We start from the raw sequence: 41,680 nt of genomic DNA, 5'->3' as shown, positions 1-41,680 counted from the left end.
TCGTCGCAAAAGCGGGGTCGCGCCGCGCGGCACCCCGCTTTTGCGACGAGTGAACAACGGGGAGCTGCCGGAGCTGCTGGAGCTACAGGAGCGACGGGGAGCCGCCGCACCCTGATCCGCTGGCGCGCCGTGCCGTGCCGCGCTGACGCGCTGACGCGCTGGCGTGCCCCATCCCCTGTTCATTCGTCGCAAAAGCGGGGTCGCGGCGCGCGGCACCCCGCTTTTGCGACGAGTGAACGAAGACGAGTGCACATACAGGAGCTACCGGATGCCGACGGCACCCGCCGCGGAGGGCGGGGTCAGTGCGGGTCGCCGCCGAGCGGGCCGACCGCCGGGATCGGGCCGCCGTCGTCGGCGCCGCTCTTGCGCCAGCGGGCGATCGCATTGCCGAGGTGGTAGATGATGAGCGCCGCACCGGTGGCGATGACGATCGCGCCCAGCTGGAAGTCGCCCCATCCCATCGCGAATCCGCCGACCGCGATCACGAGCGCGACGGCCGCGGTGTACTGGTTCACCGGGCGCGAGAAGTCGACGCGGTTGTCGACCCAGATCTTGATGCCGATGATGCCGATCAGGCCGTACAGCGCGGTCGTGACCCCGCCGAGCACGCCGGCGGGGATCGAGTTGATGATCTCGCCGATCTTGGGCGACATGCTGAGCAGGATCGCGACGATGCCGGCCACCCAGTAGGCCGCCGTCGAGTACACGCGGGTCGCGGCCATGACGCCGATGTTCTCGCCATAGGTCGTGGTGCCCGAGCCGCCGAAGAACCCGGCGACGGTGGTCGCGGCGCCGTCGGCGATGAGGGCGCGTCCGGTCGAGCGGTTCGCCGAGGCGTCGGTCATCGTGGCGACACCGCGGACGTGTCCGACGTTCTCGGCGACGAGCACGAGCACGACGGGCAGGAACATGGCGATCGCCGACCAGGTGCCGGGCGAGGTGAAGTCCGCGATGTGGAACTGGGGCAGGCCCACCCAGGCGGCGTCTGCGACCTTGCTGAAGTCGAGCTCACCCGCGATAGCCGCGGCGATGTAGCCGACGATCACGCCGAGGAAGATCGAGATGCGGCCGAGGAACCCGCGGAACAGCACGCTGAACAGGATGACGGAGGCCAGCGTGATGGTGGCGATCACGGGGGCCTGCTGGAAGTTGTTCCAGGCGGCGGGAGCCAGGTTGAAGCCGATCAGGGCCACGATCGCGCCCGCGACGACCGGGGGCATGAGCTTGTCGATCCAGCCCAGACCCGCGACCTGCACGACGACGCCGACCAGGGCCAGCAGGATGCCGACCGCGACGATCCCCGCGAGCGCCGACCCCATGCCGGCGGATGCGGTAGCCGCTGTCACCGGGGCGATGAAGGCGAACGACGAGCCCAGGTAGCTGGGCAGCTTGTTCTTGGTGACGACCAGGAAGAGCAGAGTGCCGATGCCCGAGAACAGCAGGGTCGTCGCCACCGGGAAGCCGGTGAGCGCGGGCACGAGGAACGTGGCGCCGAACATCGCGACGACGTGCTGGGCGCCGATGGCGATGGTGGCGGGCCAGCTCAGTCGCTCATCCGGTGCGACGACGGCGCCGGGAGCGACGGTGCGGCCGTCACCGTGCAGTTTCCAGATGGGCATGGGCGTGTCCTTTCGGGGGCGGGCGCGGGCCCGCCGGGTGGTGTCGTGCGCGTTCGGCGACCCCGCGGGGGAGCGAGGGCGTTGTCGTGCGCGGGTCAGGCGCGGGTGAGGCGCTCGAGGAGCTCGGCGTACCGGGCGGAGGTGCGGGTGACGATGTCGTCCGGTAGCGCGGGCGGCTCGCCCTCGCGCGGCGGCGCCCAGGCGTTCGCGAGCCAGTCGCGCACGATCTGCTTGTCGAAGCTCGCCATCCGCTCGGCGGGCGTCTCGCCCTGCCGCCAGGCATCCGCATCCCAGTACCGCGAGGAGTCGGGGGTGAGGACTTCGTCGGCGAGGGTGAGCACGCCGTCCGCGTCGAGCCCGAACTCGAACTTCGTGTCGGCGAGGATGAGGCCGTGCTCCTCGGCCGTCTTCGCGGCGCGGGTGTAGATCTCGAGCGACGCGGCGCGCAGACGCTCGGCGATGTCCGCGCCGACGAGCTCGACCGTGCGCTCGAACGAGATGTTCTCGTCGTGCGCGCCCATCGGCGCCTTGAACGCCGGGGTGAAGATCGGTTCCGGAAGACGATCGCCGTTGCGGAGGCCCTCGACCAACGGGATGCCGCACACGGTGCCGGTCTGCTGGTACTCGGCCCATCCGGAGCCGGTGAGGTATCCGCGCACGACGCACTCGATCGGCTGCATGTCGAGCGCGCGCACGAGCATGGCGCGGCCGGTCACGGCGGCCGGGATGAGGCTGTGCGGCTCGTCGTCGGCGCCGAGCACGTGGTCGGCGCCGAGGTGATTCGGGATGCGGGGGCCGCCGTCGCCGCCCGCGAGCCGATCGAACCACCACAGGCTGAGCGTCGTCAGCAGCACGCCCTTGTCGGGGATGCCGGGCTCGAGCACCTGATCGAAGGCGCTGACGCGGTCGCTGGCGACGACCAGCATCCGGTCGGCCGCGGCTCCGTCCGGCGTCGCGTCGGGGACGTAGAGGTCGCGGACCTTGCCGGAGTAGACGTGGCGCCAGCCGGGGAGCGATGCGGGTTCGGTCACGCGCCCATTATCCCGGGAACGCGCCGCATCCACCCGTCGACCGTATATAGTCCACATGGACTAATCGCGAGGAGGGTCGGAATGAGCGCCGCAGACCGACTCACCCCGCTGGGTGTGATGGTGCTGTCGATGCTGCGCGAGGACGCCATGCATCCGTACGAGATGATCCGGTTGATGCGCATCCGACGGGATGACCGCATCCTCAGCCTCACGAACGGCACGTTCTATCACACGGTCGCGCGGCTCGAACGGGCGGGCCTGATCGCCAGCACGGGGGTCGACCGCGACGGCAACCGTCCGGAGCGCACCACGTACGCGCTGACGCCGGCGGGATCGGGAGCCGCCACCGCCTGGGTGCGCCGTGAGCTCGTGCGCACCGGCAGGCCGACCGAGTTCCGCGTCGCCCTCGCCGAGGCCCACGACCTCGCCCGCGATGACGTGATCGCCCTCCTCGAACGGCGCCGAGCGCTCCTGGGGGCCGACGCCGCCGAGCGGTCGCAGGCGCTCGTCGACGCACGGGCGACGGGCGTGCCCGACCAGTACCTCGTCGAAGCCGACCGGGAGGCCGCGCTGGACGCCGCCGATCTCGCGTGGCTCGACGCCTTCCTCGGGCGCCTCCGCGACCCGGACACCCTCTGGGGTGAGCACGCCGGCGGCAAGACCTCCGCGCGCTACCTCGCACAACGAAAGGCCGCTCGCGAATGAGCACCCCCACCGTCACGCCCACCGGCGCCGCATCCGTCGTCCGCAGCCCCTGGCCCGCGCTCTGGGCGCTCGTCATCGGCTTCTTCATGATCCTGGTCGACACGACGATCGTCTCGGTCGCCAACCCGGCCATCAAGGCCGCGCTCGACCCCGAGACGAGCAACCTCGACAACGTCGTGTGGGTCACGAGCGCGTACCTGCTCGCGTACGCCGTGCCGCTGCTGATCACGGGCCGCCTCGGCGACCGCTTCGGCCCGAAGAACATCTACCTCATCGGGCTCGCGTTGTTCACGCTCGCCTCGCTCGGATGCGGCCTGTCGGGCGATCTCGGCACCCTCATCGCGATGCGCGCGGTGCAGGGCATCGGCGCGGCCCTGGTCACCCCGCAGACGATGGCCGTGATCACCCGCACCTTCCCGCCGAACAAGCGCGGGGCGGCGATGGGTCTCTGGGGCGCCACCGCCGGTGTGGCGATGCTCGTCGGGCCGCTCGCGGGCGGACTGCTCGTCGACGGGCTCGGCTGGGAGTGGATCTTCTTCATCAACATCCCCGTCGGCATCGTCGGTCTCGTGCTGGCCTGGATCCTCGTCCCGAAGCTCGAGACGCAGCGTCACCGTTTCGACATCGTCGGCGTCTTCCTCTCGGCGATCGCGCTGTTCCTCATCGTCTTCGGTCTGCAGGAGGGCGAGCACTACGACTGGGCACCCTGGGTCTGGGTCATGATCGCGGGCGGCCTGGTGGTGCTCGGCGTGTTCATCTGGACGCAGACCCGCACCAAGAGCGAGCCGCTCGTGCCGCTCGAGCTCTTCCGCGACCGCAACTTCTCGGCCGCCAACCTGGGCATCGCGGCGGTCGGCTTCGCCGTGACCTCCATGTCGCTGCCGTTCATGTTCTTCCTGCAGCTCGCCCGCGGCCTGACCCCCACCGAGGCCGCGCTGCTCCTCATCCCGATGGCGGTGCTCTCGGGCGTGCTCGCGCCCTTCGCGGGACGCCTGCTCGACCGCGTCGATCCCCGCGTCATCCTCGTTCCCGGACTTCTGCTCGTCGGCGGATCGCTCGCGTGGAACGCGCTGCTGATGCAGGACACCTCCCTCCCGATCTGGTGGTTCCTGCTCCCGTCGGCGCTGCAGGGCATCGGCAACGCGGGGATGTGGGGGCCGCTCGCGACGACCGCGACCCGCGGCCTGCCGCCGCGGCAGGCGGGTGCCGGCGCGGGCATCTACAACACGACCCGCACGGTGGGTTCCGTCATCGGTTCCGCGGCGATCGCGGCGTTCATGCAGTCGCGGCTCGAGGCGAACCTGCCCGGCGCCGGTGATGCCGCCGAGAGCTTCGGTTCGGGAACCCTGCCGCCCGCCGTGGTGGATGGGTTCGCCCAGGCGATGTCGCAGGCCATCCTGCTCCCCGCCGCCGTGGTGGTCGTCGGTCTCGTCGCCGTCCTGTTCATGCGTCGCCCCCCGCAGCTCACCCGCCCCTGACCCCGCCCCTGTTCACTCGTCGCATAAGCGGGGTGCGCCGCGCTGCGCACCCCGCTTTCGCGACGAGTGAACAGGGGGCGGCGGCGCCTCGCTCCTTCGTGGGGTGACCCTCGCTCCTTCGGGGGGTGACCCTCGCCCCCTCCGTGCGGGTAGCCCGGGCCCCGCGCATCCCCCCTTGCCCGCTCGTCGCAAAATCGGGGTGCCGGCGCGCGGAACCCTGCTTATGCGACGAGTGAACAGGGGGGAGACGTGCGCCCCGGTGTGCAGGCCCCTTGCCCCCTGTTCCGCCCCCTGCGCCCCCTGCTCAGTCGTCGCAAATGCGTGGTGGTGGTGCGGCGCACCCTGCTTATGCGACGAGTGAGCAGGGGGGAGGGGGAGACAGGGCGCGGCGCGCGGGGGCGCACGGTAGACGGGGATGGGGCGGGGTTCAAGAGGGGGCGGGGTGCGGCGGGGCGATGCCTAGCGTGGACGGATGTCTCCTCAGCGAACGTTCGCCCGTTGTTCCGCAGGTGTCGCCGGCGTGACTCTCGCCGTGCTCGCCCTCGCCGCGTGCACGCCGGCGTCCGAGACACCATCGGATGCGGAGCCGACCTCTTCCGCGGGCGCATCGCCCTCGGCCAGTGCGGAGCACACGCCCGACCCGTCGGCATCCGCCGCCCTCGACTGGCCCGACACCGAGCGCCTCGACCAGGTGGGCTCGGTCGTCATCGACCCGAAGGACGGGGTGTTCTCGTCGTCGTCGGTCCTTGGTCCGGCCACCGTCGAGCCGAATCGCACGATCAGCATCACGGGTGAATGCGTCGGCACCCGGATGAAGTACGAGCTGCGCTCATCGACGGCGGGCGAGGAGCAGCGCGTGCTCTTCGCCGGCGTCGTGGACTGCGACGACGGGTCGACTGGCGCGGACTACGGCGGCCTGGCCTATAGCGGGCCCGTGCAGCTCGCGGTGGTCGAGGCGACCGGCGTCGACTACGGATGGCTGCAGGCGATCCAAGAGCGCGGCTGAGGCTCGCCCGACACGGAACGCTCGAGCCCAGGGTCCTCGGGTGAGGTCAGGGTCCTCGCGTGAGCGCGACGCCGATCACGGCGATCGCCGTCGCCCAGGGAACGAGCAGGACGGCGAAGAGCAGGGCGACCATGGCGTGGTCGGCGGCGGTTCTCGTGGCGGCACCTGGCCGTCTCGTCATCTGGTGTCGCACGTCGACTCCCCGGGTCTGCGCATGTAAACATGAGCATGTCAGAGTGCTCCGTCGGCGACAAGGGGTATCGAATGTTTACATGTGCATGCGAACGTGAAGAATGTCCGATGCTGGAGGGATGTCCGAGCCCCTCACTCCGTGGGATGCCTTTGCGCGTCAGCTCGGACTCAACCTCCGCAGCGCCAGAGCGGCACGGGGGATCAGCCAGGAGCGCGCGGCGCACGCGGCGGGGATCTCGGCGTTCACGTACCGCAAGCTCGAACGCGGCGAGTCGAACCCCGGGACGCCCGCCAATCCCCGGCTGCGTACTCTCGTGTCCTTGGCGGAAGTTCTCGGCGTCTCCGTGGAGAGCCTCCTGCCGGCGACGCCGGAGGGTGTCGCCGACGGTCGGTGACCTCGTCGAGTCCCGGCGCGGCGATGTCCGTGGTTCGTGCGCGAATGTCCTCGTGCCCACTCGATGAAGACGGAGTGATGGCGTGCAAGAGAATCGTCCGCGTTGGCAGGTCCATGCGTGTCCGGAGTGGTGCGACGGCGGTCACCGGGACGACGACCACCTCGATGATCGGATACACGCCCGGATCGGCGTGACCAGCCCGATCACGACCGTGTCGGAGGCAGGCCCCGTCGTCGCCGACCTCGAGGTCGCCGTCTGGCGGCGCGACGGCGAAGCGCAGACCTGGCTCTCCGTCGGGTTCGGCAGCGGGCGCGAGTTCGACATCGCCGTTCCGGACGTCGACCGGATGCTGGCGAGCATCCTCGACGTGCTCGATGCGCGAGGAGGGGACGGCGATACGCCGGTCGTCGATGTGGCGACCCTGCTCGCGTTCGTCTCATCTCCGCGCGTCATCTCGGGCCGAGCCGAGTGAGTGCCCGCGGTGGGCTCTCGCGAAGCGACGACCGCGACGGCGAAGCGACAGCGCCGGCCGCCGCCCCGTTCAGTCGGCGACGCGCGCGGCGATGTCGGTGCGGAACTGCGCACCCTCGAGGCGGATCGCCGACAGAGCGCCGTAGGCGCGGTCGCGCGCCTCGCCGAAACCCTCGCCGGTGCCGACGACGTTGAGCACCCGTCCGCCGGTGGCGACCAACGCGTCGCCGTCGCGGGCGGTGGCGGCGTGCGCCAGGTGCACGCCGGGCACCGTGGCGGCCGCATCCAGGCCCGTGATCGGTCGTCCGGTGACAGGGCCGGCGGGATAGCCCTCGCTCGCGAGCACGACGGTGACGGCCGCGAGGTCGGCGAACTCCGGTCGCGGCTGGTCCTCGAGCGTGCCGGATGCCGCCGCCAGCAGCAGTTCGGACAGCGGCGTCACGAGCCGGGGCAGCACGACCTGGGTCTCGGGGTCGCCGAACCGGGCGTTGAACTCGATGACCTTGACGCCCTGCTCGGTGAGGATGAGCCCGGCGTACAGCAATCCGATGAAGGGGGTGCCCTCGGCGTCCAGCTGCCGGATGACGGGCTCGGCCACGGTCTCGGACACGAGGTCGACGAAAGCGGCTTCGCTGCCGAAGCGCTCGGCGAGCCAGGGCAGCGGCGAGTACGCGCCCATGCCGCCGGTGTTGGGACCGCCGTCGCCGTCTTCGAGACGCTTGTAGTCCTGCGCGGGGCTGAGGGGGCGCACGGTGTCGCCGTCGCTCAGGAAGAAGAGCGACACCTCTTCGCCCGCGAGGAACTCCTCGATGAGCACGGCGCCGGAGGGCAGGTAGGTCTCGGCGTGGGCCAGCGCGGCCTCGCGGTCCTCGGTCACGATCACGCCCTTGCCGGCGGCCAGACCGTCGGCCTTGACGACGTGCGGCGATCCCAGGTCGTCGAGCGCGGCGGCGACCTCGTCGCGGGTGCGGGCGCGCACGGCCCGCCCGGTGGGAACCCCCGCCGCTTCCATGACGCGCTTCGCGAAGGTCTTGGAGCCTTCGAGCTGGGCGGCGGCCCGGCCGGGGCCGAAGACGGGGATCCCGCGCTCGCGGAGCGCGTCGGCCACGCCGGCGACGAGGGGGGCTTCGGGGCCGATCACGACCAGATCGACGGCGTGTTCGTTGGCGAAGATCGTGACCGCTGCCGGGTCCTCGGCGTTCAGCACCGCGCCGTCGGGGCCATGCGCGATGGCCACCTCATCGGCGATCCCGGCGTTGCCCGGGGCGGCGAGGACCTCATGAGCGGATGATTCCGCGCGCAGGGCCAGGATGATGGCGTGCTCGCGCGCGCCGGAACCGAGGACGAGGATCTTCACGCGCCCAGCCTATCCAGCGCGTCCCGCCCAGACCCGGGCGGGCGCCTCCGCGCGTACCGTGGACGCATGCCCCGCATCAGCACCGACGACGGCCGCGCCGCGCTCGCCGCGGTGCGCGCCGCCGAGAAGCCCGCGCGCGCCTCGCTCGCCACAGCAGTCCGCTACCTGCTGCAGCTGCTGGCCGAGAAGGCGCCGGGTCACACCGTGGAGGTGCGGGTGCCGCCCTTCGGCGCCGTGCAGGTGATCGAGGGTCCGCGGCACACGCGCGGCACGCCGCCGAACGTGTTCGAGACCGACCCGCGCACGTGGATCGCCCTCGCGACGGGCGCCGAGACATGGGCGGATGCGGATGCCGCCGGCCGGATCTCGGCGTCGGGCACGCGGTCGGACATCTCCGACCTCCTGCCGCTGCGGCCCTGACCGCACCGCCGCGGGAGATCTCACGGCCGGGTGGCGCGCGCGAGCGGAGCGGATAAGGTAGGTAAGGGTTTCCTAACCCTCACCCAGCACCCGATCTCGATCATCCGGCGGTTTCCCATGCGCAGACGACTCGCTCCGCTCGCCCTCGTGGCCCTCTCCGCCGCCATCGTCGGCGGCGCCGTCGCACCGGCGCACGCGGCCGCGCCGGCAGCGACGAGCAGCGCCGCCGGATGCACCGTGGCCGGCGGCCAGCTCACGTGGGGATTCAAGGAGTCGTTCCGCTCGTACATCTCGGGCACGATCGCCAAGGGCGCGTGGGAGCCGATCGACGGCGCCTCCTACACGACGCCCGAGTTCTCGTGGCCGGCGCAGTCCGGCAGCATCGACCCCGAGACCGGCACGGGCACGATCTCGTTCGGCGGCGGCATCCGCTTCACCGGGCACAACGGTCTGCTCGACACGACGGTCGCCAACCCGACCCTCGAGGTCACCGGCCCGACGTCCGCGCAGCTGCGGCTCGACGTGACGGGTCTGTCGATGGACGACGCCCTCGCCGGCAACACCGAGAACGTCCACACCGCGACGCAGGTGGCCTTCGTCGACCTCGACCTGGCGAGCGTTCCCGCGGTGCTCGGCGACGCGTCGTTCACCGGGACGGGCGTCCCGACCGCCGTCACCGCCGACGGCTACGCCGCCTTCGGCAGCTACGAGGCGGGCAGCGCCTTCGACCCCCTCACGTTCGACGTGCAGCTCGACTGCGCGGTGCCCGAGCCCACACCGACACCGGTCGAGACCACGGCGGACATCGAGACCACCGCCGCCGAGACGACCGACGAGGCCGCGGACCCGACCTGGCTCTGGTGGGTCGGCGGCGGTGTGCTCGCCGCGGGTGCCGCCGCGGGTGTGATCGCGTTGGTGCGGCGGGGTGCTCGTCGCGGGGCGGATCGCGGAGACCGGCCGTGAGGCGACGCGCCGCGGTCGCGGCACTCGCCGCCGCGTCGCTCCTTCTCCTCGCGGGATGCGCCGGACCGACGGCCGAGGCCGTGACCACCTCGGCGCCGGTCGACACGACTCCGCTCGCCGAACTCGACGTCCTCGCCGACCCGGCGTCCTACGAGGGCCCCTCCACGGCGATCCTGCCGGATGCGGCGATCGAGCCCGTCGAGACCGATCCGGCCCAGTCGCTGCCCGCGACGACGACCTCCTACGACCTGGGCGGCGAGACCGAGGTCACCGTCGACGACACGTCGCGCGTCGTCGCGATGGATCTCTCGGGCTCGCTCGCCGCGACCGTCTGGGGTCTCGGGTTCGGCGACACCCTGGTCGGCCGTGACGTGTCGACGACCTTCCCGGGCACCGAGGACCTGCCGCTCGTGACGTCCGGGGGGCACACGGTCAGCTCCGAGGCGGTCATCGCGCTGAAGCCCACCCTCGTGCTGACCGACGGCACCATCGGCCCGCGCGACGTCGTCGAACAGCTGCGCGACGTCGGCATCCAGGTCGTCTTCGTCACGAACGAGCCGTCGTTCGAGGGTGCGGCAGATCTCGCGCACCAGGTGGCGGCGGCCTACGGGGCTCCGGCCGCCGGTGATGCCCTCGCCGACCGCATCCAGACGCAGGTCGCCGAGAAGATCGCCGAGATCGCGGCCATCGCGCCCGCCGCCGAAGGCGACCGCCTACGCATGGTGTTCCTGTACCTGCGCGGTTCGGCGGGCGTCTACTACCTGTTCGGCGAGGAGTCCGGCGCCGACCGGATCATCGAGGCGCTCGGGGGAGTGGATGTGGCGGGCGAGCTGGGCTGGGACGGCATGAAGCCGCTCACCGACGAAGCCATGGTCGCCGCCGACCCCGACCTCATCCTCGTCATGACCGGCGGCCTCGAGTCCGTCGACGGGATCGACGGACTGCTCGACGCGAAGCCGGCGATCGCCATCACCGCCGCGGGTCAGCATCGCCGCTTCGTCGACATGGAGGACGGTCAGATCCTCTCGTTCGGCCCGCGCTCGGCGCTCGTGCTCGACGCGCTCGCCCGCGCGGTGTACGCGCCTCCGGCCTCGTGACCGCCGCAGGCACCGCCGCCGCCGCCGCTGTCGCGCGGGTGACCACGCGACGCCGCGTCGTCGTCTACGCGGTCACCGCCGTCCTGCTCGCGGCGGGTGTGCTGCTGTCGGCCGGGGTGGGGCAGCTCCCCATCGGTCCGGCCGAGGTGATCGGATCGGTGCTGCGCGCGATCGGCATCGGCAACCCGTGGGCTCCGACCGAGCCGCTCATCGAGCAGACGCTCTGGCAGATCCGGTTCCCCCGCGTCGTGATGTCGCTGCTCGTGGGCGCGCTGCTGGCCGTCGCAGGCGCGATCATGCAGTCGATCTTCGGCAACCCGCTCGCCGAACCGGGGGTCGTCGGGGTCTCGTCGGGCGCCGCGGTGGGAGCCGCCGCATCCATCACCTTCGGCCTCGCGCTCTTCGGCGGGTGGACGACCGCCGTCTTCGCGTTCGCGGGAGGGCTCGCCGCGACCCTCGTGGTCTACGCGACCGCCCGGGCGCAGGGCCGCACCGAGTCGGTCACGCTGATCCTCACCGGCATCGCCGTGAACGCCTTCGCCGGGGCCGCGCTGGCGATCTTCATGTTCGCGGGCGACACCGCCTCCCGCGAACAGATCGTGTTCTGGCAGCTCGGGTCGATGAACGGGTCGCGCTGGAACGAGGTGCTCATCGTCGTGGTCGTCGGTGTGCTCGCCACCGCCGTCTCGATCGCCTGCGCCCGCCAGTACGACCTGCTGGCGCTGGGGGAGCGCACCGCGTCCCACCTGGGCGTGCGGGTCGAGGTGCTGCGCATCGCGTCGATCGTCGTCGTCGCGCTGCTCACCGGTGTCGCCGTGGCGTTCGTCGGGATCATCTCGTTCGTCGGCCTCGTGGTGCCGCACCTGGTGCGGATGGTGCTGGGCCCGGCCAACCGCCCCCTCATGATCGCGTCGTTGCTGGGCGGTGCCACGTTGCTGGTCTACGCCGATCTTCTCGCGCGCACCCTCATCCCCTCGGCCGATCTGCCGATCGGCATCCTCACCTCGCTCATCGGCGGGCCGTTCTTCTACTGGCTGATCCGTCGCACCCGGCGCCGGAGCGGGGGCTGGGGATGACGGGCCTCGCCTATCGGCTGGATGCGGTGGGGCTCCGCATCGATGACGCGGTGATCCTCGACGACGTCTCGTTCGACATCGCGTACGGGCGTGTGCTGGCCCTCGTCGGGCCCAACGGCGCCGGCAAGTCGAGCCTGCTCGGCATCCTGTCGGGCGATGTGGCGGCCTCCCGCGGCAGCGTCCTGCTCGACGGTCAGCCGCTCGCGGGCTTCCGCCCGAAGCAGCTGTCGCGGCGGCGCGCGGTGCTGCTGCAGTCCAACCACGTGGCGTTCGGCTTCACCGCGCACGAGGTCGTGGAGATGGGATGCGCGCCGTGGGCGGGCTCCGACACCGAGGAGGATGCGGCCGTCATCGCGCGATCGATGGAACGTGCGGACGTCACGCACCTCGCCTCCCGGGTGTACTCGTCGCTCTCGGGCGGCGAGAAGGCCCGTGTGTCGCTGGCGCGCGTGCTGGCGCAGAGCACACCGATCGTCATGCTCGATGAGCCCACCGCGGCGCTGGACCTCCGCCACCAGGAGGACGTGCTGCGCATCGCGCGCGAGCTCGCCGCCGACGGCAGTGCGGTCATCGTCGTGCTGCACGACCTCTCGCTCGCCGCGGCCTACGCCGACGAGGTCGCGATGATCGCCGGCGGGCGGTTGGAGGCGATCGGCGACGCCGCCGACGTGCTCACCGCCGAGCGCATCGAGGCGGTGTACGGCACGCCCGTCCGCGTCATCGCCGACCCGGACACGGGTCGTCCCGTGGTGCTTCCGCGGCGCTCGCGGTAACAATTCGCATACGGGGCTCCCAGGTTCAGGGTTGGTAAGGCTAGGCTAAGTCCATTGAGGCTTTGGGTTGCCTCACCTACCTCGCGCCTCGGCGCGCACCCGCATCCGCTCTGCCAGCAAGGAGTAGACCCGTGCAGAAAACCAAGAGAGTGCCGCTCTGGCGAGCGCTCGCGAGCGTGCTCACCGTCGCGCTCGTCGCGTCGGGAGCCGCCCTCGGCGTCGCCGTTCCCGCCTCCGCCGCCGACGGCCCCACGATCTCGGTCACCACGGCGCCGCGCGCCGGCGGCGACGTGACGATCACGGGCTCCGGCTTCAGCACCGTCGAGCCGGGCCTCTACGTGGGCGTGCGTCCCACCGGCGGCTCCGCCGACAGCTACACCGTGTGGGTGTCGCCCTCGCAGACGGTCGGCACGCTGCCGGGCCTCGGCGCGACCGCCCCGATGAACCTCGACGGCTCGTTCAGCGTCTCGGCGCCCGTCGCCGCGTTCGCCGAGGGCACGTCCTACTCGATCGTGACCCGCAAGGCTCACGGCGTGCAGGATCCCTCGCAGGTCACCACGACCGCGATCGCCTACGAGGCGGCTCCGGCGACGGCGACCTCCACGTCGCTCACCGTCTCGCCCCAGACGACCTCGGTCGAGGGCTCGACCGTCACCCTGACGGCGACGGTCTCCCCGGCGGATGCCGCGGGTTCCGTGTCGTTCTCCGACGGTTCCGTCTCGCTCGGCTCGAACCCCGTCGCGGGCGGAACGGCCAGCGTGCAGGTCTCGACGCTCACCGCGGGTGCGCACCAGCTCTCGGCCACGTTCGTCCCGGCCGACTCCGCCGTCTTCGCGGGATCCACCGCGACCGCGGTGGCGCACCAGGTCACCCCCGTCCCCACGCAGCCGGTCTTCACCCCCGCGCTGTCGGTCTTCCTCTCCGACGGCGTCACTCCGTACACCGGCCAGCCGGTCTACACCGGTGACCAGCTCGTCGTGAAGGGCTCCGGCTACGACCCGGCCGCCAACATCGGCGGACGCGGCGTCCCCATCCCCAACACGCTCCCGCAGGGCACGTACGTCGTCTTCGGCTCGTTCCTCGAGAACTGGAAGCCGTCGGCCGGCGCTGTCGGCGCGGCGCGCAAGATCGTCTCCCAGAAGTGGGCGCTCGCCGCTGCCGTGCTCGACCAGGTGCCGACCAACTTCCAGGGCACGATCCGCTCGCAGTGGGCCGAGATCGCCACGGACGGAACCTTCACCACGACGCTCGACGTCAAGGATGCCGCCTCGGCGCTCTCCGGCGGCTCGTGGGGCGTCTACACCTATGGTGCCGGCGGCGTGAACAACGCCGCGCAGGAGAAGTCCGTCGCCGTCGACTACCGGGGCGAGCGCCCCGCCGCCCCGCAGCCGGCCCTCACCGTCACCCCGTCGTCCGGCCTCGACGCCGACGGCGCCACGGTGACCGTGACCGGAACCAACTTCGACGCATCCGCCAAGGCCCTCTACGGCCCCGGCGCGGGTGTCAACGCCGCGGGCTTCTACGCCCAGATCGGCTGGATCGACTCCACGTGGCGTCCGTCCGAGGGTGCCGTCGCGGGCAACCGCTCGAACGCCTACTCGGTGTGGGTGCAGGACGTGCAGACCGCCGCCCCCTACCTGCAGTGGACCGCGAACGCGGACGGCACGGCCGACTTCACCTGGACCGTGACGATCGACAAGGCCACCCTCGACGCCAAGGCGCGCGAGGGCGCGACCCTCGCCGCGTTCACGACCGGTGCGGGCGGCGTCGTCCAGGCCGTCAACGAGCTCGCGCAGCCGCTCACCTTCGCCGACGCCCCCGTCGTGAAGACGCTCTCCGCCGTGGCGACGAGCATCCCCAACGAGAAGGTCTCGGTCGCCGTGACGGGTGACGGCTACGCCGACATCCCGCTGCTGCCGGGCCAGGCTCAGCGCTCTCTCTACCTCGCGCTGATCCCCGCGGGCACCGACCTGGCCGCCATCGGCCAGAGCGGATCGCTGCCGAACATCGCGGTGTCGCCGGATGCCGACGGCGCGATCGAGGGCACGCTCGAGCAGCTCGCCTCGGGCCTCGACCGCACCAAGGAGTACGAGGTCATCGCCTGGCCGTCGCGCTCGAACCCCACCGAGAGCAACCTGTACGCCCGCACGCCGGTCTCGATCGACTGGGCGACGCTGTTCCCGGCGGCTCCCGAGCCGGCGAAGGACCCGAAGATCACGGTCACGCCCAGCACGGACCTCGACCCGGCCGTCGGCCACCAGCTGACCGTCTCGGGCACCGGGTACGTCGGTCCGAGCGCGGCGAACGGCGCCTACGTCGTCTTCGGCGAGAAGGCGCACTGGAGCGGATCGGGAGCCCTGCCCTCCGACGGCTGGGTCTCGCTCGCCTGGGTGATGCCGTCGCAGATCGTCGACGGCGCGTTCACCGTGACCATCGATGTGCCCGCCGGCACGCTCGACCCGTCGGTCGCGTACCACGTCGGCACCTCGGCGGCCCACGGTCTGTCGATCACCGACCGTTCGCTCGACGCCTTCGCCGACGTGACCGTCGCCCAGCCGACCGCGCCCTACGTGGCGTTCCCGTCGAGCTCGACCGTCCAGCAGGGTCAGACCCTCGCCATCACCGGCGGCGGCTTCGCCGAGGGTGACCTGGTGACGGCCATCGCCCGGTCGGAGCCCGTGACGATCGGCACCGCCACGGCCAACGCCGCCGGCATCGTGTCGTTCACCTGGGCGGTGCCCGCTGCGTTCGAGGTCGGTGCGCACACGCTCGAGCTCAGCGTCGGCGGCGTGGTGCTCGCCTCGGGCGGGTTCACCGTCGAGGCGGCGACCGTCGTCCCGACCCCCGAGGCGCCCGCGCAGGCATCCTGTGTCGCGCAGTCGGTCTCGGGAGCCAGCATCCAGTGGGGTGTCAAGGAATCCTTCCGCTCCTACGTCACCGGTCCGATCGCCAACGGCGCGATCTCGGGTGGATGGGGCGCCGGATCCGGTGCCTACAGCGCCGAGAACGACCGCGGCCGCGTGAGCTACACCGGCGCGATCCACTACACCGGTCACAGCGGTGCGCTGGATCTCACCCTGTCGAACCCGCGCATCCAGGTCACGAGCGCCTCCTCGGCGTCGCTCATCCTGAACGTGCAGTCGAAGGGCTTCAACGGCGCTCCGGACGTCAACGCCTCGGGTGTGGTCTTCGCCACCCTGTCGCTGCCGACGGCCAGCGAGACGGGCAGCCGCATCAGCTGGAACGGCGCGAGCGCCACCCTCACCGCTGCCGGAGCGGACGCCTTCGCGGGCTTCTACTCGGCGGGTGCGGCGCTCGACCCGGTGTCGTTCTCGTTCCCGCTCGGCGCTGAGGTGCCGTGCGACGCGAGCACCGACAACGCCCTCGCCGCCACCGGCGCGGACGCTCCGGTCGACGCCCTGTGGCTCGGACTCGGCGTGATGGCGTTCGGCGCCGTCCTGCTGGTCGCGGTCCGCCGCCGCGCGGAGGTCTGAACCGCCCTTCCCCGCCCCGGCTCCGGCCGGGCGTGACACCGCAGCACCGGTCCCCCTCGGGGCCGGTGCTGCGGTGTTTTGGCGGGAAGAGGGAGGACCGTGGCGCCGCACGCCGACCCCTCCGGCGCTCGTCCCGCATCGCGGGTGAGACAATGGGGTCATGGCCGACGAGCCGCAGCATCCCGAGACCCCCCGCATCATCACCGACGAGACGTCGGAGACGGTGCGGGTGCGCCGCGCGCCCAAGTACAGCGTGTTCCTGGTCCTCGGCGGCGCGCTCGGCATCCTCGCCGCGATGATCCTCACGTTCACCTTCACGGGGACCGAGGAGCCCAGCGCCGCCGGAGTGCAGTACTCGCAGATGCAGGTGTTCGGATTCCTCGCGCTCATCGGCGTGGTCGTCGGCATCGTCGTCGGCGGTGTCGTGGCCCTGCTCTTCGACCGTGCCTTCGCCCGTCGGGCGCGCGAGGTGGCCGTCGAGCACGAGACCACCCGCGTCGACGAGGGCTGACGCCCGGCACGGGCGCGCTGCAGGCGTCTGCCGGTTCAGGACAGTTCGGCGATGATCGGCTGAATCGCCGAGTCGAAGGCCACGACGTCGCCCCGGAGGCCGTCGGTCACCGCGACCGTGATCGAGCCGATCCACCACAGTCCCCGTTGCGCCAGCGGCAGCACCTGCACGTTCAGCTCGAACGAGTGCGCCCGGCGTCCTACCTGGCGCTCGTGCGCCGCGATCGCGCTGGCGTAGGCACGGTACGACGCGCCCGGTCCCGACCGCGCGGCGTGCGTGGTGTGCACCGACCGGGCGAAGGCGATGGCCGCGGCCGCGTGCGGCACGGCGGCTGCGCGCAGCTCGGCCGCGCCCTCGATGGGAAGAGCCAGCAGCGTGTCGAACCCCTCGACCAGCTCGAGCGGAATGTCGGACCGATGCGCCAGGGGCTCGACCGTCATGCCCCAGAGCTGCTCCCACTGGCGCTCGATCGCCTCATCCGCCGGGACGGCCGTCGACTCGACTCCTCGGAGCCCCGGCAGCCCCTCGGGATGACGCACCCCCAGCACCTGCCGCAGATACAGGGCGGCGAGAACCGCGGCGCCCGCGTCTTCGCGGACCACCCACTGCGGCCCGTCGGCGCTGTGCATGGCGTCAGTGTAGGGGAGCCCCCGCATCCCCCGTGCCCGCCCGGCCCCTCGTGCCCGGCCCGGCCCCGCGTGCCCGGCTGCGCCGTCGAGGGTGCCGCGTGTGCACCATCTGCGCCGTCGAGGGTGCCGCGTCTGCGCCGCCGAGCGGAGGAGATCCACGCTGCGGAGGATGGAATCCGGTGTTCCGGTCCTCCCGCCGCTCGATCTCCTCCGCTCGGCGGCAACGCGCGCAGCCGGTGTCGTGTGCCGGGGGCGGGGATGCGGGTGCTCAGGCGGCGCGGTGGAGTCCCTGCGCCACGGCGCGCATGATGTCGTGCTGCACGGCGGGCCAGTCGTGCACGATCTGCGCGTAGCCGACGCGGATCACGTGGTAGCCCATGAGGGTGAGTCGCGCGTCGTGGCGGATGTCGGCGTCGCGCTGCGCTCCCACGTGATGCGCGCCGTCGATCTGCAGCACGAGGCGATCACCGATGAGGAAGTCCACGCGGTGTCCGGCGATCCAGGCCTGCGGCACGATGCGCACCCGCATCCACCGCAGGCGCGGAACGACGAGGCTCTCCAAGCCCGAATCGGAGAATGGATGCGCCTCGGCGAGGATCTCGCGGGCGCGGCCCGGCAGGTCGAGTCGCTCGAACGCCAGCCGGTCGAAGCCCGGTGCGCGTAGGGCGGAGTCGAACACGGCGAGCGCGGCGTCGTGCGGCTGGCAGACTGCGACCACTGCGAGCATGTTCTCGAGGGGGTCCGTCAGGGCGTCGGGGCTGCGAGGAACGAGAGCGGCGGCGCGATGCACGGTGAGAGCGGCCCCATGCACCCGGCCGGCGTGGGGATGCGCGGCCACGTGGGTGCCGTCCTCGCTCAGCACCCACAGCCCGAGTCGCCGCGCCGCCGTGACGCAGGAGAGCACGACGCCGCGCTCCGCGGCCAGGCGCAGCTCGGGATCGGCATCGGGAACCGCCACCCACCGGCGCCGGATGCGGATGAGCGCGCCCTGCGCCACGGCCTCCGCGACGGTCGCGGCGGAGAAGCCCACCAGGCGCAGGCGCATGCTGCGCACGACGCCTCCCTCGGCGCGCACGAAGGCGAGGAGGGGCGGGATGCGGCTCGCCACGCGTCGAAGGGACATCACCACAGCGTCGGGCGCGCGGCATCCGCTCGGGCCGTCTCACCGGCATCGGTGGACACGAACGCACTCGGAGCTGCCGGGGGAGGACAGATCGCCGCCCCGCCCGGCACCTCGCCGCCCCGCCGATGCCGGTGGAACCCGCACCCGGCGGAGGAGATCCGGCGAAGGGAGGACGGGATAGGGGTTTTCGGCCCTCCGCTCGCTCGATCTCCTCCGCTCGCGGCCGACCACGCGCGCCAGCCCCGTCGCGCTCCGCCGCTCAGCACCGACCTCGCCGCCGACCACCACCCCGCGCCCGGGCGGGCTCCGCGCCCGGTACTCTTATCGGGTGGCTCCCGATCCCTACGCCGCCGCGGGCGTTGACACCGCCGCGGGCGATCTGGCCGTCGAACTGATGAAGTCGGCCGTGCGCCGCACCCACGGACCCGAGGTCCTGGGCGGTGTGGGCGGTTTCGCCGGACTCTTCGACGCCTCCGCGCTGCTCGGCTACACGCGTCCGCTGCTCGCGTCCAGCACCGACGGGGTCGGCACGAAGGTCGCGATCGCGCAGGCCATCGACAAGCACGACACGATCGGCCAGGACCTGGTGGGCATGGTCGTCGACGACATCGTGGTCGTGGGGGCGAAGCCGCTCTTCATGACCGACTACATCGCGTGCGGCAAGGTCGTCCCCGAGCGCATCGCCGCGATCGTCAAGGGCATCGCCGAGGGCTGTGAGGCCACGGGCACCGCCCTCGTCGGCGGCGAGACCGCCGAGCACCCGGGTCTGCTCGGCGTGAACGACTACGACGTCGCGGGAGCGGCGACCGGCGTCGTCGAGGCCGACCGGATGCTGGGCGCCGACCGCGTGCGCGCGGGCGATGCCGTCGTCGCCATCGCCTCGAGCGGTCTGCACTCGAACGGCTACTCGCTCGTGCGTCACATCGTCGCGGGCGCCGGCATCCAGTACGGCGACCAGGCCGCCGACTTCGGCACCACGTGGGGCGAGGCGCTCCTCGAGCCGACCCGCCTGTACACGACGCCCGTCCTCGCGCTCATCGACGAGCTCGGCGCCGACGTCCACAGTCTCAGCCACGTGACCGGCGGCGGGATCGCCGCGAACCTGGCCCGCGTCCTGCCGCAGGGCACGTGGGTGGATGTCGACCGGTCCACGTGGTCGCCCGCGCCGGTCTTCCGCGTGCTCGCCGACCTCGGCGGTCTCGCCCTGCCCGACACCGAGGGAACGTGGAACCTGGGTGTCGGCTTCTTCGCCGTCATCGCCGCTTCCCGGGTCGATGCGGCATCCGCCGTGCTCGCACGCCACGGCATCGACGCGTGGCAGGTGGGCGTCGTCGGTGACGGCGCACGCCCGGCCGGCGACTTCGAACAGGGCGCCAAGGGCGTCGACGGCGGCGCCGTGCGCCTCGTGGGAACCTACGCCGACGCGGCGCGAGACGGAGCGAAGTAACACCCCATGTGCGGCATCGTCGGCATGGCGGGTCAAGGCCCCGTCAACCAGGACATCTACGACTCGCTCCTGCTCCTGCAGCACCGCGGGCAGGACTCGACCGGCATCGCCACCGCCGAGGGCAGCGGGATCTTCCACATCGCCAAGGCGAAGGGGCAGGTGCGCGAGGCCTTCCGCACCCGCGACATGCGGGCTCTCCTGGGTGAGATCGGCCTCGGTCACGTGCGCTACGCGACCAAGGGCACGGCCTCGAACGAGGAAGAGGCGCAGCCCTTCTACGTCAACGCGCCGTATGGCATCGTGCTGGTGCACAACGGCAACCTGACGAACACGCGAGAGCTCACGAAGGAGCTCTTCTCGAAGGACCGCCGGCACCTCAACACGAGCTCCGACACCGAGCTGCTCGTCAACGTGCTCGCCAATGAGCTGCAGGCCGAGATCCCCGGCCCCGACCTCGATCCCGAGCAGGTGTTCCGCGCCGTCGGGCGCGTGCACGACCGCGTCGAGGGGTCGTACGCGGCCATCGCGCTCATCGCGGGCTACGGGCTCCTCGCCTTCCGCGACCCGTTCGGCATCCGCCCGCTCATCCTCGGTGTGCGCCGCGCGGCGAACGGTCACGAGGAGTGGGTCGTGACCTCCGAGTCGCTCGTGCTCGAGAACGGCGGATTCGACATCGTCCGCGACGTCGCCCCGGGCGAGGTCATCTTCATCACCCTCGACGGCACGCTGCACTCCCGCCAGTGCGCGAGCGAGACGACCCTGGCCCCGTGCTCGTTCGAGTACGTCTACCTCGCGCGTCCCGACTCGGTCATGAACGGCATCGCGGTGTACGAGTCCCGTCTTCGGATGGGGGAGCGCCTGGCCGACACGATCGCCAAGCACACCCCGGTCGAGTCGATCGACGTGGTCATGCCCATCCCCGACTCGGCGCGTCCCGCGGCGATGCAGGTGGCCCGCAAGCTCGGCATCGAGTACCGCGAGGGCTTCTACAAGAACCGCTACGTCGGCCGGACGTTCATCATGCCCGGGCAGGCGGTACGCAAGAAGAGCGTGCGCCAGAAGCTCAACGCGATGTCGAGCGAGTTCAAGGGCAAGAACGTGCTGCTCATCGACGACTCGATCGTGCGCGGGACCACCAGCAAGGAGATCATCCAGATGGCGCGGGATGCGGGCGCCGCATCCGTGATCTTCGCCTCGGCCGCGCCGCCGGTGCGCTACCCGCACGTGTACGGCATCAACATGCCGTCGCGTCACGAGCTCGTCGCCCACGGTCGCACGATCCCCGAGATCGCGACGGAGCTCGGCGCCGACTACATGGTCTACCAGGAGGTCGAGGACCTGAAGGCCGCGATCCTCGAGGGTTCCGACATCACCGAGCTCGACATGAGCTGCTTCGACGGCAACTACGTGACGGGAACCGTGTCGGACGAGTATCTGGCCTGGGTCGAGGGCACCCAGACGTCGTGACGGCGGTCGGCCGCAGCCGGGGTGCTGCGGCGCTCGCCGTGCTCGGCATCGTGCTGTTCGCGTTCTCGCTGCGCACGGCCGTGGCCTCACTGTCGCCGGTCATCGATCAGATCGGGCGGGACTTCCCGCTCTCTCCGAGCCTCGTGGGCCTCATCGGCACCGCCCCGCCGGTCTGCTACGCGGTGTTCGGCATCGTGACGCCCGCGCTCGAGGCCCGAGTGGGTCTTCGCCGCCTCGTGCCGGCGGCGATCGCCGTGGCGGCCCTCGGCCTGTTCGGCCGCGCGCTGGCGGGCGACGCACTGATGCTCCTGCTCGCGACGGTGCTGGTGTTCGCGGCGGTCGGTGTGGGAAACGTGCTGCTGCCGCCGTTGGTGAAGCGCTACTTCCCCGACCGCATCGGCCTCATGACGACGGTGTTCACGACGACGATGGCGCTCGCGACGTTCGTGCCGCCCCTGATCGCCGTGCCGGTGGCCGAGGCCACCGACTGGCGGGTCTCCCTCGGCATCTGGGCGGTGTTCGGCGTGCTGGCCGTGGTGCCGTGGCTCGTGCTCGGACGCGGGGGCGACGTCCGCGCCGAGGACCCTGCGCGGACGTCGGGCCGGGTCCTGCGGCGGATGTGGGGGCTCCCGATGACCTGGGCGTTGATCTGCGGCTTCGCGGTCACCTCGGGTACGGCGTACACCGCCTTCGCCTGGCTGCCGCTCATCCTCGTCGACACCGCCGGGGTGACCGGCGCACAGGCCGGCGCGCTGCTCTCGCTCTTCGCCGTGATGGGTCTGCCGTGCTCCCTCGCGGTGCCGCTCGTCATCACGCGGTTCCGCCGCGGTGTGCCGGTGCTGTTCGCCGTCGCCGTCATGGGCGGCCTGGGCGGGTCGATGGGGCTTCTGTTCCTGCCCGGCACGGCGACGTGGCTGTGGGTGGCGCTGCTCGGCGTCTGCCCGCTGCTCTTCCCCGTCGTGCTCGTGCTGCTGAGCCTCCGCACGCGCACGCACGACGCCGCGGTGGCGTTGAGCGGTGTGGTGCAGAGCGTCGGCTACGCGATCGCCGCGCTGTTCCCGTTCGCGGTCGGCATCATCCACACCGTCACCGGAGGATGGACGGTGCCGATCGCACTGCTCGCCGGACTCGCTCTGGTCGCCATCCCCGCGGGCATCGTCGCATCACGACGGCGCACGGTGGAAGAGGAGTGGGAGCGTCGCCACGGAACGTGGTGACGCAGGCGAGGCGACAGCGGCGTTCTCGCTCCGGGATGCCGAAGGCGGGAACGCCGAACGTCAGCGGGCGCTTTCGAGGGTGTCTTCGTCCTCGTCTTCGTCCGAATACTCGTCGGCCCACTTGTCGACGTATTCGTTCTCGTCGCTCGGGTGTCCGAGCTCGCGTTCCAGTGCGGCGTAGTTCACCGATGGGCTGAAAGACTTCAGCTCGCGGGCGATCTTGGTGTGCTTCGCCTTCTGACGGCCACGCCCCATGCGAGACCCCCTCATGTTCTGACGGCTAAGGGCTGCAGCTCGCGCCCATCGCATCCACGTTTCCGGCGCGGAGCCGGTAAGAGTAGCATCCAGAATAACACGGTGGCTCCCGGTGATCGCCGCGCCGCCACCCTCGGAGGGGCTATGAGTCTGCCAGGCGATGGACCGGTCGTCCTCGGAGCCGTCCCGGATCTGCCGGCCCACGTCTGGGCCGAGGCGGCGCGCTACGCGGCGCTGTTCGACCGGCCGCTGGTCGTGGCCCACGTCGACGTCACGCAGTTCGTCGCCGCATCCGATCCCGACGGCGTCTCCCACAGTGCACCGGGTGCTCCGGTCGCACGCGCCGCGGGCCTGGACGCGGTTCACCGAGCGGCGGCGACCGCCCTCGACGGTGCCGAGATCGCATGGAGCGTGCGGGCGCTCATCGGGGATCCCGCCACGGCGCTGAAGGATCTGGCGGATGAGGTCGATGCCGCCGTGATCGTCGTCGGCACCCGGCGGCGAGGGCTCGGCGAGACGCTCCGCGAGTTCTTCACGGGGTCGGTCGCCGCGCGCCTCGCCCACCGGCAGCATCGGTCGGTGCTGGTCGTGCCGTCGCAGACACCGATCCCCGCCGGCGATCCCTGGGTGGAGTGACCCTCAGTCGTCGCGAAGGGCGCGCGTCACCTCGCGTGCGGCATCGTCGAGCGCTCGTTCGAGAGCATCGACCAGACTCGTCGACAGCGTTCCCCCGTGGGCCACGTGGGTGCGCAGATCCGCGCGGACCTGCGTGCGGAACTGCGTGATGACGCCGTCCGCGCGGCGCACGAGCTCGCGCGTCTCGGTGCGCTCGTCGTCGGCCGGCGGCGGGGGTGGGGCGTCGCGGTCGGCGCGTGCGGCGGCGGCGAGGTCTGCGCGCAGGCTCTTCATCGCCTCGCGCACGTTGCCGCGCACCTCCTGCGCGATGAGGCGGACGGAGTCGGCGAGGTCGGACTCGATGCCCTCCAGCTCGCCGGTGCGTGCGGCCACTTCGGCGCGTCCGTCCTCGGTGATCGCATAGACGGTCTTGCGTCCGTCGACCGACTTCGTGACCAGACCCTCTTCCTCGAGCTTCGACAGCCGCGGGTAGATGGTGCCGGCACTGGGGGTGTACGTGCCGCCGGTGCGATCCGACAGGGCCTGCATGAGGTCGTACCCGTGCCGCGGGGCCTCGTCGAGCAGGCTCAGCAGGTACAGGCGCAGGTCGCCGTGGGAGAAGACGGGGGTCATTACAGCTCCTCGGAGAAGGCGGGCTCGACGGGGGTGCGGCGCACGACCGTCACGTCGCCCGAGACCGAGTTGGCCCGGACGTCGACGAAGCTGCCGCTGAGCTCACCCGTCGACCCGGTGTAGTTGGTGGTGAGGCCGGTGCCGCGACCGGAGTGCACGACGCCGTCGATCTGGATGCGTCCGCTGACGCTGCGGACGACGTAGTTGGCGGGAACGGGGGCGTCGAGGCGGATGGTGGTGTCGCCGGAGACCGTGTTGACGCCGATCTGGTGCACGGGCCCCATCGCGTCGATGAGGAGGGCGCCCGACACGATGTCCACCGTCGCCTTGGTGATCTCGCCCGACGCCGCGACGTCGCCCGACACGCTGTTGGCGCTGAGCGGGCCCACGAGGCCGCGGGCCTGGACGTCGCCCGACACGGCGTTGACGGTGAGGGCTCCGGTGAGCCCGTCGACGATCACGTCGCCGGAGACGGTGTTGACGCGCGCGTCCGTCGCGAGTCCCGAGACGAGCGCGCTGGCGCTGACGACGCCCAGCGTGACGGCGACGTCGCGCGGGACGGCCACGCTGATCTCGGCCTTGGGGCCTCCGGAGCCGAAGTTGCGGAACACCTCGAGGAAGTTGTCCCACCGCAACTGCGGGTGGTCGATCTCGACCGCGCCGTCCTCGGCCGAGATGCGCAGCGGCTTGGTCGTGACGCTGTGGATCTCGATGCGCGCGCCGGGGTCGTCGTGCGCCACGAGATCGATCTCACCTCCGACGAGCCCGATCTTGAGGGTGCGGATGTCCTCCAGGTCGATCACCCGGGTCTCGCCGGGTTGGATGAGCCACTTCTCGGGTGCCATGTCGGTCTCCTAGGTCGAGGTCGAGATATATCGCGTTGCCGTGAGAGTAACACGATATATCTCGAAATGGCAGAGAGTCCGACGCGGAGTGCGCGCCGTGCGCGGATCAGGCGGGCTTGCTCGCCCGGATCGTGTAACTCAGCGGGGCCACCCCGGCGCGGTCTCCGGACAGCGCCCATTCGCCGTCGCCGCGGTCGGTCATCTGGCCGGGCAGGGCGTTCCACGGCACGCTGTCGTGCTCGACGAGTGTCGTGAGCACCAGCCCCGCCTCGAGCAGTGCGGTGACGATCTCGCCGAGCGAGTGGTTCCACTCGTAGGTCTTCGTGGCCGTCAACGGACGCGAAGTGGGGACGTACGAGCTGTCGTCGTCCCAGGCCAGCGGCTCGTCGCGCTCGAAGTAGGAGTACCGCAGATGCAGATCGTCGTCGAGGGTCTCATCCATCGCCCACAGGATGGGGTGGGCCTCGCGCACGAACAGGGTGCCGCCGGGAGCGAGGAGGGCTGCGACCGTCTGGGCCCAATCGTGGATGGCGGGAAGCCAGCAGAGCGCGCCGATCCCGGTGTAGACGAGGTCGAAGCCTCCCGCGGGCAGGACCTGCGCCGCATCCCGCACATCGGCGCGGACGAACGAGACGGTATCGCCGGTCTCCGCGACCAGGCGCCGAGCCTCCTCGATGGAGCGCTCCGAGAAATCCAGTCCGACGACCTCCGCGCCCAGACGCGCGAGCGAGAGCGTGTCGGTTCCGATGTGGCACTGCAGGTGCGCGACCCGCAGGCCCGCGACATCGCCGAGGCGCGCGCGATCGAAGCGGACGACGTCCGAGAGCGCCGCGCGGTCGGTGATGTACCGGGCGACGTCGTACCCGGAGCCGTCGCGGGCCGCGTGCAGTTCCGCACGGTCGTCCCAGTTCCGGCGGTTGGCGTCGCGGAACGGGGCGGTCGCATCCTCGCGTGCATCGGTCATGTCCGCCACGCTATCGAGTCCGCGCCGCGATGCACTTGACGTTGACGCGACGTCAACGCCTACGGTCGGAGACGCGACGAGGACGGGGCGGAGGAGCAGACATGGAGTGGTCGATCCAGGAGATCGCCCGGCTGACCGGGACGACCAGCAGGACGCTGCGCCACTACGGCGACATCGGGCTCCTGCAGGCCAGCCGCGTGGGGCGCGGCGGACTCCGCCACTACGACGATCGCGCTCTCGTGCGCCTGCAGCGGATCCTGCTGCTGCGCGAACTGGGGCTGGCGCTGTCGGACATCGCCGCCGTCCTCGACCGGGAGAGGTCGGAGGAACAGGCGCTCGCCGCCCATCTGGGCTGGCTGCGCGATGAACAGGACCGCCTCGTGCGACGGATCGCCTCGGTCGAGGCCACGCTCGCGACGCTGACAGAAGGAGGAGAACTGATGGCAGAGACCATGTTCGACGGATTCGACCACACGGCGCACCGCGCCGAGGTGGTGGAGCGATGGGGTGCCACGGCCGACGCCCGATCGCACGAGTGGTGGACGTCGATGGATGCGGGTGCCGCGGCCGACTGGCAGGGGCACGCCTCCGCGCTCGCCCGGGCGTGGATCGACGCGGCGGAGCGCGGCATCCCGGTGGACGGCCCGGAGGCGCAGGCGCTGGCCGAGCGGCACGTGCGGTGGCTCACGGCGATCCCGGGCACCCCCGCATCCGCGGAGGGCGGGGACACCGCGGGCTACCTGCGCGGACTCGGTGATCTGTACGTCGCCGACGACCGCTTCGCCGCGGTCTACGGCGGAGAGGTCGGAGCGCGTTTCGTCTGCGACGCGCTGCACCGCTACGCGGATCTCCGGCTGTGAACGCAGAAAGAGGGGCGCACCACGCGAGTGGTGCGCCCCTCTTTCTGGTCTCAGGCGCGGCTGTTTCCCCGGACCACTCGGATCAGGAAGGCGATCAGCGCGATCAGGCCGATGATGATGGCCGTCCAGAGCAGAAACTCCAGGCCCTGGCCGATACCACCGATGATCGCCAGAACGATGGCGACGACAATGATGATCAGAAGTGCAATGTTCATGCGATTCTCCTCGCTCTTGCCGGACGTCTGTGGGGAGATCGCATCGACATCCGGATGCCTCGTAGGCACAGCACAACGCTCCCACTTCCCTGGGTGATGGCGCCGGGGGCTTGACGGTTCTCCTCCTACGGTGATAGCGCGTAACGGCGCGTGGTCGCCGGTGTCAACCCGCCGTCCGGCATCCGGCGCGCGGCCTAACGTCGAGATCGGACACCCGCGCGCGGCGGGCTACGAGGAGGGCGGCACCATGCCGGACGGACGCGGGGCGAACAGCCTGAAGGATCCCGAGCTCTACGAGGCGCTCCGCGAGGACGGCGCCTCGAAGGAGAAGGCGGCGCGCATCTCGAACGCCGCCGCCCGCGACGGTCGCGGCACGGTCGGGGCCCGCGGCGGACGCAGCGGCGACTACGAGGAGTGGACCGTCCGGGAGCTGCGCTCCCGCGCCAAGGAACTCGGCCTCACCGGGTATTCGTCCGCGCGCAAGGCCGATCTCATCTCGGCACTGCGCGAGCACTGACGTGGCGAAGCTGACCCGGGTCGACCCGGGCGCGGATACGGGCATCCAACGCACGCGCTCCGGTAAGGGCTTCCGCTACACGGGTCCCAACGGCCGCGCCGTGTCGGCCGCCGACCGGCGCCGCATCGAGGCGCTCGTCATCCCGCCGGCCTGGAACGACGTGTGGATCTGCCGGGATGCCCGAGGGCACATCCAGGCCGTGGGCACCGACGACGCCGGTCGCCGCCAGTACCTGTACCACCGCGACTGGTCGGCGGGCAGGGACAAGGGCAAATACGCCCGTGCGCTCGCCCTCGCCGAGGCGCTGCCCCGTGCGCGGGGGCGCGTGACCACCGCGCTCCGCCAGGGCGAGGACTCCCGCGACACGGTGCTCGCCGCCGCCTTCCGGCTGCTGGATGCGGGTGCGCTCCGGATCGGATCCCGTGCGTACCTGAAGCGCGGCGGGGGGCGCGGGCTCACCACGCTGCAGCGCCGCGACGCGCAGATCGAGGCGGGTGTCGTGCACCTCGAGTTCCCGGCGAAGAGCGGCGTGCGCGCCCGCATCGACATCGACGACGAGGACCTCGCCGTGGTGCTCGAGCAGCTGCGGGCGGGCAAGCCCCGGGCCACGCTCCTGGCCTACCGACGGGGGCGCAAGCGCATCGCGCTCGCGCCGTCCGAAGTCAACGCCTACATTCGCGCCCTCACCGGGGGATCCTTCACCGCCAAGGACTTCCGCACCCTGCGCGGAACGATCGCCGCCGCCGAGGCGTTGGCACGGCTCGGGCACGCCGAGACGACACGGGCGCGCAAGGTCAACGAGCGCGAAGCGGTGCGCGCCGCATCCGCCCAGCTCGGGAACACCCCCGCGGTCGCGCGCAGCAGCTACATCGACCCGCGGGTCTGGCGCGCGTACGGTCGGGGGAACCTGCTCGACCTGTCGATCTCGCCCGAGACGGCTGTCGCGCGGTTGCTCCGGGAGTGAGCGATAACGTGGCGGCGTGACTCCGGCCCCGATCCGCCCCACCGCCGCGCAGCTGGGCCTCGTGGTCCTGGGCGGGGCGATCGGCACGGCGGCGCGCGCAGGGCTGCTGTTGATCGACGCGCCGGGCTGGACCACCGTCGCCGTGCCCGTCATCAACGTGGTCGGCGCCTTCCTGCTGGGGCTCCTCACCGGTGTGCTGTCGCGACGTGCCCCGTCGCCGCGCGCGGGGGCGGCGCGGCAGCTGATCGGCACCGGCGTGCTGGGCGGTTTCACGACCTACAGCACCTTCGCCGTGCAGGCCGTCGACGGCGCGACCCTCGTGGTCACGGTCGCGACGGCGCTCCTCGGCGTCGCCGCGGCGGTGGGCGGGCTGTCGCTGGGCGGATGGCGGAGGGCCGCATGACCCCCCTCCTCTTCGTGCTCGTGGCGCTCGCCGGCGGCGTGGGTGCGGGAGCCCGCTACCTGCTCGACCTCGGTGTGTCAGCCCTGACCGGCGACCGGTTCCCCTGGGGGATCCTCGTCGTCAACGTGACGGGATCGTTCGCGCTGGGTCTCCTCACGGGGGCGACCTCGGATGCGGCGGTCCTCGCCGTCATCGGAACGGGTCTTCTCGGCGGGTTCACGACGTTCAGCACGGTGGCGTCGGTGAGCGCCGTGATGCTCTCGGAGCGCCGCACCCCGGCGGCGGTGGCCAACACGCTGGGCACGCTGGCCGGAGCGGTCGCGGCGGCCGCGGGCGGACTCGCGCTGGGGATGCTTCTCACCCGTTGAGACCCGGCGCAAGCGCCGCTGATCATCAGGCGACGCATGCGATACTGGCCCCGGTTCCTCCGAGGATCCCGTCGCCGTCACGGCGACCCCGCAGCGCCGGGTCCGTCCGGCCCATCACGAAGGCGCTCCCGTGTCACAGCTGGCCGTTCTGAGCTTGAGAAACCGCGCGCTGATCGCGCTGGTCACGATCGTGGCCGCCGTGTTCGGCGGGCTCGCCCTGGCGAACCTCAAGCAGGAGCTCATCCCCTCCATCGAGCTGCCGGTGCTCTCGGTCGTCTCGACCTACCCTGGCGCTTCCCCCGACGTCGTCAACAACGACGTGTCGACGCCGATCGAGTCGGCCATCCAGGGCGTTCCGGGCCTGGAGTCGACCACCGCGACGAGCACCACGAACGCGTCGATCATCCAGGCGTCGTTCACCTACGGCACCGATCTGGCCACCGCCGAGCAGAAGATCCTGCAGGCGATCAACCGCATCGAGTCGCAGTTGCCGACGGATGTGGTGCCCACCGTGATCTCGGCCAGCATCGACGACTTCCCCGTCATCCAGCTCGCGGTCACCGGTTTCGACGACGCGGAGACCGCGCAGGCGGCGCTCGAGGCGAGCGTCGTGCCCGAGCTCGAAGACGTCGAGGGCGTCAACGCGGCGCAGATCGTCGGCGGCACCGGCCAGCGGGTCACCGTGACGCCCGATCAGGCGCAGCTCGCGGAACGCGGGTTCACGCAGCAGGCGATCACCGACGCGCTCGACGCCAACGGCGTGCTCTTCCCGGGCGGCGAGATCACCGAGGGTGATCAGACCCTGACCGTGCAGACGGGATCGAAGCTCACCTCGGTCGAGGAACTGGCAGCGCTTCCCCTCGTCCCCTCCGACGCCGCTCAGGCCGGCGCCGGGCTCGTGACCATCGGCGATGTGGCGACGGTCGTCGAGGGGCCGGACCCGGTGACCTCGATCTCGCGGGTCGACGGACAGCCCGCGCTCACGATCGCGGTGACCAAGCTCCCCTCGGCCAACACGGTGGATGTGTCCCGGGGCGTCCTGGCGGCCCTGCCCGGCCTCGAGGACGCGCTCTCGGGCGCCACGTTCACGGTCGTCTTCGACCAGGCGCCGTTCATCGAGCAGTCGATCGCGGCGCTGGCCGAAGAGGGACTGCTCGGCCTCGCCTTCGCGGTGATCGTGATCCTCATCTTCCTGATGTCGGTGCGCTCCACCCTCGTGACCGCGATCTCGATCCCGACGAGCGTTCTGCTCACCTTCGTCGGCATCCAGGCCTTCGGCTACTCGCTCAACATCCTGACGCTCGGTGCGCTGACGATCGCGATCGGGCGCGTGGTGGACGACTCGATCGTCGTCATCGAGAACATCAAACGGCACTACGTCGAGGGGGCCGACAAACGCACGGCGATCCTGCTCGCCGTGCGCGAGGTCGCGACCGCGATCACCGCGTCGACGCTCACCTCGGTGGCGGTATTCCTGCCGATCGCCTTCGTGGGCGATCTGACCGGCGAGCTGTTCCGCCCGTTCGCGCTCACCGTCACGATCGCGATGATCGCCTCGCTCGTGGTCTCGCTCACGATCGTGCCGGTCCTGGCCTACTGGTTCCTGCGTCCCGGCAAGCCCGTGGTCGACGAGCACGGCACGGTCATCGACCCCGAAGACCCGGCCGCTCCGCCGAGCCGGCTGCAGAAGGCGTACCTGCCCGCGCTCCGGTGGACCCTGAACCACAGTGTCGCGACATTGCTCCTCGCAGTCCTCGTCCTGGGCGGGACGATCGCCCTCATCCCGTTCATGAAGATCAACTTCCTGGGTGACAGCGGGCAGAACACCCTCACGGTCACGCAGGAGCTCGGCCCGGCGGCGAGCCTGGACGCCGAGGATGCGGCCGCGCAGCGCGTGGAGGAGGCGTTGGCCGACGTCCCCGGCGTCGAGACGATCCAGGTCTCGATCGGATCGAGCGGCTCGGCGCTCCGCGACGCGTTCAGCGGCGGCGGCGCGGGCATCACCTACTCGATCACGACCGACACCGACGCCGATCAAGCCACCGTGCGCGCCGACGTGCAGAGCGCGGTCGCCGACCTCGATGACGTCGGCACGCTCACGGTCGCCGCCTCGGGCGGAGGCTTCGGATCGAGTGACATCGAGGTCGACGTCACGGCGCCCGACGGCGCGACGCTGGCCGACGCCACCGACGCGGTCGTGGCCGCGCTCGAGACGCAGGACGGCGTCAGCCAGGTCACGAGCAACCTCTCGGCCTCACTGCCCTACATCGCGGTCGTGGTCGACCGGGACGCCGCCGCCGAACGGGGCCTGTCGGAGGTCGCCGTCGGTGCGCTCGTCTCGAACACGATGCAGCCGCGCCAGATCGGATCCATCGAGATCGACGAGACCGCGGTCACCGTCTACCTCGCGGCGCCGTCGGAGCCGGTGAGCATCGACGAGCTGCGGGCGCTGACCATCCCGACCGCCGCGGGTCCCGTGCGACTCGACGAGCTCGCGAGCATCGATCAGACCGAGGGGCCGACCTCCATCACGACGCAGCGTGGTCAGCGCACGGCCACCGTCACGGTGTCGCCCGCATCCGACGACCTCACCGCCGCATCGGCGGCGGTGACCGCCGCGCTCGAGGCGACCGATCTGCCGCAGGGCGCCGACGCCGAGGTGGGCGGCGTGCTCACCCAGCAGCAGCAGGGCTTCGCACAGCTGGGTCTGGCCATGCTCGCGGCCATCCTGATCGTCTACGTCATCATGGTGGCGACGTTCCGCTCGCTGCGCCAGCCGCTGTGGCTGCTGATCTCGGTGCCGTTCGCGGCCACCGGGGCGGTGCTGTTGCAGGTCGTGAGCGGCGTTCCGCTGGGCATCGCCTCGCTCATCGGCGTGATCATGCTCATCGGCATCGTGGTGACCAACGCCATCGTGCTCGTCGACCTCGTGAATCAGTATCGCGAGAAGGGGCTGAGCACCTACGAGGCGACGATCGCCGGCGGGTCGAGACGCCTCCGGCCGATCCTCATGACCGCGCTGGCGACCATCTTCGCCCTGACGCCGATGGCGTTGGGCATCACCGGCCACGGCGGCTTCATCTCGCAGCCGCTCGCGATCGTGGTCATCGGCGGTCTGGTGTCCTCCACCGTCTTGACGCTCCTGGTGCTGCCGACGCTCTACAACCTGGCCGAGGGTGCGAAGGAGAGACGTGCCGCACGCCGCGGGACGAACGACGGGGATCCGGGCGATGCGCCGGGCGCAACCGACGCCCCGACGCCCGGCGACGGGCATCCGACGTCGCGCCGAGAACTGCGGCACGGCTCGGCCGTGTGACGGGTCGGCACGCGATCGGCGCGGCGCCCGGCTCCGGGGTCGTCGGCTCCGGGGCCGTCACGGCGATGCGCTCGGCGGCCATGGCCGGTTCGGGTGTCGTCGCGCGTGCGGGCGCCGCAGCGACCTGACGGACGGCGGCACCCGCCGTCGCGAGGGCGGGCCGGTCGGCGGGGGCGGTCTCGTGCGCGACAGCAGCCGTCTGTGCAGCAGCCGCTCGTGCCGCCTCGGCGCGGGTCGCGCAGGCGGTCAGTGCGCTCAGGAAGACACCGGACCAGCCGAACATCGCACCGAAGGCGATGACTTCGAACAGGGCCAGGTTGATCGTCCCGGCGACGAACACCCACGCGCCCGCGAACAGGAAGACGAAGACCAGCCCGGTGGCGCCGAGGAGGCGCCGCGGCATCCGGTGCATCATGAACGGACTCGTGACCAGCAGCCCGGCGAAGCCGAGCACCATGGCCGCGGCCACGTTGTCGTGCACGAAGTGGTTGAGCGTGAGCGGCACGCATCCGACGAGTGCCAGGTTGACCCCGATCACCGAGAACAGGACACGGGCGGTGCGGCCCGTCCCGCGGCGCACATGGGTCCCCTCGAGCGCCCGCAGCGCGCGTGCCGCGGCGCGGGCGAAGAGCACGACGGCGCTGCCGCCGACGATGAGCGACCCGTTGAAGAACGCACCGGACGCGTTCTGGAAGGTGCCGAGTCGGCTGAAGTGCAGCAGCCACCACTGCTGATCTGTCGTGGTGACCACCGAGATGCTGATGCCGACCACGAGGATCACGAGCACCAGCAGCGCGAGCGGCATGGCCTCGGCCGCCAGCAGCGCCGACAGGGCGACACGGAGTCCCCGGTCGCGCGGCGGCGTGGGGCGCGGGTGCGCCGGACGGATCGAGAAAGCAGAAGAAGAGACAGCAAGAAGCATGTTGGGGGTACCCTCCACCCAGACGGACACCGAATCCAACCGGTGTTGCCGCTGTACCCCTGTTCACGCACCGGATGGCGAGTACCGGGACCGCGTCCCGACACGGCGGCGGATGCCGCTGTGGCAACGATATCCGCCGGAGATTAACGCGGAAGGCGCGCGGTGTTACTGCGTGACTCGGGGAGTCACGCGTGGCCGCGCACGGGGGTGCTCAGCCGATGAGCGAGATGCCCCAGGACAGCTCCCAGGACTCGCCCGGAGCGAGTCGGCGCAGATCGATTCCGGAGTTCAGCGCGTCGGCCGGCGCGGTCATCGGCTCGATCGCGACGGCGAGCTCGTGCCCGGGGTAACGATCGGTCGTGAAGACCTGCAGGTGCGTGAATCCGGCGCCCGCCCAGAGTTCGAGCCGCCGCCCGTCGGGGCAGTGGAGGATCCCGCGGATGCGTCCGTCGGCGCCCGCGCGGATGCCGGTGTACGCGGTGTCGAGCGTGACATCGCCCACGCGCCGCGGTGTGCGGAGGTCGTGCGCGGCGTCGACGGGCTCCGCCGCGACCGGCAGATTGCGTTCGTCGGTGCGGATCCAGGTCTCGGCATCGACTTCGAGCAGAAGGTCGGCCGTCGGCGTGTCGGAGACGCACAGGTACGGATGGGTGCCGAGCGCGACGGGGGCGGTCTCCGCGCCGATGTTCGTGATCACGTGCGTCACGGCGAGCCCGTCCGCCGTGAGCGCGTAGGTCACCCGCGTGTCCAGGTGGTACGGATAGCCCGTCTGCGGGAACACCTCGGCGGCGAGCGTCACGGCGCCCGGCGTGGTCTCGACCGCGCGATAGGGCGTGAAGCGCAGCAAGCCGTGCGAGGCGTTGCCGAGCGCAGGCTCCGAGATGGCCAGCTGGCGGACCGTGCCGTCGTCATCCCACCGTCCGTCGCGCACGCGGTTCGGCCAGGGCACGAGCACGACGCCGGATGCGGCGGGCGCGGGGATGCCGTCGCGATAGCGGGGGACGAGGTCGACCTCGCCGATGCGCAGCGCCCGCAACGACGCCCCGACCTCGGTGATCTCGGCCGACCCGGCGTCGGAGGTGAGGACGTGACGGAAACCGGTGGGATCGGCGCTCATCGCACCAGCGTAGGACGTGCCCGGGGTCTTCTCAGCCGGCGGGGATACACTGGACCGTCGGCTCCGGACCCCGCGATTGTCTGCGGATGGGTTTGTGAGTCCTTGGGGGCCGATGGTGAGCGCCGATCGGCGAGCATGACCACCATCGAAAATGGCCCCCGGCCGACGGATGTCCGGGTCTGTCTGCGCGTGCGCGCGCAGCGCTGTTCTCGTGTGAGAGAACCCAGGAAGATCACCATGCCCAAGAACAAGAAGCCCGCCGGCGGTCGCGCCGCGAAGAACTTCGAGCCGCGCTACGGCGCCGGAACCTCGTTCCAGGACCGCAAGCGTCGTCCGGGTGAGGCGTCGGCCGGAACGGCCGGCTCGAAGAGCCCCGGTCACCGCGGACACCGTCCCGCCGAGACCGAGGGCGCCGCTCCCAAGCGCCGCTGGAACGCGCAGGAGCGCGCCGGCCGCGACGAAGCCCGCGGCATCCGCACGCACAGCCGCGACGCGCGGTCGTTCGGCGACCGTCCCGCGCGTTCGGATGAGCGTCCCCGTCGTTCGTTCGACGACCGTCCGGCCCGTTCGAACGACCGGCCCGCCCGTTCCTTCGGCGACCGTCCGGCGCGTTCGTACGACGATCGGCCCGCGCGTTCGTACGACGATCGTCCCGCTCGTGCGAACGATCGCCCCGCGCGTTCGTTCAACGACCGTGCGGCGCGTTCGGATGACCGTCCCCGTCGTTCGTTCGACGACCGTCCGGCCCGTTCGAACGACCGGCCCGCCCGTTCCTTCGGCGACCGTCCGGCGCGTTCGTACGACGACCGGCCCGCGCGTTCGTACGACGATCGTCCCGCTCGTTCGAACGAGCGCCCCGCGCGGTCGTTCAACGACCGTCCGGCGCGTTCGGATGACCGTCCCCGTCGTTCGTTCGACGACCGTCCGGCCCGTTCGAACGATCGCCCCGCGCGGTCGTTCGGCGACCGTCCGGCGCGCTCGAACGATCGTCCGGCTCGTTCATTCGACGACCGTCCGGCGCGCTCCGAGCGCCCCGCGCGTCGCACCGACGCACCCGGCCGTTCCGACTGGACCGGCACCGCGGCGAAGGCGCACGAGCAGCACGTCGACGTCGTGCACGAGCGTCTCGAGGCGCAGGCCGTCGCGGCCGCGGCCGTCGACGGTCAGGGATTCGGCGACCTCGGCATCGGGCAGAACATCGTCCGCGTGCTCGACGAGATGGGCGCCACCAGCCCGTTCGCGATCCAGGCGGCCACGATCCCCCCGATCCTCGAAGGTCGTGACGTGCTCGCCCGTGGCCGCACCGGCTCGGGCAAGACCATCGCGTTCGGCGCCCCGCTCGTCGAGCGGATCCTGCGCGCGCAGGCCGGCACGAAGCGCGAGTTCGGCCGGTCGCCCAAGGCCCTGATCCTCGCCCCGACGCGCGAGCTCGCACTGCAGATCGACCGCACGGTGCAGCCCATCGCGCGCAGCGTCGGCCTCTTCACCACCCAGGTCTACGGCGGTGTGCCGCAGGCCCGCCAGGTGGGCGCGCTCAAGAAGGGCGTCGACATCGTCATCGGCACCCCGGGTCGTATCGAAGACCTGCTCAACCAGGGCAAGCTCGATCTGTCCGACGTGCAGGTCGCGGTGCTCGACGAGGCCGACCACATGGCGGAGCTGGGCTTCGCGGAGCCGGTGCAGCGCATCCTGCGTCGCACCGCCGAGGGCAGCCAGAAGCTGCTGTTCTCGGCGACGCTCGACCGTGAGGTCGCCGCGCTCGTCGACGAGTTCCTGGTGAACCCCGCCGTCTACGAGGTGGCCGGGGAGACCCAGGAGAGCAGCACGATCGATCACCGCGTGTTCGTGATCGACCACCGCGACAAGTCCGAGATGCTCGCATCGCTCGTGGACCGTGACGGCAAGACGCTCGTCTTCTCGCGCACCCGTGCGTTCGCCGAGATGCTCGTCGAGAGCTTCGAGGACGCCGGCATCGCCGCGGTCGCGCTGCACGGCGACCTGAACCAGGCCAAGCGCACGCGCAACCTCCAGCGTCTGACCGACGGCAAGGTGAGCGTGCTCGTGGCCACGGATGTCGCAGCCCGCGGCATCCACGTCGACGACATCGACCTGGTGGTTCAGGCCGACGCTCCCGACGAGTACAAGACGTACCTGCACCGCGCCGGCCGCACCGGCCGCGCCGGCCGCGCCGGGACGGTCGTGACCTTGATCACGCGTCAGCGCCGTCGTCGGATGACCGAACTCCTCGACCGTGCCGAGATCGACGCGCCCTTCGAAGAAGTGCGTGTCGGCGACGACGTGATCGAGGAAGTCGCCGGGCGCCAGCTCGCCGACGTCACCGGCTGACCCGTACCATCCCGCATCGCCCCGGCTCGAGCATCCGCTCGGTCCGGGGCGATGCGCGTTCCGCGGTCAGAACAGCCGCACCGCCGTCGCGGCCGCGAGGGGCCCGGTGGTGCGCACCGCGGCGGCCGCCGCCGCGCGCGACACCGGGCGTGCGCGCACCGGCTCCTCCTCGTCGCGTCCGTCGAGGCCGTGCGCGCGCAGCAACGGACGCACGCGGCGCGCCAACCATTGCCGGTACGCCTTCGGAGCCGTGGCGGAGGCGCCGGGGAAGAGTCCCAGATAGCTCGACACGAGCTCGGGATGTGCGCGCCGCAGCCAGCCCATGAACCAGGGCTTGACGCCCGGTCGCAGGTGCAGCGCCCCGTAGACGACCCGTACCGCGCCGGCGGCGCGGATGCGTCGGAGCGCGTCGTCGAGCGCCGGAATCGAATCCGTGAGGTGCGGCAGGATCGGCATGAGGAAGACGGTCACGCGGAAGCCGGCCTCCGTCGCCGCGCGCACCGTGTCGAGCCGTGCCTGCGCCGACGGGGTGCCGGGCTCGATCGCCTTCTGCAGCTCGTCGTCGAAGATCGCGATCGACATCGCGATCGACACCGGGACCTCGGCGCGCGCCGCGCGCAGCAGCGGCAGATCGCGGCGCAGCAGAGTGCCCTTCGTCAGCACCGAGAACGGGGTGCCCGAGCCGGCGAGGGCGTCGATCACCCCCGGCATGAGGCGGTAGCGACCCTCGGCGCGCTGATACGGGTCGGTGTTCGTGCCGAGCGCGACGTGCTCGCGACCCCACGTGCTGCGCGTCAGCTCGCGCTGCAGCACCTCGGCGATGTTGACCTTGACGATGACCTGCGAATCGAAGTCGCGGCCCGCATCCAGATCGAGGTAGGTGTGGGTGCCGCGGGCGAAGCAGTACACGCAGGCGTGGCTGCAGCCGCGGTAGGGGTTCACCGTCCAGTCGAAGGGCATCGCCGACGAGCCCGGCACGTGGTTGAGCGCGGAGCGCGCGGCGACCTCGTGGAAGGTCATCCCCGCGAACTCCGGCGTGGTCACCGAGCGCACGAGTCCTTCGAGACGCTCCATCCCCGGCAGCGCGGCGGCATCCTCCTCGCCCACTCGCTGCCCGTTCCATCGCATGCGTTCAGTAGAACAAAGTTACGAGACTGCGTCAAGATGCCCCACGTGTTTCTCGTACATCACCGGAGGCCTGCATCCGGATGAGGGCGCGGTCGGTGACAATGGAGACGTGACTTCGACCGCGTCGCCCGAGACGCTCTCGACGAGGCGCGCCACGCGTGCTGCGTCCGAGCGGCTCCGTCGGCGACGGCTGTTCGCGGTCGGCGCCGTCCTGGCGTTGCTCGTCGGGGTGCTCTGGGTGTCGGCGCTTCTCGGCGGCGCCCGCGAGACCACGGCGGTCGCGCCGCCCGCGGGCCCCGCGCTCGCCCAGAGCCTGCCGGCCCCGCAGTTCACGACGGCCGCGGCCGCACCCTCGATCTGCGACGACCCCGCGGTCGCGGCGGCCGTGGCTGCCGGTGACGACGAGGCCGTGGTCGTGGCGGCGGGCGGCGGCACGGTCTTCCGCGAGGCGGTCGTGGCCGGGGCGGCGCCCTGCGTCTCGCTGTCGGATCCTGCGCGCCGCTGGGTCGTAGTCAACAAGCAGCGACCGCTCGATCCGATCGAGTACGAGCCGCAGAACCTGGTCGACGTGAAGGGCCTCACGACGTTCAACGCCGGCATCCTCCGCCAGGACGCCGCCGAGGCGCTGCAGGCGATGGCCGCCGCGATCGAGCAGGCCGACGTCGGCGAGATCGGTCAGCTGAGCGGGTACCGGTCGTATGGCACCCAGGTCACGACGTACCAGGAGAACGTGGCGCGCGGCGGTCAGGCCGAGGCCGACGTCTCGAGCGCGCGACCCGGGTTCAGCGAGCACCAGCTCGGCATCACCATGGATCTCATGCCCTGCTCGAACGGATGCGGAACGCTCGACGACTTCGGCGCATCGCCCGAGGGGCAGTGGGTGGCCGAGAACAGCTGGCAGTTCGGTTTCATCGTGCGGTACGAAGAGGGCTACACGCCCATCACCGGCTACGAGGCCGAGCCCTGGCACCTGCGCTACCTGGGCCCCGAGCTCGCCCGCGCCTATCACGCCGGCGGCTGGCACACCCTGGAGGAGTTCTTCGGCCTCCCCGCCGCGCCCGACTACGCGGGGTGATCCCGCCCGGGCCGCCGCGCGCGCTGTCCACAGGCGGCGCGGGCGCGCGGGAACCCCTCGATACGATCGAGGCATGATCCGCCTGCTCTTCTTCGTCGGTGCGGGTCTGATCCTCGGGGGCCTGATCGTCCAGCTCGCCGGCCCACCCGCGGCGGGTGTGTGGGCGCTGATCGCGGGCGCGACGGTGGCCGTCGCCTCGCTCGTGCTGCTGATGATCGGCCGGAGCCTGCGCGGAATCGCGCTTCCCACCCCCGCCGATATCGCCGCGGCGCGCGCCGCGGGGCGGTACGCGCTCGTCCGCATCGACGCGCTGACGCAGACCGGCACGCAGATCAACGATCAGCCCGTCTGCGAGATCGAGGCGACGGTGCAGCCCGTGTCGGGCCCCGCCTTCCGCACCCGCATCCGTGCGATCGTCGCGCTCATCGACATCCCGCGCGTGCAGCCCGGCACGCTGCGCGCGGCGCTGCGGCTGACCGATGACGGCCCCGAGGTCGCGCTCATCGACGATGATCCCCGCGGGGAGTCCTTCGCCGGCGTCGTCGTGCCCTCCGCCGCGACGGCGGGCGACATCCTCGTGCCCGAGCCGGGCACCGTCGCCATGAAGGGCATGCGACGGCGCAGCATCATCGGTGTGGGGCGCCGCGGTCGCCCTCTGCGCATCGTCCTCTTCCTGCTGGCGGGGCTCGCAGCGGCGGCGGTCGTGGTGCTGCCGCACGCGGGCGCGGTGGCCCAGTCGGTGGTCTCCGGCCAGGGGTACGTGCGGCCGGACCTGCGCGAGCCGGAGTCGATCGACACGGCCCTGGGGGCGATCTCGGCCGAGGCCGGACACGATCAGGTCTACAGCGTCAGCGTGAGCGCCGACCTGGTGGTCGTCGAAGCGCCCGTCGTCGCCGGCGAGAAGAACGCCGATCGCTGGACCTACCGCGACGGCGCCGTCACGCACTCGGGACCGGTTCCTGTGCAGCCGCAGCTCGCCGCCCAGCAGTTCGCCCTCGCGGATGTGGACTGGGCAGCGCTCTGGCCCGTCGTCGAGGCGACCGTGGTCGCCGACGGCTACCCCGACGCGGCGGAGGCCTCGTACTCGGTGCGGCGCGTCACCGACGACGACGTGCAGAGCGAGACCTTCGGGCGTCAGGTGGGCGACATCAACGTCGTCTTCATCGCGCGCGACGACTACCGTTCCTCGTTCTTCCGCATGAACGCCGACGCGTCGTCGCCCGAGAAGACCTCGGGCGACTGACCCGCGACGGGGCCGGTGGCGGCCCGCTGGGGGCCCGATGGAGGCATCCTCCAAGCCCGGCACTCGGTTCCACTTCCTGCGGGATGCGATTCCACATCCATCCGCGCCGGACACGTACCGCCGTCTTAGGATCGGACCAGGCGACGACGCCTCGCACCCCGTGCAGAGACGCCCGTCGCTCCATCAGAACCTGGATCGAGGAGGGACGGCGCACATGGAGCGCGACATCTACGACGAGGACCACGAGGCGTTCCGCGACATCGTCATCGAGTTCATCAAGCGCTACGGAACGAACGAGAAGCGCGAGCAGTGGGATGCGGCGGGCGAGATCGATCGGGCCACGATGCGCGCGGCGGGAGACGCCGGCATCCTCGGCCTCTCGGTGCCCGAGGAGTTCGGCGGCGCCGGGATGCTGCAGGACTACCGCTTCCGCGCGGTCGTCAACGAGGAGGTCATCAAGGCCGGTCTCGGGTCGCTCGCCGGTGCCTTCGGCATCCAGGACGATCTGGCCGTTCCGTACCTCGCGCACTTCGGCACCCCCGAGCAGCAGCAGAAGTGGCTGCCGGGCATGGCCACGGGCGAGGTGCTCGGCGCGCTCGCCATGACGGAGCCGGGGGCGGGCAGCGATCTGCGCGGCATCACGACCGTGGCGAAGAAGGTCGACGGCGGGTGGATCGTGAACGGCGCGAAGACGTTCATCTCGTCGGGCAAGACCGCCGATGTCATCGTGACGTTCGTGAAGACGGGCGAGGGCAACCGTCCCGACGCCTTCAGTCTCGTGCTCATCGAGAACGGGATGGACGGCTTCGACCACGGCAAGACGCTGCACAAGATGGGCTTCTCGGGCCACGACACCGCCGAGCTCTCGTTCACCGACGTCTTCGTCCCCGACGCCAACCTCATCGGCGGCGAGCCCGGGCACGGGTTCGTGCAGCTCATGCGCAACCTGCCGCTGGAGCGGCTGTCGATCGGTGTGGCTGCGGCTGCGGCGGCCGAGGCGGGACTCATCTGGACCCTGGAGTACACGAAGAGCCGTGAGGCGTTCGGCCAGGCCGTCGCCGACTTCCAGAACACGCGTTTCACGCTGGCCGACATGGCGACCACGGTCGATGTGCTGTGGGCGTACGTCGACCGGGCGATCGCGCTGTACGGCGAGCAGAAGCTCACGCCCGAAGAGGCCGCGAAGCTCAAGTTCTGGTCGACGGAGCGCGAGTGGGAGGTGCTCGACGCCGCGGTGCAGCTGCACGGCGGGTACGGCTACATCCTCGAGTATCCGGTGGCGCGCGCCTATGTCGACGCCCGCGTCCACCGCATCTACGGCGGCACCAACGAGATCATGCGCGAGATCGTCGCCCGCCAGGTCATCGGCCGCAAGTAACCTGCCCGCTCGTCGCGAAAGCGGGGTGCGCCCGGCGGCGCACCC

39 protein-coding genes are annotated in these 41,680 nt (G+C 71.4%); 26 read left to right on the top strand and 13 right to left on the bottom strand.

What is annotated here, in order from left to right; all coding sequences use genetic code 11:
* Window positions 1–299 precede the first annotated feature (299 nt).
* Both AB0N73_RS14090 and AB0N73_RS14085 read right to left on the bottom strand, forming a co-directional pair.
* On the bottom strand, window positions 300–1,619 hold the full coding sequence (locus AB0N73_RS14090; protein WP_363564535.1) for a solute carrier family 23 protein: 1,320 nt from the start codon (window positions 1,617–1,619) through the stop codon (window positions 300–302).
* A gap of 95 nt (window positions 1,620–1,714) precedes the next feature.
* Complete coding sequence (locus AB0N73_RS14085; protein ID WP_363564533.1) at window positions 1,715–2,650, bottom strand: phosphoribosylaminoimidazolesuccinocarboxamide synthase; 936 nt, start codon at window positions 2,648–2,650, stop codon at window positions 1,715–1,717.
* Window positions 2,651–2,731: 81 nt separating this feature from the next.
* On the opposite strand from AB0N73_RS14085, the gene AB0N73_RS14080 reads away from it, so the two are divergent.
* The 3 genes from AB0N73_RS14080 to AB0N73_RS14070 all read left to right on the top strand — a co-directional run bounded on the left by AB0N73_RS14080 (window position 2,732) and on the right by AB0N73_RS14070 (window position 5,839).
* Window positions 2,732–3,355, top strand: coding sequence for a PadR family transcriptional regulator (locus AB0N73_RS14080; protein ID WP_363564531.1), 624 nt, complete (start codon window positions 2,732–2,734; stop codon window positions 3,353–3,355).
* Window positions 3,352–4,833 carry an MDR family MFS transporter gene (locus AB0N73_RS14075; protein ID WP_363564529.1) on the top strand — a complete coding sequence of 494 codons (1,482 nt, stop codon included), beginning with the start codon at window positions 3,352–3,354 and terminating at the stop codon, window positions 4,831–4,833. Before AB0N73_RS14080 ends, AB0N73_RS14075 begins: the two co-directional genes overlap by 4 nt.
* Before the next feature lie 472 nt (window positions 4,834–5,305).
* Window positions 5,306–5,839, top strand: coding sequence for a hypothetical protein (locus tag AB0N73_RS14070; protein ID WP_363564527.1), 534 nt, complete (start codon window positions 5,306–5,308; stop codon window positions 5,837–5,839).
* A 46-nt stretch (window positions 5,840–5,885) separates the two neighbouring features.
* Here AB0N73_RS14070 and AB0N73_RS14065 read toward each other — a convergent pair whose 3' ends face one another.
* Window positions 5,886–6,020 carry a hypothetical protein gene (locus AB0N73_RS14065; protein ID WP_363564525.1) on the bottom strand — a complete coding sequence of 45 codons (135 nt, stop codon included), beginning with the start codon at window positions 6,018–6,020 and terminating at the stop codon, window positions 5,886–5,888.
* 130 nt (window positions 6,021–6,150) lie between these two features.
* On the opposite strand from AB0N73_RS14065, the gene AB0N73_RS14060 reads away from it, so the two are divergent.
* Together AB0N73_RS14060 and AB0N73_RS14055 are read left to right on the top strand one after the other, a co-directional pair.
* Window positions 6,151–6,426, top strand: a complete 276-nt coding sequence (locus tag AB0N73_RS14060) for a helix-turn-helix transcriptional regulator (protein ID WP_363564523.1) — start codon at window positions 6,151–6,153, stop codon at window positions 6,424–6,426.
* A 190-nt stretch (window positions 6,427–6,616) separates the two neighbouring features.
* Window positions 6,617–6,898 (top strand): hypothetical protein, encoded by a 282-nt coding sequence (locus AB0N73_RS14055; protein WP_363564521.1) that lies wholly within the window; start codon window positions 6,617–6,619, stop codon window positions 6,896–6,898.
* A 69-nt stretch (window positions 6,899–6,967) separates the two neighbouring features.
* Here the strand turns inward: AB0N73_RS14055 and purD are convergent, their stop codons facing one another.
* A complete protein-coding gene (purD, locus tag AB0N73_RS14050; RefSeq protein WP_363564519.1) occupies window positions 6,968–8,254 on the bottom strand; it encodes a phosphoribosylamine--glycine ligase in 1,287 nt (428 codons plus the stop codon).
* A 66-nt stretch (window positions 8,255–8,320) separates the two neighbouring features.
* Between purD and AB0N73_RS14045 the strand changes: the two genes are divergently transcribed.
* The 7 genes from AB0N73_RS14045 to AB0N73_RS14015 all read left to right on the top strand — a co-directional run bounded on the left by AB0N73_RS14045 (window position 8,321) and on the right by AB0N73_RS14015 (window position 16,588).
* Entirely contained in the window at window positions 8,321–8,674 is a 354-nt protein-coding gene (locus AB0N73_RS14045; RefSeq protein ID WP_363564517.1) for a sterol carrier family protein, read from the top strand.
* Window positions 8,675–8,791: 117 nt separating this feature from the next.
* Window positions 8,792–9,637 carry an HtaA domain-containing protein gene (locus AB0N73_RS14040; RefSeq protein ID WP_363564515.1) on the top strand — a complete coding sequence of 282 codons (846 nt, stop codon included), beginning with the start codon at window positions 8,792–8,794 and terminating at the stop codon, window positions 9,635–9,637.
* Window positions 9,634–10,734, top strand: a complete 1,101-nt coding sequence (locus AB0N73_RS14035; RefSeq protein ID WP_363564513.1) for an ABC transporter substrate-binding protein — start codon at window positions 9,634–9,636, stop codon at window positions 10,732–10,734. The genes AB0N73_RS14040 and AB0N73_RS14035 overlap by 4 nt, the downstream gene beginning before the upstream one ends.
* Window positions 10,735–10,772: 38 nt before the next feature.
* A complete protein-coding gene (locus tag AB0N73_RS14030; protein ID WP_363564539.1) occupies window positions 10,773–11,810 on the top strand; it encodes an iron ABC transporter permease in 1,038 nt (345 codons plus the stop codon).
* The gene (locus AB0N73_RS14025) at window positions 11,807–12,583 is read left to right on the top strand and encodes a heme ABC transporter ATP-binding protein (RefSeq protein WP_363564511.1); all 777 of its coding nucleotides are present in this window, start codon (window positions 11,807–11,809) and stop codon (window positions 12,581–12,583) included. Before AB0N73_RS14030 ends, AB0N73_RS14025 begins: the two co-directional genes overlap by 4 nt.
* 131 nt (window positions 12,584–12,714) lie before the next feature.
* Window positions 12,715–16,077: an HtaA domain-containing protein gene (locus AB0N73_RS14020; protein WP_363564509.1), complete on the top strand. Its 3,363-nt coding sequence runs from the start codon at window positions 12,715–12,717 to the stop codon at window positions 16,075–16,077.
* A gap of 160 nt (window positions 16,078–16,237) precedes the next feature.
* The gene (locus tag AB0N73_RS14015) at window positions 16,238–16,588 is read left to right on the top strand and encodes a potassium transporter Trk (RefSeq protein WP_363564507.1); all 351 of its coding nucleotides are present in this window, start codon (window positions 16,238–16,240) and stop codon (window positions 16,586–16,588) included.
* A gap of 35 nt (window positions 16,589–16,623) precedes the next feature.
* On the opposite strand, the gene AB0N73_RS14010 is transcribed toward AB0N73_RS14015, so the two are convergent.
* On the bottom strand, window positions 16,624–17,217 hold the full coding sequence (locus AB0N73_RS14010; RefSeq protein WP_363564505.1) for a zinc-binding alcohol dehydrogenase: 594 nt from the start codon (window positions 17,215–17,217) through the stop codon (window positions 16,624–16,626).
* A 268-nt stretch (window positions 17,218–17,485) separates the two neighbouring features.
* The gene (locus AB0N73_RS14005; protein ID WP_363564503.1) at window positions 17,486–18,340 is read right to left on the bottom strand and encodes a DUF559 domain-containing protein; all 855 of its coding nucleotides are present in this window, start codon (window positions 18,338–18,340) and stop codon (window positions 17,486–17,488) included.
* 328 nt (window positions 18,341–18,668) lie between these two features.
* On the opposite strand from AB0N73_RS14005, the gene purM reads away from it, so the two are divergent.
* From purM to AB0N73_RS13990, 3 genes are read left to right on the top strand one after another with little or no spacing between them, the layout of a single operon-like run.
* Window positions 18,669–19,787 (top strand): phosphoribosylformylglycinamidine cyclo-ligase, encoded by a 1,119-nt coding sequence (gene purM / locus AB0N73_RS14000; RefSeq protein WP_363564501.1) that lies wholly within the window; start codon window positions 18,669–18,671, stop codon window positions 19,785–19,787.
* A gap of 6 nt (window positions 19,788–19,793) precedes the next feature.
* Window positions 19,794–21,254, top strand: coding sequence for an amidophosphoribosyltransferase (gene purF, locus AB0N73_RS13995; protein WP_363564499.1), 1,461 nt, complete (start codon window positions 19,794–19,796; stop codon window positions 21,252–21,254).
* Entirely contained in the window at window positions 21,251–22,471 is a 1,221-nt protein-coding gene (locus AB0N73_RS13990; protein ID WP_363564497.1) for an MFS transporter, read from the top strand. The genes purF and AB0N73_RS13990 overlap by 4 nt, the downstream gene beginning before the upstream one ends.
* Window positions 22,472–22,531: 60 nt before the next feature.
* Here AB0N73_RS13990 and AB0N73_RS13985 read toward each other — a convergent pair whose 3' ends face one another.
* Window positions 22,532–22,726, bottom strand: a complete 195-nt coding sequence (locus AB0N73_RS13985; RefSeq protein WP_363564495.1) for a DUF3073 domain-containing protein — start codon at window positions 22,724–22,726, stop codon at window positions 22,532–22,534.
* 144 nt (window positions 22,727–22,870) lie between these two features.
* On the opposite strand from AB0N73_RS13985, the gene AB0N73_RS13980 reads away from it, so the two are divergent.
* Entirely contained in the window at window positions 22,871–23,362 is a 492-nt protein-coding gene (locus AB0N73_RS13980) for a universal stress protein (RefSeq protein WP_363564494.1), read from the top strand.
* A 3-nt stretch (window positions 23,363–23,365) separates the two neighbouring features.
* Here AB0N73_RS13980 and AB0N73_RS13975 read toward each other — a convergent pair whose 3' ends face one another.
* The 3 genes from AB0N73_RS13975 to AB0N73_RS13965 form a co-directional block, all read right to left on the bottom strand.
* The gene (locus AB0N73_RS13975; protein WP_363564492.1) at window positions 23,366–23,974 is read right to left on the bottom strand and encodes a PadR family transcriptional regulator; all 609 of its coding nucleotides are present in this window, start codon (window positions 23,972–23,974) and stop codon (window positions 23,366–23,368) included.
* The gene (locus AB0N73_RS13970) at window positions 23,974–24,819 is read right to left on the bottom strand and encodes a DUF4097 family beta strand repeat-containing protein (protein WP_363564490.1); all 846 of its coding nucleotides are present in this window, start codon (window positions 24,817–24,819) and stop codon (window positions 23,974–23,976) included. Before AB0N73_RS13970 ends, AB0N73_RS13975 begins: the two co-directional genes overlap by 1 nt.
* A 106-nt stretch (window positions 24,820–24,925) precedes the next feature.
* Window positions 24,926–25,783, bottom strand: a complete 858-nt coding sequence (locus AB0N73_RS13965; RefSeq protein WP_363564488.1) for a class I SAM-dependent methyltransferase — start codon at window positions 25,781–25,783, stop codon at window positions 24,926–24,928.
* 101 nt (window positions 25,784–25,884) lie between these two features.
* Between AB0N73_RS13965 and AB0N73_RS13960 the strand changes: the two genes are divergently transcribed.
* Window positions 25,885–26,643, top strand: a complete 759-nt coding sequence (locus AB0N73_RS13960) for a MerR family transcriptional regulator (protein ID WP_363564486.1) — start codon at window positions 25,885–25,887, stop codon at window positions 26,641–26,643.
* Window positions 26,644–26,693: 50 nt separating this feature from the next.
* Here AB0N73_RS13960 and AB0N73_RS13955 read toward each other — a convergent pair whose 3' ends face one another.
* A complete protein-coding gene (locus AB0N73_RS13955) occupies window positions 26,694–26,858 on the bottom strand; it encodes a hypothetical protein (RefSeq protein ID WP_363564484.1) in 165 nt (54 codons plus the stop codon).
* A 247-nt stretch (window positions 26,859–27,105) separates the two neighbouring features.
* Here AB0N73_RS13955 and AB0N73_RS13950 point away from each other — a divergent pair, with 247 nt between their 5' ends.
* The 5 genes from AB0N73_RS13950 (at window position 27,106) to AB0N73_RS13930 (ending at window position 32,426) form a co-directional block, all read left to right on the top strand.
* A complete protein-coding gene (locus AB0N73_RS13950; protein WP_363564537.1) occupies window positions 27,106–27,375 on the top strand; it encodes a Rho termination factor N-terminal domain-containing protein in 270 nt (89 codons plus the stop codon).
* 1 nt (window position 27,376) lies between these two features.
* Window positions 27,377–28,339 carry a DNA topoisomerase IB gene (locus AB0N73_RS13945; RefSeq protein ID WP_363564482.1) on the top strand — a complete coding sequence of 321 codons (963 nt, stop codon included), beginning with the start codon at window positions 27,377–27,379 and terminating at the stop codon, window positions 28,337–28,339.
* 16 nt (window positions 28,340–28,355) lie between these two features.
* Window positions 28,356–28,742 (top strand): CrcB family protein, encoded by a 387-nt coding sequence (locus AB0N73_RS13940; RefSeq protein ID WP_363564480.1) that lies wholly within the window; start codon window positions 28,356–28,358, stop codon window positions 28,740–28,742.
* Window positions 28,739–29,110: a CrcB family protein gene (locus AB0N73_RS13935; RefSeq protein ID WP_363564478.1), complete on the top strand. Its 372-nt coding sequence runs from the start codon at window positions 28,739–28,741 to the stop codon at window positions 29,108–29,110. Before AB0N73_RS13940 ends, AB0N73_RS13935 begins: the two co-directional genes overlap by 4 nt.
* Before the next feature lie 130 nt (window positions 29,111–29,240).
* Window positions 29,241–32,426, top strand: a complete 3,186-nt coding sequence (locus AB0N73_RS13930) for an efflux RND transporter permease subunit (protein ID WP_363564476.1) — start codon at window positions 29,241–29,243, stop codon at window positions 32,424–32,426.
* A gap of 1,133 nt (window positions 32,427–33,559) precedes the next feature.
* Here AB0N73_RS13930 and AB0N73_RS13925 read toward each other — a convergent pair.
* Window positions 33,560–34,465 carry an aldose 1-epimerase family protein gene (locus AB0N73_RS13925; RefSeq protein ID WP_363564474.1) on the bottom strand — a complete coding sequence of 302 codons (906 nt, stop codon included), beginning with the start codon at window positions 34,463–34,465 and terminating at the stop codon, window positions 33,560–33,562.
* A 237-nt stretch (window positions 34,466–34,702) separates the two neighbouring features.
* Between AB0N73_RS13925 and AB0N73_RS13920 the strand changes: the two genes are divergently transcribed.
* Window positions 34,703–36,811, top strand: a complete 2,109-nt coding sequence (locus tag AB0N73_RS13920; protein WP_363564472.1) for a DEAD/DEAH box helicase — start codon at window positions 34,703–34,705, stop codon at window positions 36,809–36,811.
* A 66-nt stretch (window positions 36,812–36,877) separates the two neighbouring features.
* Here AB0N73_RS13920 and AB0N73_RS13915 read toward each other — a convergent pair whose 3' ends face one another.
* Complete coding sequence (locus AB0N73_RS13915) at window positions 36,878–37,939, bottom strand: Rv2578c family radical SAM protein (RefSeq protein ID WP_363564470.1); 1,062 nt, start codon at window positions 37,937–37,939, stop codon at window positions 36,878–36,880.
* Window positions 37,940–38,048: 109 nt separating this feature from the next.
* On the opposite strand from AB0N73_RS13915, the gene AB0N73_RS13910 reads away from it, so the two are divergent.
* From AB0N73_RS13910 to AB0N73_RS13900, 3 genes are all read left to right on the top strand, one after another.
* Window positions 38,049–39,014 (top strand): M15 family metallopeptidase, encoded by a 966-nt coding sequence (locus tag AB0N73_RS13910; protein WP_363564468.1) that lies wholly within the window; start codon window positions 38,049–38,051, stop codon window positions 39,012–39,014.
* Window positions 39,015–39,087: 73 nt separating this feature from the next.
* A complete protein-coding gene (locus tag AB0N73_RS13905; protein WP_363564466.1) occupies window positions 39,088–40,257 on the top strand; it encodes a hypothetical protein in 1,170 nt (389 codons plus the stop codon).
* A 214-nt stretch (window positions 40,258–40,471) separates the two neighbouring features.
* Window positions 40,472–41,635, top strand: coding sequence for an acyl-CoA dehydrogenase family protein (locus AB0N73_RS13900; protein ID WP_363564464.1), 1,164 nt, complete (start codon window positions 40,472–40,474; stop codon window positions 41,633–41,635).
* Window positions 41,636–41,680: the final 45 nt, after the last annotated feature.

The organism is Microbacterium sp. NPDC089189, from assembly GCF_040685095.1.
In the GTDB taxonomy this organism is placed as follows: domain Bacteria; phylum Actinomycetota; class Actinomycetes; order Actinomycetales; family Microbacteriaceae; genus Microbacterium.
The sequence above is the reverse complement of the archived record's forward strand: the minus strand, read 5'-3'. Positions and strand labels throughout refer to the sequence as shown.

Excerpts from the sequence above, each read along its gene's own strand:
- AB0N73_RS14040 (WP_363564515.1), top strand. The coding sequence starts at position 8,792 with ATGCGCAGACGACTCGCTCCGCTCGCCCTCGTGGCCCTCTCCGCCGCC.
- AB0N73_RS13925 (WP_363564474.1), bottom strand. The coding sequence starts at position 34,465 with ATGAGCGCCGATCCCACCGGTTTCCGTCACGTCCTCACCTCCGACGCC.
- AB0N73_RS13985 (WP_363564495.1), bottom strand. The coding sequence starts at position 22,726 with ATGGGGCGTGGCCGTCAGAAGGCGAAGCACACCAAGATCGCCCGCGAG.
- AB0N73_RS13920 (WP_363564472.1), top strand. The coding sequence starts at position 34,703 with ATGCCCAAGAACAAGAAGCCCGCCGGCGGTCGCGCCGCGAAGAACTTC.
- AB0N73_RS14065 (WP_363564525.1), bottom strand. The coding sequence starts at position 6,020 with ATGACGAGACGGCCAGGTGCCGCCACGAGAACCGCCGCCGACCACGCC.
- AB0N73_RS14015 (WP_363564507.1), top strand. The coding sequence starts at position 16,238 with ATGGCCGACGAGCCGCAGCATCCCGAGACCCCCCGCATCATCACCGAC.
- AB0N73_RS13900 (WP_363564464.1), top strand. The coding sequence starts at position 40,472 with ATGGAGCGCGACATCTACGACGAGGACCACGAGGCGTTCCGCGACATC.
- AB0N73_RS14070 (WP_363564527.1), top strand. The coding sequence starts at position 5,306 with ATGTCTCCTCAGCGAACGTTCGCCCGTTGTTCCGCAGGTGTCGCCGGC.
- AB0N73_RS14090 (WP_363564535.1), bottom strand. The coding sequence starts at position 1,619 with ATGCCCATCTGGAAACTGCACGGTGACGGCCGCACCGTCGCTCCCGGC.
- purF (WP_363564499.1), top strand. The coding sequence starts at position 19,794 with ATGTGCGGCATCGTCGGCATGGCGGGTCAAGGCCCCGTCAACCAGGAC.
- AB0N73_RS13970 (WP_363564490.1), bottom strand. The coding sequence starts at position 24,819 with ATGGCACCCGAGAAGTGGCTCATCCAACCCGGCGAGACCCGGGTGATC.
- AB0N73_RS14010 (WP_363564505.1), bottom strand. The coding sequence starts at position 17,217 with ATGCACAGCGCCGACGGGCCGCAGTGGGTGGTCCGCGAAGACGCGGGC.
- AB0N73_RS13960 (WP_363564486.1), top strand. The coding sequence starts at position 25,885 with ATGGAGTGGTCGATCCAGGAGATCGCCCGGCTGACCGGGACGACCAGC.
- AB0N73_RS14005 (WP_363564503.1), bottom strand. The coding sequence starts at position 18,340 with ATGTCCCTTCGACGCGTGGCGAGCCGCATCCCGCCCCTCCTCGCCTTC.
- AB0N73_RS14045 (WP_363564517.1), top strand. The coding sequence starts at position 8,321 with ATGCCCCGCATCAGCACCGACGACGGCCGCGCCGCGCTCGCCGCGGTG.
- AB0N73_RS13935 (WP_363564478.1), top strand. The coding sequence starts at position 28,739 with ATGACCCCCCTCCTCTTCGTGCTCGTGGCGCTCGCCGGCGGCGTGGGT.
- AB0N73_RS14025 (WP_363564511.1), top strand. The coding sequence starts at position 11,807 with ATGACGGGCCTCGCCTATCGGCTGGATGCGGTGGGGCTCCGCATCGAT.
- AB0N73_RS14075 (WP_363564529.1), top strand. The coding sequence starts at position 3,352 with ATGAGCACCCCCACCGTCACGCCCACCGGCGCCGCATCCGTCGTCCGC.
- AB0N73_RS13950 (WP_363564537.1), top strand. The coding sequence starts at position 27,106 with ATGCCGGACGGACGCGGGGCGAACAGCCTGAAGGATCCCGAGCTCTAC.
- AB0N73_RS13965 (WP_363564488.1), bottom strand. The coding sequence starts at position 25,783 with ATGACCGATGCACGCGAGGATGCGACCGCCCCGTTCCGCGACGCCAAC.
- AB0N73_RS13955 (WP_363564484.1), bottom strand. The coding sequence starts at position 26,858 with ATGAACATTGCACTTCTGATCATCATTGTCGTCGCCATCGTTCTGGCG.
- AB0N73_RS13905 (WP_363564466.1), top strand. The coding sequence starts at position 39,088 with ATGATCCGCCTGCTCTTCTTCGTCGGTGCGGGTCTGATCCTCGGGGGC.
- AB0N73_RS13980 (WP_363564494.1), top strand. The coding sequence starts at position 22,871 with ATGAGTCTGCCAGGCGATGGACCGGTCGTCCTCGGAGCCGTCCCGGAT.
- AB0N73_RS13975 (WP_363564492.1), bottom strand. The coding sequence starts at position 23,974 with ATGACCCCCGTCTTCTCCCACGGCGACCTGCGCCTGTACCTGCTGAGC.
- AB0N73_RS14060 (WP_363564523.1), top strand. The coding sequence starts at position 6,151 with ATGTCCGAGCCCCTCACTCCGTGGGATGCCTTTGCGCGTCAGCTCGGA.
- AB0N73_RS14080 (WP_363564531.1), top strand. The coding sequence starts at position 2,732 with ATGAGCGCCGCAGACCGACTCACCCCGCTGGGTGTGATGGTGCTGTCG.
- AB0N73_RS13915 (WP_363564470.1), bottom strand. The coding sequence starts at position 37,939 with ATGCGATGGAACGGGCAGCGAGTGGGCGAGGAGGATGCCGCCGCGCTG.